The following is a 45,431-nucleotide window of genomic DNA, read 5'->3' on the forward strand; positions in this document are numbered from 1 at the left end:
CGCTCGTTTGCGCAGCTCAGCGGGATAGGAGGAAGGACGTGCCATGACTCAATCCTTTCACGGAATCGAGTCTCTACCGAACCCGGAACGGTTCAAACCGAAGGACCCTGGAGAACCCGACCACCGCGCCGGGTCTCCACCATGTCCCAACACCGAAAACGCGTCAGCCACCCGGCAGTTGCCCCTCAACGACGCCTCATCGCCCCAACCGAAACGGCGAGGCTAGCGGTTGAGTGCTTCCATGGCGCGCCACTGGCCGTAGACGTCGCCGAAGGGCTGGTGCATCAGGTACAGGTCGAGGTGGTCCAGTCCCAGCTTGTCCAGGGACGTCTCGAACGCGCGGCGGGTGTTGTCCTGGGCGGGGGCGTCCTGGACCCACAGCTTGGTGGGGTGGTGACGAACAGGTTCTCGCGGGCGATGCCGCTGGACTTGATGGCGCGGCCGACGGCTTCTTCGTTGCCGTAGGCGGCGGTGTCCAGCAGGCGGTAACCGGCGGCCAGGGCCTCGGAGGCGGCACGCTCGGTGTCCTCGTCGGGGAGCTGGTGGACGTCGAAGCCGAGGAGCGGCATTTCGACGCCGTCGTTGAGGGTGACGGTCTGCATGAGCGGAATGTCTTTCGCTGTGCGGGCAGGGGCGGATGAGGGTCCTGAGGACCTTGCGGTCGGCCATGGCCCGGTAGGCGTCCGGGGCCTGGTCGAAGGATCGGCAGCACCGGGAGCATCCGTCCCGCCGGTGCCGGCCTCGGTGCGAAACCGGGTCAGCCGCCCACGCGGCCGCCGCGCGTCCAGCGCCGCCCCTCAAGGGGCGACCGGTGTCCTCGAGGGCTACGCGGGAATCCGCCGATGGATGCCCTCCAGCAGGTCGCGCATGGCCATGCGGAAGATCTCCGCTTGGTGTTCGCCGATGAAGGAGGTGTGCCCGAAGGCCTCCAGGACGACCATGCCGTGCATGTGCCCCCAGGCGCCGAGGAGGAGAACCGCTGCGGAAGGCGGCAGGGTTTCCGAGCCATGCGGAAACAGGGGTTCCAGGTGCGCCTGCAGAGCCGGCGAGAGCGCCCGGGTGTCGGCTGCGGCGAGTTGTGCCGTGGTGAACCCATCGAACATCTCTCGCTGGAAGACCATGCCCAGTCGGCGCATCGCCTGGGTGGTCGGGCCCTCGGCAGGTGCCTCGTAATGGCGCAGTGGTGCGCCGTACAGCAGCCGGAATCGCTCGACATGGGTGACGGCCCAGCGGCGATAGCACTCGGCAGCGGCCAGGAACCGCCGTGCAGCCGGTTCCTCGGCCGCTGCGTCGACGGTTGCCGTCACGGCATCGGCCAGGTCGTCGTACGCCTTGGCCACCAACGCCGTGACGAGGGCGTCCCTGTTCGGGAAGTAGTGGTAGAGCCCCTGCACGGTCATGCCGAGGTCGCGGGCGACCGCTCGCAGGGACAGGGCGTGCGGCCCGTGCTCGGCGATCTGGCGCTCGGCGGCGTCCACGATCTCTCGAGTAGCGACGGCTCGGCGTCGCTGGCGCAGGGACGGCAGGACCGTCGCGGGCTCTTCGGCGAACATGCGGTGATCCTAAGGCGGTTGACGGAACGGGTCATCAGAGAACTACACCCGCCTGAAAAACCTGACAGTGTCAGGTAAATCTCCTTCTGCTCAAGAACGCGCTGCCTCGTTAACGTCGTTCCCGGTGGCGACGAGCGCGGCATCGCGCACCCTCCACCGGGGCGAAGAGGGCTCTGCGACGCATTCCGCCGGCTTCTCGCCCGGCCGCCACCTCTCGTCTTTCCCCGAAGAACCCCGAAGGAGATCCACTCGTGTTCGAACGTATGGCCGACTTGGCGATCCGCCGGTCCCGACTGGTGTTGATTGTGGCCGCCTTGGCCGTGGCACTGATGGGCGTGGTGGGCGCCGGTGCTTTCGACAAGCTGAAGGGAGGCGGCTTCGACGACCCCGCCTCCCCCTCCACGCGGGCAGCGAACGTCATCGCCGACAAGTTCGGCGGCGAGACCAACCTCGTCCTGCTGGTCCGCTCCCCCGGCGGCCGCATCGACACCCCCGCCGCCGAGGAGAACGGCCAGGACCTGGTGGCCGAACTCAAGAAGGACGAGCGGCTCAGCAACGTCGTCTCGTTCTGGGAGACGAACAGCCCGGACCTGCGTTCCGAGGACGGCCGTGAGGCCATGGTGCTCGCCCACGTGAAAGGCGACACCACCGAGCAGCGGGAAAGCGCCATCGCGATCCTGGACATCTACAGCGGCTCCTACAAGGACACCCTCACCGTCCGGGCCGGAGGAGGCGCCGCTGTAGGAGCCGACCTGTCGAACCAGGTGGTCGAGGATCTGGTCCTCGCCGAGGTGATCGCCATACCGCTGACCCTTGTGCTGCTCCTGATCGTCTTCGGCAGCGTCGTCGCGGCGCTGTTGCCGCTCGCCATCGCCGTCATCGCCGTCATCGGCTCGTTCGCCCAGCTCTTCCTGCTCGGCAGCGTCACCGACGTGGCCGACACCGCGACCAACCTCACCACCGCCCTGGGTCTCGGACTGGGCATCGACTACGCCCTGTTGATGGTCAGCCGCTTCCGGGAGCAGATCGCGGCCGGGGTGAGCGTGGACGACGCCGTCCGGCAGACGATGCACACCGCGGGCCGCACCGTCGCCTTCTCCGCAGCGACCGTCGCGGCGGCCCTGGCAGCCCTCACGGTGTTCCCGCAGTACTTCCTGCGCTCGCTCGGCTTCACCGGGGTCGGCGTCGTCGCCATCGCCGCCCTGAGCACCCTGTTCGTGATGCCGGCCCTGCTGAAGGTTTTGGGGCACCGGGTCAACGGCGGGCGGATGCCGTGGGCGAAGTCGCGGCGATCCGAAGCTCAGGCACCCGTGTGGGGACGGCTGGCGCGCACCGTCATGCGGCGACCCGTGCTCACAGCGGTGCCCGTTCTCGCCGTGCTGCTGCTGGCGGCGAGTCCTCTGCTGAACGTCACCTTCGGGACGACGGACGAGCGCGTGCTGCCCGAGGACGCCGAGAGCCGCCAGGTCTCCCAGGTCCTGCGGGAGGAGTTCGGCGGCAGCGAGGACTCGGCCGTCTTCATCACCATCGACACCTCCGTGGCCGAAGCCCCACTGGCCTCGTACGCGGGGCGACTGGCCGCGCTCAAGGGCGTCGAGCACGTCGAGACCAGCGCGGGCACCTACAGCGCGGGACGGCCCGCCGCGACCGGCCCGGCCGACTCCGCCCTCGGCCGGCCCGACGCACAGCGGATCAATGTGGTGAGCAGCCTGACGCCGAAGTCGGAGGCGGCCGAGAGCCTGGTCAAGCAGGTGCGCTCGGTGACTCCGCCCCCGGGTACGGACCCCCTGGTCGGCGGGAACGACGCCGTACTGGTCGACGCCAAGGAATCCATCACCGACAAGCTCCCGTTGGCCGTGACCCTGGTCGTCCTCACCACCTTCCTGCTGCTCTTCCTGTTCACCGGCAGCGTCGTGCAGCCGGTGCGCGCGCTGGCTCTCAACCTGATCAGCCTGGGCGCCACCCTCGGTGTGATGACCTGGATCTTCCAGGACGGCAACCTCTCCTCACCGCTCGGCTTCACCCCCCAGCCGATGGAGCTGTCGATGACCGTGCTGATGTTCTGCATCGGCTTCGGCCTCTCGATGGACTATGAGGTCTTCGTCACCAGCCGGATCAAGGAACTCCACGACCAGGGAGCGGACAACGAGACCGCCGTGGTCAACGGCCTCGGCCACACCGGGCGCATCGTCAGCGCGGCCGCCTTCCTGCTCGCGGTGAGCTTCTTCGCCTTCGGCACCGCCAAACTCAGCTTCATACAGATGTTCGGCCTCGGCAGCGGACTGGCCATCCTCATCGACGCCCTCGCCGTCCGCGGCGTGCTCGTCCCCGCCGCGATGCGTCTGCTGGGGAACTCGGCCTGGTACGCGCCCGGCTTCCTGCGCACGCTCCACGCGCGGTACGGCCTCAGCGAAGGCGGTCCCAAGCCGACGTCCGCCCCCGGATCGGCGGCAGCTGCTCGGGCGGACACAAAGGAGTCGACCATGGTGTGACCCGCCTGGCCACCGCTCAGCCACCCATCACAACTCATCGCGCAAGGCTCAGGAGGTAAGGAAGTGGGTTCCTCCCACGTGTTCCCCTCAGGCGGACGATCGGCTGGCTCTGTTGGTCGGTTTCGAGAACGTCTGCCACTCAGTGGCAGGAACGCTCTCCTCCTCCGGAAAGTGATGTTGCCGAGATTTGGGAACGCCTACATGCTTGTGTCAGGACCGTGGTTGTGCATGGCCGCGGAGCCGCCCGTGGCCCGACGCCGGCAGTCCCGGGAAGGGCGGTCCGGTGCCCTTCGTGGCGCTCGCTCAGTTCTTCGGTCGGGACGTTCCCGGCCTGGCCGCCGGACCCGGCGGCGCTGACCTGGTGCAGCTCTTCCGCTGCCGTTCACCCACGGTCCGTACCTAGAGCGCCGATACCTCCTGCAGTGGCGGTGGGCCGCGCAGACCGAGCGCGCGGCCCACTTCCTTGCCGCCGCGCCCGAAGTGCCGTTGCTCCGGTGGGAGCACGAACTCCCCGAACCCTGTGTCGTGCATTCCGAGGAGGTGGACACCTGTCCGTGGGCGGAGGACGACACGCTGCCTGCGGCTCTGATTACCCGCATCGACGCCTGGGACGATGCCCGGAGGGCGAAAGGCGGCCGTGACGCCCCTAGCTACCAGGGCGCCCTCTCGATACCGCCCGGCTGGCGGGTCGGCGGCTTTCCCAGCTGGGCGTCGACGGGCCCGATGGACATCATTTGCGCGTCCTGTGCGGCCCCGATGCGGCTCCTGCTGACAGCCGGGGGCGACGAGATGGACCCCGACTCGCACAGCTGGATGCCGCTCGAAGACCGCGATCCGTCCCGGCGGGGGATGGCCTGGATCCGGGGCGGCCGGTCCGTCGCCCAGCCCACCCGGCTCCGCTTCGGCCGTGACCGAGACCTCCACGTCTTCACCTGCCCGACCGACCCGGGACACCCGCCCCAATGGGTACTCTCCTGACGCGTTTCAAGGGCGACGGATTAGGCCAGGGCGCACCGCTGCGAGCAACCGACACGCTCGGCCTGGTGCTCGCTGTCCTGGTCACCGCCGCGAATGCGCACGACACCACCGGCGGCAAGCCGCTGCTCGCGGTGCCGCTGCGCCGGAGCATGGCCAAGGACGCGGAATTGCTGGTGCTGCGCAGGCAGCTCACGAGTCCGGTGCGATACGAGCCGACGGATCGGCTGTGGTTCGCAGCACTGTCCTCGCTGATTCCCCGGCGCCGGTGGGCGCAGGTGTTCCCGGTGACACCCGCGACGCTGCTGGCGTGGCACCGCAGGCTCATCACCCGAAAGGGGGACTACAGCAAGCGCCGGGGCGTTGTCACGTTGTCGGATGTGCGTGGGGCTGATGGCGTGCCGTGGTGTGGTCGGTTCGAGTGCCAGCCTGAGTCAGGCCGTTGCGGCCGTGCCGACGACTCTGGTGACGTGGTTTCAGATGGCGAAGCGGATGGTCATTTCGGCTCGGTAGCCGGAGGCCGTCATCAGGTGGCGGCGGGGTCGGAAGCGGGGTGAGATCCCGCCGAACGCGGACAGGAACCGCTGGGCTGCGCCAACGCTGCGGAAGCTGTGCCGTTCAGAAATGCGTCGCTGCAGGTTGTAGGGGGTCTGGTGGTGCTCGGGGCCGCCTGGGACGATGCCGTGGGTGATTGTCTCGCTGGTCTATCAGGTGACGAGGAAGCTGCTCTCAGCCCCGGCTGTTCTCCTGCGCCGACAGACGGCGAAGGATGCCGAACTGCTTGTCCTGCGGCACGAGAACGCCGTGCTGCGTCGGCAACTTGCGGCCCCGGTGCGGCACGAGCCAGCGGACCGGTTGTGGTTCGCGGCGTTGTCCTCGCTGATACCCCGGCGGCGCTGGGCGGAGGTGTTCCGGTGACTCCGGGCACCGTGCTGGCGTGGCATCGGCGGCTCGTGACACGCCGATGGGACTACAGCAAGCGCCGGAGCATGCCTGGCCGACCACCGACTGCTCAGGCGATCAACGCGCTGGTGCTGCGCCTGGCCAAAGAGAATCCGCGCTGGGGGTGTCGCAGGATCCAGGGCGAGCTCGCACGGCTGGGGCATCAGGTCGGAGCGTCCACGGTCTGGCAGATCCTGACCTCCGCCGGCGTAGGCCCGGCTCCCCGCCGGGGCGGTCCGACCTGGCGGGAGTTCCTGACAGCGCAGGCCGACGGCATCATCGCCTGCGACTTCGTCCACATCGACCTGGTGGGCCTGCGTCGGGTCTACGCGCTGGTCTTCCTCGAGCACGGCACGCGCCGCCCGCACCTCGCCGGCGTGACCGCTCACCCCACCGCGCAGTGGACGGTGGAGGGTACGGCCATGCCGCTGAGGATGCGCTGGTCGTACATCCATACGGTGTGATCGCCCGTTGGTGAGTTTCTCCCTCTCTCCGCCTGGCGTGACGGGACGCTGGGAATTGCGGCGCGGGACCGGCGCCCGAGGTTCCTCTGTGGGTGGGGGCAGGCATGACACTGGAAACGGAACGCCCTGGGAAACTGGAACAGCACACGGTGTTGCTGGTGGCGGGCTTAACGGATCTGGCCGTGAGTACCCTGGGCTCGGCGCTCGGCACAGTGCGGGGGCTGTTGCGTCGCTCGGACACGGCGGAGCTGGCAGCCGAGGCCGAACAGGACCTGATCGCGCGTGGGCGCCTGGCGCTCGACCGGTACGCGGCCGCGCCACCGGCCCATCTGGAGGTGCTCGCCCGTCACGCTCTGGCCCGGCAGGCCGGCGATGGTGTCTGAGAGCTGGGAGGCGGCTGCGTTCAAAGCCCGCGTCGATGAGGTGCTGCGCTCCTTCGTCGCCCAGGAGGCAGACCAGTTCGCGGTGATCGATCCGGCTCTGGATGTCGTTGCCCGGCAGGTGGAGCAGGCGGTAGCGGATGGCAAACGACTGCGGGCGGCCTTCTGCTATTGGGGCTGGCGTGCGGCTGGGCAGCCGGACAGTGATGCGCTGGTGCGGGCCGCGGGCTCCATGGAATTGGTGCACGCCGCCGCCATGGTGCACGACGACCTCATCGACGACAGTGCGCTGCGCCACGGCCGCCCCACCGCGCATGTCGCCCTACGGAGCGCGTTGCGGCGCCGGCCGCGGGCGGCGAACGCGGCCCGCTCGCTGGCGATGCTGGTGGGGGACCTGCTGATGTCGCTGGCCGGTCAGCTGTTTGTCACCAGCGGTTTGCCCGCCGCCTACCTCGGCCGGGCTCGCCCGCTGTGGGCGGCGCTGGCCCGCGAGCTGATCGCCGGTGAGTGCCTGGAGATCCTGCACACCGGAGCCATGCCGGACACCTCCGTGCCGCTGAAGGTGATCCGGTACAAGACCGCCAAGTACACCGTCGAGCAGCCCTTGCTGATCGGCGGCGCCCTGGCAGGCGCCGACGGGCGGCTGCGCGAGGGATATTCCGCCTACGGGCTGCCGCTGGGCGAGGCGTTTCAGCTCAGGGACGACCTGCTGGGCCTGTTCGGGGATCCGGAACGCACCGGCAAGACCAACCTCGACGATGTGCGCGGCCACCGGCCCACCGCCCTGCTGGCGGAGACATGGCGTATCGCCAGCGGCGAGGAGCGTGAGCAGTTGCGTGCCCTGCTGGGCCGACGCGACCTGGACGGAAACGGTCTGGAGGCCGTGCGCACGGTGATGCTGCGGCTGAAGGCGCCGGACCGCATCGAAGAAATGATCACCGCGCGGGTCGAAGAAGCCACACGCGGCCTGCACGACCTGGACCTTCCCGGGCACGCCACCGCGGCCCTGACCGCGCTGGCCCATTCGGCGGCGGTCCGCCACCACTGACGCCCTCGCACAGAGGCACGCCGCACCGCACCGCCTCATGCCCGCGACGGCACCCCGTTCGCCCCGCACGAACAAGGAGCTCTGTGATGACCTACACCGAGGCGTCGATGGACGCCCTGCGCCAAACCGGTGACGTACTCGCCGACGCCACCGTCGCCACCCTGTTCGAGCGCGGCGAGGTCGGCAAGCTCAACACCCTTATGCGGTACATGTCCACCGCCGGTGCTCCCCTGCCCGACGGGCTGCCCGACGTGGCCCGGGAATACCTCCAGGCCACCGGCGCCCCGCCGGTCTGGGTGGACTGGGGGGAGATGGAAAGGGCCCGCCTGTTCTTCATCGACAACAACGTGCACATCTCCACCGCGCTGTCGTTCGCCTCCATGCCGGCCTGCTACGTCGTCCCGCACGTGGCCCGGCTGCTGTCGGCCGCCCACGGGCTGAAGTACCCCTCCAAGCGGATGGCGGAGACCGGCCAGTTCACCGTCTACCTCATGCAGCCCGGCGCGTTCGAGGCCGGCAGCCGCTTCATCCCGGCCGCCCAGAAGGTCCGCCTCCTGCACGCCTCCATCCGCCACCACCTCAAGCGCGAGAACCGCTGGGACACCACCACACTGGGCGTGCCGATCTGCCAGGAGGACATGATCGGCGGGCAGATGTTCTTCTCCCTGCTCGTCCTGGACTCCCTGCACCGCCTCGGCATCCACATGTCCACCGAGGGTGCCGAAGCCTACTTCTACGCCTGGCGAGTCGTCGGAGCGATGCTCGGCGTCGACCAGGACACCGTCCCCACAACTCTTGAGGAGGCCCGCGAGTTCCTCGACCTGTACATGATCCGGCACATGGCACCGTCGGAAGAAGGCGCACACCTCACCCGGCAGTTGATCGACCTGTACGAGGAAGTCGTCCCCGGCACGTTCTTCGACCCGATCGTCTCCGCCCTGATCCGCCACCTGATCGGCGACACCTGCGCCGACTGGCTCCACGTCGCGCGCACCCCCTGGGACACCGTCGTCAAAGCAGTCCCCCACCTGCTCGGCATCCTGGAGACCATCGAGGACCGCTCACCGCTCGGCGCCTGGGCACTGGACCGCCTCGGCCACCTCACCACCATCCTCGAACTGTCCTCCCTCACCCGCGGACGCGTCATGCACTACGCCATCCCCGAACAGCTGAAGAACGACTACGGCGTCACCGGCACCGTGCCCCGCACCCACCGCTGGACACCACCCGCACCCAGCATCACCTGACACACAGCCGGACCACACGCCACGGTCAGAACGACCGCGACCGAGTGGGGACAAGGGCCCGCTGCCATCAGCCGTGGAATTCACCGTTTGCGTCAACCTGCCCAGCGCCGCTCCGGTCTCGCTTCTTCCCTACGCATCCGGCCGGGCGGTGCCGTCCCCAGCCCCCGCGGAGGTGCGGACCAGGGTGCTGTCGAGCAGCACCATCTCGCCACCCGATCCGGTGAGCTTTTGGCGATCAGGGCGATCCGACCCGGTGGAAACTTGCGCCAGCGCGAGCCGACCTTCCTCAGGTGACTGCGAACCAGGCCGGAGACCAGCTCCAGGGTGGCGCTCTAGAGCAGCAGGCGGCACTGGTGGATAGGCCCTTCGGTGCCCTCGGCAGGGCTGGTGTTCTTTCACACGGGATCCCCAGCTCCTTTCGGAAGACTGTGCGCTACGCCGAAATCAGGCCGCAGCCGGTCAGACGGACGACTGCGACAGGGCGGTGAAACGGCCGGCGGGAGTGCGGTGCGGCCACCCCCGGTCCGCCAGGCACCTGAGCTTGTCGCGTACCGGTTCGACCTGCCCGGGCTGGGTGCCCCTGCCGAGCTGGACGCTGACGTCCTTGGCCGGGACCGGCTCCGAGACCGCGGCCACGACCTTCATGATCGTTTGATAGTCGGCGGGCAGCGCACTCTCGTCCATGCCCGGCTCGCGGTGCGGGACCGGCAACATCCCGCCTGCACCCGGAGTCGTCGTCACCCGCACCAACTCCTCAGCCACAGCCGGGTCGTCGGCCAGCACGACCCTCCGCTGCATCACCCGGACCAGCACATCCGCCACCAGCAGCCCTCGCCCACGCCAGCCCCATGACCAGCAAATTCAGGTTGGACGACGCTCAATGCCAAACAACGGTTGAGAGCTCTCCGCCGCGGATTCCCAACCGGACCGGAGTGGCTCAGTGCAGGGTCTGGGCGGCGTACAGGGCTCCGAGGGCTGTGGCGAGGGTGCCGAGCAGCAGGCGTAGGGCTCGTTCGGGCAGGCGGGGTTGGAGGCGGGCGCCGAGGTAGCCGCCGATCAGTCCGCCGGTTCCGCAGGCGAGTCCGAGCCACCAGTCGGGGGTGATGTCTCCGAAGCTCACCAGGGACAGCAGTGCGTAGGCGGCTGCGCCGACGAGGGAGGTGGCGAATGTGGCGGCGAGCGCGGCCGGGGCGACGCGTGCGACGGGCAGGCCGCGTCCGGCAAGGATCGGGCCGAGGAGGGAGCCGCCGCCGATGCCGTACATGCCTCCGATCACGCCGACCGCCAGGGCGAGGCCGGTGAGGGTGCGTGGGGGCAAGTCGCCTGTGGGCGGCTGCTGATGGTGATGGTGTGCCGGGGTGAGGGCGCGCAGGCAAAGCCACAGGCCGAGTGGGAGCAGCAGGATGGCGATCAGGAGTCGGAAGACGCCCGGGCCGGGGAGGGCGAAGACGCGGATGGCGGCGCCGATGACGACACCGGGCAGTGTGCCCAGCACCAGGCGGCGGGCAAGGTCTCCGCGCAGGGCGCCTTCGCGGCGGTAGCGCCACAGGGCGCCAGGTCCGGCGACGACGTTGAACAGCAGGTTGGTCGGGGTTACCGCCGGACTGGGCACGCCGAAGACGCTCAACTGGACGGGGAGAAGAAATACGGCACCGGACACGCCGACGGGCGCGGTCACGGTCGCGATCAGCAGACCGGCGGCCAGCCCTCCCGCCAACGTCCAGTCCACCAGTGCCCCCGTTTCGCCCGCCCGGTCAGTATCAGCGGCTCGGCCGCCATGAGGGGGGTCTGAAACAAGATGTTCATGAGCGGCAGGAACAGCCGGGCCCCGGAGTCGGACGCGTGCGCACCTGGTTCGACGGGACAGCCGTGGGTGCGGCGGCCGGGGCGCAACGACCGCCTATGGCTCCACTCGTGATCCGCTGAGCCCAGGGCTTGCGCCCATCGCGCGGTACAAGCCGATCGAGTCGTGCGCGGCGGTGTCGGCGAAGCCGTACTTCGGCACTGTCACGTTGTGGGGTCGGGTGGTGCTGACGGCTCGCCGGGACAACGACTCGCCGGTGCGGGTCCCCGTTGTCAGGCCGCCGCGGTGGCGGCGGTAGCCTGCCGCCGGACAAGGCCCAGGCCGCGAACGTGGCGGCCCGGGGCAGCCGGTACGACGACGAGGGGCGCCCGGTGTCACACCGGGCGCCCCTCGCGGGTGCTCAGGGGCGGGCGCCGGGCTTGTTGACGACGCCCCAGGCGGCGCGGGCGCTGACCATCTCCCCGTCGTCCCGGGTCTCACCGAGGTAGGCGTAGCTCTCGGGATCGAAGAAGATCTCCTGCTTGCCCTGCCAGCCCGAGGGCGTCCTCTCGGCGTAGGTCACGCTTACGCCGATCGCCGCGCGGCCGAGCGGGTCCCTCACGCCGGTCGTCACCCGGGTGCCGGGGATCTTCGCGAGAGCCCGGAACAGGCCCGCCTGGACGTTCGGCGGGATCAGCACCGACCGGTACAGGACGTCGATCTCCCGCCAGTCGCGCTGTGCGCGCGTCTCCCCCTTGACGGAGCCGATGGCGTGCTTCTCGCGGATGCGCTTCATCATGCGGTCGGAGCCGCTCGGCAGGGTGGCGAGGAAGCGGTAGAACTGCCGCTGGGAGCGGTCGTCGTAACCCTCCTTCTCCCACTTCTCCTCCTGGTTGGGGCCGTACCAGACCTGGAGCTCGTCCGGGTCGAAGTCCGAGATGTCACCGGCCGGGGGGACGCCGGGCAGATTGGCGTGCCCGGTGCCGTCCCAGCGGGTCCACTCCTCGCTGCTTTGCGGCTTGCCCTGGACGAAGACAGTGCTCTTCTCGTACACCCACTGCTTCGGGCCGGGTTCGGTGCCGTCGTGCTTCTCGACGGTCGCGGCGGCCAGTTCGAGGGCGTCGGCGGAGGCGCCTGCCGACAGCACCTGGGGGCCCTTCCTCGTGGAGGCGCGGGTACTGTCCTCGGGCAGGGTCGCGACGATCCCGGCGGTCACGGCGAGGGCCCCTGCGGTGGCGGCGCCGACCAGGATCATCCGGCGCCTGGGAAGGACCGCGCGCTCAGGGCGGGTCTCCTGCCGGAACGCCGCGGTGAGCCGGGCCCGCGGCGCGGCGAGCCGGTCGGTGTCGGGAAGGGGTGCGTCGGCGCGCAGGCCGCGGAGTTCGGAGAGCTCGTTCATGCGGGGTCACTTTCGTGTGTGCGAGCTTCGATGAGGGGGCCACTGGCCGCGCCGGTTGCGGTGCGCAGCTTCCGGCGGGCGCGGTTGAGGCGGGAACGGACGGTGCCGACGGGAATGTCGAGGGCTTCGGCGATCTCCTGGTAGCCGAGGTCGGCCCAGGCGAAGAGCAGCAGGACGTGCCGGTCGCCCGCGGAGAGATGGGCCAGCGCCCCGGCCAGTGGGCGGGCGGCGGCCTCGGCAGCGAGGCGGTCGTCGGCGGAGTCGGTCCAGCTGTCGGCGACCGGGTCGTGGCCGGTGCGGGCGAGCAGTTTCAGCGCCCTGGCCTCCTCCCGGCGGTGCCGGCCGATCTGCTTGGCGGCGATGCCGTACAACCAGGGCCGGGCGTCGGCGCGGGCCGGGTCGAACCGGGCCCGTATCCGGAAGGCCGTCAAAAACGTCTCGGCGGTGACGTCGTCGGCCGCGTCCCGCCCGAGCCGCCGGGCGACGTACTGATGGATCGCCGGGGCGTGACGGTCGAAGAGCGCCGCGAAACGCTCGGGTTCCTCGAGTGAGGCCGCGATGAGCTCGGCGTCGCCGCCGGCCAGGTCGGTCATGGACGGTCCGTCCGCTGGTGGGGTCGGTGGGTATCAGGATGGTGGGTGGTCACACCCTGTACTTGCCAAGTCGCCGCGAACGGGTTCACGCCGCCGCCTCAGGCGCCGTACGCCTCATGACACCCACCCGGTGAAAGGACAACGACGCCCATCACGGACTGGGTGGTCAGGTACGGCATATGGGAACGGCCGTCTACCTCCGTAGGACAGGGGCGACGGAACGGTGATGAAGGAACTCCGTCCGGTCATTTTCGAGCACGCGCAGCCACTCGCCGTCCAGTGCCGCACCAGATCGTGGTGGCAGCTTCTTGCGAGGCTCCAGCCAGAGTCCGCCGGGTGCAACTGCTCGGCCGGCGACGACCAGACCTACCAGACCGTCCTCCCTCCGGCACGCCGCCTCGGCCGTACGCCGGCGGGGCAGCCCATCGTTCTCTCCAAGGAACCGCGCCGTGTCCATGATCCGCCGCCGCCACTTCTACGACCTCCCCGCAGAAGCACGCCAGGCCATCACCGGCAAGGTCGGCCCCGTCCATGCCGCCCGCGCCGCCGACGAGGGCCTGAACTCAGGCATCGCGACGTTCCCCGACACCGACCACGGCCCCGTGTTCGTCAAGGGCATCCCCACCGATCATCCGCAGGCCCCGGCCCAGCGCCGTGAGGCCGTATGAGCTGTGCCCATGAGGAGCGGAGCCCCAGCGGGCCGTCGCGGCCCTGGCGGTGTTCCTCAGTCCGAACGAAGTCGATCCGGTATCCCGGTAGTTGGTCTACGGAGCCACAGCTCTGTGTGAAGCTTTCCCCATGACTCACCCGCGTGAAGAAGTCAGGGCCAGGCTGCAGACCGATCGCCCGCACTCCGCCCGTGTCTGGAACTACCTGCTGGGAGGCAAGGACAACTACCCCGTCGACAGCGCGGCCGGTGAGGTCATCCTGAAGACCTTCCCGGAGTTCGCCGCCGTCGCGCGGCTGCAGCGGCGGTTCCTCGCGCGCGCCGTGCGCTTCCTGGCGGGCGAGGCCGGTGTCCGCCAGTTCCTCGACATCGGCACCGGACTGCCCACCGCCGACAACACACACGAACTGGCCCAGCACATCGCGCCGGAGAGCCGCATCGTGTACGTCGACAACGACCCCCTCGTCCTGGTGCATGCGCAGGCCCTGCTCACCAGTAGCACCGAGGGCGCCTGCGCCTACGTCGACGCCGACGCCAGGGACCCGGAGCGCATCCTCGCCGAGGCAGCGAAAACCCTGGACCTCAGCCGCCCGGTCGCCCTGACCATGTTGGGCATCATGGGGCAGATCTCCGACGGCGAGCGCCCCGCCGACCTGGTGAGCACGCTGGTGTCGGCCCTGCCCTCGGGCAGCTACCTGGCCCTGAGCGACGGCACGAACACCAACGAGGCACTCAACACCGCGGTCGGGGTCTACAACGGGCAGTCGGCCAACACCTACCACCTGCGGTCACCGCAGGAGATCGCCTCCTTCTTCGCCGGGCTGGAGCTGGTGGAGCCGGGGGTCGTGTCCACGGCCACCTGGCGCCCGGACGCCGACCGGGCCGAGGAGGACACGGCCGACGTCTCCGTCTGCGGTGTCGCGGTCAAGAAGTGACCCGGCCTGCCACTCGGTAGTCCCGCAAAGGCACCCCGTAGCGCCGGCGGAAGGCACTGCTGAAGTGGAAAGGACCAGCGCTGCCGGACGCCTCGGTCACCCGGGCGACCGGCAGCGCGGTGCTCCGCAGCAGCCGTGCGGCGTGCCGCAGGCGGCTCTGCCCCTGCCGGAACCGGGTTACGACAGCGGATGTCCACGACGCCGAGCGGCGTTCCGATGGTGCCGTGTTCGATGCCGATGAGAAGTGACAGCGCCGGCCAGGGGACGCTGTTGCCTGCCGACGTCCTCGGCTGTCGAGAGGCGGCCGCTCAGGCCGCGTGGAAGCGCGGAGGGACCGGGTTGCGGTACCGCTTGCCGGCGTCAGGAGGCGTGAGGTCGCTGAAGTCCTCGGAGGAGGAGAGCGATCAGGCGTCGGGGGTCGTAGCGGGGGTCGTCGTCGCGTCCGATGCAGAGGTTGCCGATGCCGCGCATCAGCTCGTACGGCTGCGTACCGGGCCTGACCTCGCCGGCCTCGACCGCGGCGTCGAGCAGTTGGGCGCAGACGGGCAGCAGGCGGTCGAGGAAGTAGGTGTGCAGCGCGGCGAAGCGGTCGTTGTCGGACTGCAGGGCGTCGGCGAGTCCGTGCTTGGTGACGAGGAAGTCGACGAAGAGGTCGATCCACCGGCTCAGTGCGTCGAGCGGGGAGTCGGCGCCGGCCAGCAGGTCCGGGCCGGCCTCGGCGCACGCCTCGATCTGGTGGCGGTAGACGGCGGTGACGAGGTCCGCCCGGGTCGGGAAGTGGCGGTAGATCGTGGCGATCCCGACGCCCGCTCGGGCCGCGATCTGGCGGATCGGCGCGTCGACGCCGGAGGTGACGAACACCTCGGCGGCGGCAGTGAGCAGCGTCTGCCGGTTGCGCTGCGCGTCGGCCCGCTTGCCTCGGGACGGTGACTGCCCTGCAGCGCTGTCGGTGGCCATCACGCTCTTCTCCTCTGCGGATTGACAAAACGGATCGCTGATCCGGATACTAAATGGAGCGACGCTCCGTTTCAGGTTAGTCGAAGCGGGACGCCCCTGACCACCTTGCCCGCCGGCCGCAGGAGACCGGCGGGCAGCAGGTGCCACCGAAAGGGAACCCACATCGTGAGCACATCCACTGCCACCAGCGCCGACGCCTCGGACATACCCGCCCCGGTCCTGTCCTTCAGCCCCGTGTCCCTCTCCGTGCCCGGACGTCCCGTGGACCTCCAGGTACGCGTCTCCGCACCCGCGACCGGAACCGGTCTTGCCGTCATCCTCCTCTCCCACGGTCAAGGCCCCTCGAACAACCTCTCCTCACTCAACGGCTACGCGCCGCTCGTCAACTCCTGGGCCGCCCACGGATTCGTGGTCATCCAGCCGACCCACCTCACTTCCAGGACACTGAGCCACCTGGTCGCCGACGCCCCCGGGGCACCCTTCTTCTGGCGCTCGCGCTCCGAGGACATGTCACACATCCTCGACCGGCTCGACATGATCGAGAAGGCCGTGCCGCTGCTCTCCGGGCGGATCGACCACACCAAGGTCGCCGTCGCCGGACACTCGTTCGGCGGCTTCACCTCCAGCCTCCTGCTCGGTGCCCAGGTCACCGACCCCGACGAGGGAGGAGAGGTGAGCCTTCTCGAATCCCGGATCAAGGCGGGCGTGCTGCTGGCCGCACCCGGCAGGGGCGACGTCCTGAACGGACCGATGGCTGACGCGCTGCCGGTCTTCCGGACCATCGACTTCTCCACGATGACCACGCCCACGCTGGTCGTCGCCGGCGACGAGGACGACTCCCGGCACTTCACGGACATGGGGCCGGACTGGCACGCCGACCCCTACACCCTCGCCCCCGGACCCAAGACCCTGCTCACTTTGTTCGGCGCGGAGCACGGACTCGGCGGGATCGCCGGATACGACGCCGCCGAGACCACCGACGAGAACCCCGGACGAGTCGCCGCCCTCGCCCGGCTCACCGCGGCCTACCTCCGCACCCGGCTTCGTCCCGGTGACCCCACGTGGCAGGCCGTGTGCGAGGCACTGACGACCGGCCCCGATCCGATAGGACGAGTCGAATCCAAGTAAGCCCTCCCCCACTTCCACGTCCCTCATCGCACCGTCGGCGCCCGAAGCCAGTCAGAGGCCGGTACTCAACGACGGTGTCCGGGCAGCAAGCCACCGCCGCGTACGGATGAATGCGGTCAAGTCGTGCGGTGCGGGTCGGTTTCACCCAGCTCTGCTGCTTGTCCTTGGAAGGCCCGTACCAGTGTCATGACCTGGGGGAGGTTGCGGCGGAGGATGGTGGCGACGCCGATGTGCCGGGTCGGAGCCGGCGGCACGATCGGGACGGCGCGTACTCCTGCCACCTGCGGGGTCTGCGCGATGGAGGGGATCAGTGAGATTCCCAGGCCTGCGGCGACGAGCGAGCGGGCGAAGAAGTAGTCGGTCGTCGTGCTGCGCACCTCCGGGTCGAAGCCGGCACGTTCGGCGTAACGGCGCAGGTAAGCCTCGGTCTTGAGGCAGCCGAGTACCCAGGGCTCGGCGGCCAGCTCGGCAATGTCGAGTGACTGGCGGCCGGCCAGGGGATGGGCGTCGGGCAGGACGACGTGCAGGGGGTCTTCAAGGAGTGCCGTCCACGCCAGGCTGGAGGTTGGGCCGAGCCACCCGGGCAGCGGGCCGTCGAAATGGTAGGCGAGTGCGAGGTCTACCGCGCCCTGGCGTACCAGCGGCAGGCTGTCCTCGGGCTCGGCTTCCCTGATGTGGACCACGGTCTCGGGGTGGGCGGTGGTCAGCCGGGCGAGTACGCCGGGCAGCAGGAGCCTGCCTCCACTGGTGAAGGTGGCGATGGTGATCTGGGTGCGGCCGCCGGCGAGTCGGTCGACTTGCCGCTGGGCGTGTACGAGTTCCGCGGCAACCGACTCGGCGGCCCCGACCATGATCCGACCGGCCGGGGTCAGTGTGACTCCGCGGGTACTGCGCGCGACGACCTGGGCACCGAGGCTGCGCTCGAGTGCGGCAACGTGCTGGGAGACGGCCGAGGGGGTGAGGTGGAGGGCTGCTGCCGCCTGGTTGAAGCTGCCGTGTTCGGCCACCGCCCGCAGGACACGGAGCCGCTGCACATCGATCAACAGTAATCCTTAATACGTAGCCAGTAATTGGGCACTTCTGCTGATGACTGTAGGTGTTCAGGATGGGGGCATGAAAAGGATCTGCGTGATCGGCGGAAGCCGCTACTTCGGCAAGGTCCTGGTGCAGCGCCTGCAGGCGGCAGGACACCGGGTCACTGTGATCAACCGCGGCTCCGCCCCGCCGCCGGCAGAGGTCGAACACCTCGTTGCCGACCGTGATGACGAGGCCGCCCTGACCACCGCGCTGGGCTCTCGCAGCTTCGATGTGATCGTGGACCAGGTCTGCTACACCCCGGTGCAGGCCGCGATCGCCGCCCGTGCCTTCAGCGGCCGCACCCGGCGCTACGTCATGACCTCCACGATCGAGGTCTACGATCCGGCAACCGCCTCGCTGCCCGCGGTCCCGCCCGGGGCACCGGTGCCTGAGGAGACAGTTGATCCGGCCACCTGGCTGGTGCGGATGGACCTGCCCTGGCACGACGCGGCGTACCTTCAGGCGCACTACGCCGAAGGCAAGCGCCAGGCTGAGGCCGTCTTCGCTCAGCACCACGGGTTCGCTTTCGCCTCCGTACGCAGCGCCCACGTCCTCGGTGGCGGCGCGGCGGAGTTCACCGGCCGGCTCATGCACTACATCGAGCGCGTCACCCACGACACGCAGATCACCGTGCACGCCGAGGCGCTGCCCACGGTCTTCATCCACTACGAGGAGCTGGTGAAGCTGCTGGAATGGGCGGCCACGCTCACCGATGCCACCGGCCCGGTCAACGCCTGCTCCGACGGCCCACTTGACGTCTACGGCCTCGGTACCGTCATCGCCGCACAGGCCGGCAGGAAAGCTGTGTACCGCAGCGTCGCCGCGGGCGAGCCGGCCTCGCCATTCTCTTTCGACCGTCACTACGCCATGAGCAACGCCCGCGCGAAGGAACTGGGCTTCTCCTTCTCCCGCACCACCGACTGGCTCCCCAGCGCCGTCGCCGAAGCCCTCGCCGCAACCGCCGCCCCCAGCTCCTGAGGAACGGACACACCATGCGGTACCGCACCATCGGAGATACTGCCGTGAGCGCCGTCGGTCTGGGCGCCATGCCCCTGTCCATCGAGCACCGCCCGGACGAACAGCGGGCCATCGCCACCATCCACGCCGCCCTGGACGCCGGGGTCACGCTCATCGACACCGCCGACAGCTACCACTGGCACGCCGACGAAGCCGGCCACAACGAACTCCTCATCGCCCGCGCCCTGGCCCGCTACGGCGGTGACACCTCCCACCTGCTCGTCGCCACGAAGGGCGGCCGCGGCCGCCCCGGCGACGGCGGCTGGACCGTCAACGCCACCCCCGGCCACCTCAAGCGTGCCGCCGAGACGTCCCTGAAGCGCCTGGGCATGGAGGCCATCGGCCTGTACCAGCTGCACAAGCCGGACCCGGCCGTGCCCTGGGCGGAATCCGTGGGCACGCTGCGCGAGTTGCTCGACGCCGGCACCATTCGCGCCGCCGGGATCTCCAACGTCACCACCGGCCAGATACGCGAGGCGCACGCGATCCTCGGCGACGGCCTCGTCTCCGTACAGAACCAGTACTCACCAGCAGTCCGCGACAGCGAGCCCGAGCTGCGGCTGAGCACCCGGTTGGGGCTGGCCTTCCTGCCCTGGAGCCCACTGGGCGGCATCTCCCGAAGCTCCCTCGACGGCACCCGCGGCCCGACCGCCGCGGGCCCCGCCTTCCACCGCGTCGCGGCCGTGCACGGCGTCAGCCCGCAACAGATCGCCCTGGCTTGGCTGCTGACCCGCTCCCCGGCGGTGATCCCGGTGCCGGGCGCCAGCCGCCCGGCATCGATCCAGGACTCCGCCAAGGCGGCCGAGCTTGAGCTGAGCGAGGCGGAGCAGACCCAGTTGGACGACGCACTGCCCAGCTGAACCGGCGCCACTTGCCGACGGGTCGACGCAGGAAGCGCGACGCCCGACCAGTACAGGCAAGCACCGTCGAGCGCCATGGCGGCGGCGTTGTCACGTTGCTGGATCCTGGTGTCGTTGGCACCGGGGCCCCTCAACGCGTTTCACGTGTCCCACAGGGAGCTGCGGATGACAGCAAACGACTGGTACGGCCGACTCGACGGCGAGGACTGTCCCGCTTACGCGATGGGCCGGGCCGCCGAGACGCAGGGCACCCACCGGACGCAGACGCTGTTGCCGCGCGGCCACCGTGGGTGAGCCTGGGTCCTGGAGGACGGCGGCGCAGCCGAGCCCTCGCTGCACGGAGCGCCGGCTCCTGCACCTCTCCCCAAGCCGGCCTCAATCCTCGTCAGTTCGCGGTGGGGCTGCACGTCGCGCGGATCGGCCTGTTCTGACGCAGTACTTTCCAGTCGTCCTCAAGGATGGAGTACTGGAGCATGTCGTGCCAGATGCCATCGATGTGCGCGAAGTGCCGCAATTGCGCCTCCTTGGCGAATGCGCCGCTTTTGTCCAGGGCGCGGATCGCCGCGGTGTTGGTGGGCAGCAGAAGGCACCACATGCGGTGCAGGGCGAGGCGGTCGAAGGCCAGGACAGCGAGGAGCGAGCCGACCTCCGCACCGAGGCCGGTGTGGGTGTGGTCGGGGCTCAGGGCGATGCCGAACTCGGCGGCGCGGTGGTTGCAGGCGACGAATTGGTCGGTGGAGGGCGAGGTGAGGGAGAGCTTGGCGGTGCCGATGAGTTCGTCGGTGTCACGGATGACGACGCCCAGCCGGTAGAAGGTGCGAGGGGTCTGCCGGGCTTGCGTGCAGGCGTGGTCGATCACGGCGCGTGCGCCGGCGGCGGTCAATGGCTGGCTGCCGTAGCAGCGGGTGGTGCGGGAGTCGCCGAAGATGTCCAGAACGGCGTCGGCGTCGGCGTGTTCCAACTCGCGCAGGCGCAGGACGGTCCCCTCCACCGGCACGAGGGGGGTACTCGGGGCGGACGTCGGTGACGGGGTCGGCGCCTCGGACCGGGGCGTGTTCACGCAGTTGTACTCGGCTTTGTCGGGGAGGGTGGTCATCAGGGCTCCTCGCGGGTGTGGGGTGGCTGGGCGGCGGCGGGCCGGCCGGGGTGGGAGACGGATGCGAAGAGCAGGCGGGTCACGGACAGGGGCCCGTACGAGCGCAGTCCGGGTACACGGTCAACCACAGGTGCCACCCGGCCCCACCACAGGCCCGCTCCACGGGGCACGCGCACCGGCAACGCGGCGGCCACCCCCGGGCAGGCCCGCAGTTCGCGCAGTCGCGCGGGTGTCATACCCCACGACATCGGCGGTGGCCGGTACCCGGCCGGGTAGCGGAACCGGCCACGGACGGTGCCTGCGGCGAACCATGCCGGTGGGGTGTCGAACACCAACCGCGCTCCCGGCAAACGCACTGCGCACGCCTCCACCAGGGCCCGCACACGGTCCCAGGCCATATACATCAGCACACCCTGTGCCAGGACGAGGACACCTTCCGAGGTGTCGACCTCCCCCGTCCACCTCTCGTCCAGGAGGCAACCGGTCAAAGTCCGGCACCGGTCGGTGTCCGGGAGCAACCGGCGACGCAGTGCGGCCGACTCGGCGAGTTCGACCCCCAGCCACTGCACCGTGCCGTTGTCCACTCTCCAGAACTGCGTCTCCAGCCCCTCGCCCAGACAGACCACCGTGCCGCGCGGATGCCGGGCCAGGAAGGCACGCACCTCACGGTCGTAACACCGCGCCCGCACCGCCACGCCCCGGGCCCATCCGCGGTTGTCCGTGCCGAAACGCTGCGCGAACGGGTGGTCCAGGGCCTCGACCAGTTCGACGGCCTTGGGGTCGGCCAGGCCGCACTCGGGATCGCGGGCTGCCAGGGAACGGTGGTACAGCGTCCACAGCGCCGTCTCACCCACCGCATCGGTCATCGGTTCCTGCCCCAAGAGATCCATCGCCTCAACATGCCGCACCGCCTGTGCCGACCACGGAAAACTCGGAACCTGACGTAAACCAAACCACCCGAACGGACGGAAGGTTGCGGGTGTGAGGAGATCGACTTCACGAACGGCCGCAGGCCCAGCACTCCCACCCGGCCCGAACGCCGAGACGCGGCAGCGCCCTTGCCCGCGGGTTACCGGCTGTGGTCGGGGCGTGACGGCGGCCGGCTTTCGGGAGACCCCAAAACCAAGATCGCCGGGTGCCCCTCGGGCGGGTGGCAGCCGGCGCAACGCCGACACCCGCCACCCCGACGTACTCGCCGCCCGGCGCAAGTAACTCGCCCGCATCCGCAGCGAGAAGGGTATCCGCTGGAGCGGACGCTCCTTCGCACCCGCAGCCCGAACTCGAGTGGGACCTCGCTCACCTGCGCCAGAACAGGTGGTGGGTCACGCCGCTCGGGCTGGGCACGACCTCCAGGTGGAACCGGTCGAGCAGCTCATCGGGGGGCTCCCAGAGTCGTAGCCCGGACCCGAGCTTTACCGGCGAGACCGCCACATGCATGGTGTCGACGAGGCCGGCATCGAGGAACTGCCGGATGGTGGTGACCCCGCCGCCGAGTCGGACGTCCTGCCCCTGCGCCGCTTCCCGCGCCCGTTCGAGGATCGTGGCCGAGGCGCCGTCGACGAAGTGGAACGCGGTGTCGGAGAGCGTGAACGACGGACGCTTGTAGTGGGTCATGACGAACACCGGCGTGCGGAACGGGGGCTCCTGCCCCCACCAGCCGTGCCACTCATGGTCCTGCCAGGGCCCGCGCTGGGGCCCGAACTTGTTGCGGCCCATGATCTCGGCACCGATGTTGCGTGCGAAGTCCCGCGTGAAGCAGTCGTCGAGGCCCCGGCTGCCCCCGGGGTCGGTGCGCATGGGCCAGCTCGCCGTGGCGCCGGCCCAGGCGAACAGCCTCTCGGGATGGTCGTGGCCGAACGGTCGCTCGAGGCTCTGGTGCTCACCGGCACCGATTCCGTCACTCGAGACGTTGAAGTTCATGACTCTCAGCAGTTGGCCCATGTGTTTCCTCGTCCGGTTCTGTCTCACATCATCGTGTGGCAAGGCGCCGCACGTCATGACGTCGAACAGGACGTGGCCGGATCGACAGCGGCCCACAAGTTTTTTCAAGGCACGTCAGGAAGCGGCCCCCTTGACGGTGTGGCCATGACGGACACGGACGGCAGCGGGGTGGGCGCCGCGATCACATGCGTCGCAACGGACGTCACCGTCCATCCCACCGTTCCTACCGCCAACCCGGCGAACCTTCCCGGTCAGAACACCGGCGAGGTGCCGCGAGTACGTCCCGGAGCACGTTTTCGAGCGTGACGCGGGCCAGCTCGTGCCTCAGGGTCTCCTCGATGCCCTCGCGGATGCTCCGCATTGCCGGCTGGATGCCGTGACCCACCCCACGCATCCATGGTCCGGGGTGGTGCGGTGCACCGCGAACAGCGGGCCGGGTTCCACTGCCTCGTACACGTCGAGCGGGGGCATCGACTCCAGCTCGCGTGCCGGCGACCAGCCCACGTCCCGCCGGGGGCCGTCGTTCCGGTCGGCGTTCCATGCCCGGATGTCGCGTTCGAGGGCCTGGACGAAGCGGTGGGTCCCACGGCGGGGCTCCTTCTGCGTGAGTTCGCCGAACCACCGTTCCACCAGGTTCAGCCACGAGGAGCCGGTCGGCGTGAAGTGCGGGCGAAAGCGGGGATGTGCCGGCAGCCACTTCTTGATGGCGGGTGTCTTGTGTACGGCGTAGTTGTCCAGGACCAGGTGGATGTCCGGGGTCGGGTTCTCCCGGGCGCCCGGATGAGCGAGCCCGGTGGCCCTCCGAAGGTAAACCAGCCTGCCTTCATGAGTGAACGCCTATCAAGCACCGGCCCATCGGCGATCCGACCGGCCCGAAAACATTCCTTGACACGAATATTCTCCGTCAGGAATACTTGTCTCCATGGACGCACTTCTCACCGCACTGGCCGACCCGGCCCGCTGGCGGCTCGTGAGCCTGCTGGCCGAGCGGCCCCGCTCGGTCGGCGTTCTCGCCCAGCTCACCGGGGCGCGCCAGCCGCAGACGACCAAGCACCTGCAGACCCTTGAGCGCGCCGGCGTCGTCACTTCCCAGCGCACCGGCCAGCGCCGCATCTACGCGCTCCGGTCCGCTCCCTTGCGGAATCTGGCGGCTGCACTCGGCCGGCTCGCTGACACCGCGGACCAGGCCGGGGGCCCGCGCGCGACCTATGACCGCTACGGGGTCAGCCTCCACGCGGAGCGGGCCGCCGCGGAGGAGTCGGGGTGGGCCGACGGCCGCTCGTTCCGGTTCTGCCGGTCGTTGGTGGGGCGCCCCGAGCTGGTCTGGCACCACCTGACCGAGGCACCGTTGCTCGCCCGATGGTGGACGCCCGATGACCTGTGCGTCTCCGAGCTCGTCTTCGAGGCGCGAGAGGGTGGTCGGATCGTTCAGGAGTACCGCGATGCGGAGGACGCCGACGGCTCCGACCTGGTCGCCGGGCGGGCGGAGGGTGTCGTCGACGACGTACGTCCTGTCGAGCGCCTGGCCTACCGGCTCTCCCCGCTCCTTCCCGACGGCAGCCTCGCCTTCACCGCCCACGTCGACCTCGGTCTCCGGCCCACCGATACCGGCACGGAACTCAACGTCCACTGGCGGATCACCGACAGCACTGTCGACTCCGCGGACTTCATCGCGGGCATCGAGATCGGCTTCGGCCAGAGCCTCGACAAGCTCGCGGCGACCCTCGTCGCAGACTCACACGGCACCGTCGCCACCGGCACCGGCACAAGGAGCACGAAGTGACCAACCAGACCGGCGGCCGCAGAGTCGTCACCAACATGAGCCTCTCGCTCGACGGCCACTACGCTGCGCCGGAGGACCCGTTGGACATGGGCTGGGTGATGCCGTACGCCGTCACCGACGTCGCCCGCGACCACCTGACCAGCCTCTGGGAGCCGGCGACGACGGCCCTGCTCGGGCGGGTCAACGCCGAGGGGTTCCTCAGCTTCTGGCCTACCGTCATCGGCATGGAGGGCGCCGACCCGCGCGACGAGGCATTCGCGAAGTGGCTCCTCGACACCGACAAGGTGGTCCTCTCCTCCGCCCTCGGCGAGGCGCCGTGGGAGCGGACGACGATCGTCGACAAGCCGACCACCGAGGTGGTCGCGGACCTCAAGGCGACCGAAGGCGGCGACATTCTCGTGCTCTCCAGCGCAAGTGTCATCAAGGCGCTGCTGGCGGCCGACGAGGTCGACCGACTGGCGCTCACGGTCTTTCCGGTCTTCCTCGGCGGCGGGCCGCGCCTCTTCGACGACGGGCTGCCCGCGGGGCAGTGGGCGCTCGTCAGCCAGGCCGCGGGCGAGCACGGCACGTTGTCTCTCGTCTATGACCGAGTCCGCTGAGCCGGCCGATCAGGGCACTCGTCAATTCGAGATCATCCTGTGGCGGGTTTCCGGCGTATCTGGATCATGCCCCTGGATCCCTGTGGGTTCAGGGAAACCGAAGGTCCTTCAGCGCGAACTCACGGGTGCACCGGTGTGCGTCAGGCCGATGCATCCGTGGGTTCGGGTGAAACACGGGGACGCCGGGCGATCCGAAGGGTTTCGGCGGTGACGTCGGCCGGACGTTCTCGGGTTATGACGGCCGCCCGCCGAACTGCCAGTTGTGCACTTCGATGTCGGCGTACCGGTCCGGGGTCAGGATGGCGCGTGCCGTTTCCGGGTCCGGTGCCCGGAGCAACGCCGCCGTGCCCAGCCAGGTGACGCCGTCGTCGGACAGCAGTGGCCCGTAGGCGATCAGCTCGTCCCGGCCGGGCGGCAAGGTGAGGTCGGCGGCCTGCCCGGCGCCGAGGCCGAGCACCAGGTATCGGTTGCCGCCGGTCCGGCCGCCGGGGAAGTCCCACATGGTGCGCCTCAGCGTGTTGCGCCACCGTCGCAGCAGCACGTCCCGGTAGACGCCGGCCTGGTAGTTCGGTTCGTCGAAGGCGAACGAGCGGGCGGCGGCGGGATCGGGCAGGTCGACGACGTGCACGCTGCCGGTTGGTGTGTCGCCGTCGTCGGCGAGGGTCGGGCCCCGGGCGATCATCTCCTTCGCGTACCGGTCCATGTAGGACCAATGCTCTTCCAGTAGCTCGTCGCGCAGCGGCAGGGAGCCGGGCCGGTCGCGGTGGTAGCAGAGGAACTCCATGCCCAAAGGATCTCTTCAAGGAGGTGGCCAGGTCGAGCGGGTTTCATGGCGATGGCTGTTCGGCAGTCTCGGTCAGAAGCGCGCGTGCCGAGTCCGCGTAGCGATGGGTCCGCAGCAGCCTCTTCGGCCACCAATGCCCGGACCCCCACGCCGGCAAAGCGAAGCTCGCTGGCATACGTGACATGGGGGAACTTCACGCGAGGCTGACCCCTGTCCGGATGACATCCCGCAGCGCGGATTCCCGCTGGCTGCACTGCTTCGCCCGGGCTCACACCGGCTGACTCCCTCGTCCTTCTTTTCGTGGGCCTGCAGCGATGTCGCCTGTCTCCCGCCCTCCCCCGTCGTCTCCGGGAGGCGCTGTCAACTTGGCTGGGCACAGGGTGTGTCGGGATGTGCCGGACCGGGGTTGTCCGGCTCGTGATGAGTCGGTGCCTGTGTGGCCGGAAGTGTGGGGAGACGCCTACCCCTTGTACGACGGAGCCACGACGCCCCCTCCCCGCGCCCAGCCGCCCGAAGACCGGCCCAGGCACTGAGCCCACCAACCAAGTTGACAACGCCCCAGCGCGTGCAGCAGCCTGCCGGTGACCGTGTCGACATGGAAGAAGCCCGCCGCGATGATCCCCTCGGCCTGGGTGGTGAGGAATTCGCGCCGGCTCGGGCCGGTGCGGGGCCGGGACGATGCCGGCCGCGTGCAGGATTTCCCACACCGTGGGCAGTGCGATCGAATGTCCCAGCCGGGCCAACTCACCCTGGATCCGACGGTGGCCCCACCGCAGGTTCTCCTGTGCCAGACGGAGAACCAGCCTCTTGAGCGCGGAGGCCATGGGAGGGCGGCCGGTGCGGCGTCGGTCGGCGTAGTTCCACTTCTTGGCGATCGGCCTGCGGTGCCGGGCCGGCAGCGTGACCGGCGTGGCCGCCGCCCTCGGTGACGTCAAGGCGGCTGGAGTCGATGGCGGAGAGGCGGCTGGCGGTGATGAACCGCCCCTCTCGACGAGGAGAAGCACACCGTCGCCCGCCTGGTCGGCGCGCCGCCTGGATACGTGGGCTTCGACGAGGGCGGACAGCTCACCGGGAAGGTCCGCCGCCACCCGTACGGCGTAGCGCTGTTCGAGATGAGGTGGAGAAGGTGCGCCCGGACGTCTTCAACACGCTGTTGCAGATCCTCTACGACGACCGCCTCAGCGACGGCCAGGGCCGCGTCGTCGGCTTCCGGCACTGCGTGATCGTCATGACGTCCGGCACGGCGCCCGCCGCATCCTCGGCCACCGGGGCCGACGCCGCGCAGCTGAAGGACGCGCTCACGCAGGGGTTGCGCGGCCGGTTTCTGCCGGAGTTCCTCGACCGCGTCGACGACACCATCGTCCTCCACACCATCACCGCCGACGGCCTGGGCGCGATCGTCGACCACCTGCTGGATCACAGTGAGTGGCGGGTGGACGCGCAGGGGAGGAAGCTGGAGGTGACCGACGCGGCGGAGAAGCGGCTGACCACTCACGGCCACCAGCCGGAATTCGGCGCCCGGCCGCTGCGTCGCACCATCCGGACCGAGTTCGACAACCGCATCGCCGACCTCCTGCCGGGCGACGAGGCAGACCCCGGCGGCACGGTCGTCGCCGACATCCGCAAGGCCACCGCTGACTGGTTGCCTCAGCCTCCGCGGGAAGCCCCATGACCGGCCCGTCCCCCTGGTAGCCGGGATCGCACGGGACACGGACGCACCGGGTGACTCGAAGTGCGCGATGAGGGAACCGGAAGAGAAGCCCTGACGTACGAGGGGAGGCCGGGTGCCCGCACGCCCGGCTCCCTCACCGGAGGAGAGACCACGATGGCGCACGAGGACGACGCCCGGCAGGCCGTGCCGAACACGCCGGGGACACGTACCGGCGGTGACGGCGTCACGCGCCGCCGTCCGCTGCGGGAGCGGCACGTCGAGGAGACGGTCGAGGTCGCGGTGCCGGTGCGGACGGCGTACAACCAGTGGACGCAGTTCAAGACCTTCCCGCGCTTCTCGACCGTGGTGCACGGCGTCGAGCAGATCAGGCCCGCCGTGACCGCCTGGACCATCGGCTACGGGCCCCTGCGCCACCGCTTCGCGGTCGAGATCGTGGAGCAGGACCCCGACGCCTACCTGGCCTGGCGCGGTCTGGAGCAGAACCCCTCCCATCAGGGCGAGGTCGAGTTCCGGCCGACGGGGTCCGGCGGCACCGCGATCACCGTCCGGATGCTCCTGGAACCGCAGGGAGCCGCGAGGATCCTCACCCGCTCGTCCAGGGCCGCCCGTCTGACCGCCCGGCTGGTGCGCGGCGAACTCATGAACTTCAAGCGGTTCATCGAGGGACTGGGGCAGGAGGGCGGGGCCTGGCGCGGCACCATCCGCAACGGCCGCGTGCAGCACGATCAGCCGGAACCGCCCAGAAGCCGCGTGGCCCAGTGGCCCGTCGGCTGACCGGTGTGCCGGACACGGCAAGAGAAAGGCGAACCGATGCAGAACCCGCCCGGTGAGGAGCCGGAGAGCACCCTCTCCGTGACACCGCCGAAGAAGTGGGCGGCCGGAGTCCCCGCGGTCGTGCACGCGCTGGAGTACTCCCTGGAGCAGACCTCCCCGCGCAGGACCGGGGTGGACCTGCTGACCATGAACCAGGTGGGCGGGATCGACTGCCCCGGCTGCGCGTGGGCGGACCCGGCCCCGGGCCGGCGCCATCGCAACGAGTACTGCGAGAACGGCGCCAAGCACATCAACGACGAGGCCACCACGCGCCGGGTCACCGCCGGCTTCTTCCGTGAGCACAGCGTCTCCGACCTCGCCGCCCGCTCCGACATGTGGCTCAACCAGCAAGGGCGGCTCACCGAGCCGATGATCAAGCGGCCCGGCTCCGAGCACTACGAGCCCATCGGCTGGAACGACGCCCTGGACGTCCTCGCGCAGGAACTGAAGGCGCTGGCCTCCCCCGACGAGGCCGTCTTCTACACCTCCGGCCGCGCCAGCAACGAGGCCGCCTTCGTCCTGCAGCTCTTCGCCCGCGCCTTCGGCACCAACAACCTGCCCGACTGCAGCAACATGTGCCACGAGTCCAGCGGCTTCGCCCTGAGCGAGACCCTGGGCACCGGCAAGGGCACGGTCAGCCTCGATGACCTCCACCACGCCGATCTGATCTTCCTGGTCGGGCAGAACCCGGGCTCCAACCACCCGCGTCAGCTCAGCGCCCTGGAGGAGGCCAAGCGCAACGGCGGCCGGATCGTGGCGGTCAACCCGCTGCCCGAGGCCGGGCTGCGCCGCTTCAAGAACCCGCAGAAGCCGAGCGGGGTCCTCGGGCGCGGCACCCAGATCGCCGACCGCTTCCTGCACATCAAGCCCGGCGGCGACCTCGCCCTGTTCCAGGCCCTCAACCGCCTGCTGCTGGAGGCCGAGGACGCCCGGCCCGGCACCGTCCTGGACCACGACTTCATCGACGCCCACACCACCGGCTTCGAGGAGTTCGCCCAGCACGCCCGCACCGTCGACTGGGACGACGTGCGCACGGCGACCGGTTTGACCCGCGAGGAGATCGAGAAGGTCCGCGACGAGGTCCTGCGGAGCGACCGCGTCATCGTCTGCTGGGCGATGGGCATCACCCAGCACAAGCACGGCGTACCCACCGTCCGGGAGATCGTCAACTTCCTGATGTTGCGCGGCAACCTGGGGCGCGCCGGTACCGGCGCCTGCCCGGTGCGCGGCCACAGCAACGTGCAGGGCGACCGCACCATGGGCATCTGGGAGCAGATGCCGGACACCTTCCTCGACGCCCTGCAGAAGGAGTTCGGCTTCGACCCGCCGCGCCCGCACGGCCTGGACTCGGTGAACTCGATCAGGGCGATGCGCGAGGGCCGCGTCAAGGTGTTCCTCGCCCTGGCCGGCAACTTCGTCCGCGCCGCTCCCGACAGCGAGGTCACCGAGGAGGCGATGCGCTCGTGCCGGCTGACCGCTCACATCTCCACCAAGCTCAACCGCTCGCACACCGTCTGCGGCAACACCGCGCTGATCCTGCCGACCCTGGGGCGCACCGAGCGTGACGTCCAGGCCGACGGCGAGCAGTTCGTCACCGTCGAGAACTCCATGAGCGAGGTGCACACCTCCCAGGGCCGCCTCGAACCGGCCTCCCCGCTGCTGCTCAGCGAAGTCGCCATCCTGTGCCGGCTCGCCCGGCGCACCCTGGACGGCAAGGCGGACATCCCCTGGGACAAGTTCGAGGGCGACTACGACACCATCCGCGACCGCATCTCCCGCATCGTGCCGGGCTTCCACGACTTCAACGCTCGGGTGGCCCGCCCCGGGGGTTTCCAACTGCCCAACCCGGTCAACGAGGGCGTCTTCAGCAACAAGGTCGGCAAAGCCCTGTTCACCTGCAACGAGCGCGTGGTCCCCCGGGCGCCCGAGGGTCACCTGCTGCTGCAGACGCTGCGCTCGCACGACCAGTGGAACACCGTCCCCTACACCGACAACGACCGTTACCGCGGCATCCACGGCAGCCGCCACGTCGTACTCGTCAACCCGGCCGACCTGAGCGAACTCGGCCTCGCCCAGGGCGATCACGTCGACCTGGTGAGCGTCTGGGAGGACGGTACCGAGCGCCGGGCCGAGAACTTCGAGGTCGTACCCTACCCGGCCGCCAAGGGCTCGGCCGCCGCCTACTACCCGGAGACGAATGTCCTGGTGCCGCTGGACAGCGTCGCCGACATCAGTAACCAGCCCACGTCGAAGGGCATCGTCGTCCGCCTCGACCCCACCCTTGACCGGACACAGCCCGCACCTGCCTGACCGATGGCACGATCCCGACGGGGCCCGCGACGACAGGGGCCCCGTCGGGCGTTGCCGGCAGGGGCGACGCGCCCTCAGCGGATCAGGAAGGACCCACGGGAGGGGGCATACGGGCAGCCGGGATCGCGAAGGCCGCCGCGACCACGAGGAGCAGGACCAGGAACAGGACGCAGGGCGTTGCCGCTCCCCGCAGCACCCGCCGGCGCGGAGGGTTCGGACGGCGCGGCGCAGGTCGTATCCGAGGTCGGTGAATTCCGCCCGGACGGTGGCGGAGACCTCGTGCAGCCGGGTGCGGTGCCAGTCGTCGTCGCGGACGACGTCCGGGGTCGCGGCGATCCGGACGAGGTCGGTGGGCATGAGGTGGCGCTGATCAGGAGGAACGTGAGATCAAGTTCGGGGCGTGGACCGGCAGCCGACGGAGCCGGGCTGTGACACCGACACCGGAACGGATCGAGCGACTTTCCCGCATCGACATGCGCTGGACAGAGGTCGTGCGAGCGGACAGCGTGGCTCGAGCGCTTCCTTCGCCTTGTCGCCCTTTGCCTTCTTACGACCTCAGCTCTGCGTCTCCGCGTCGAGGCGCGCGAGCCCCTGTTCCCAGCGTCGTCGGCGCTCGTCCTCGGGCTGGTCCCACCAGGGGGTGCCCCGTTCGCCCAGCGCGACCTTCGCCCGGTTCACGCGTGCACGCGCTGCCCGCTCGGCCTGCGCGTCGCCCGCAGTCGTCGCGGAGCGCACCGCGCGACGAGCCGACATGAGGTGACGTCGAAGACGAGCGGCGGTCTCCTCGGGGGTGGACGGATCGGTTGCCCGCCATTTCCTTCCCCTGATGACGACGAAGTGCCCGTCGGGGGTTCTCTCCGGTGACTGGTGTGCTTCCACGCGACCGATTCTGCCCACCGGGTCCGCCCCGGCGCAGCGCCGGGGCAGCACGGCACGTCAGGCCGTCGTCGTCCCGGTCCCGTTCTCGTCCTGCCTCGCACCAGCCGGCGTGTCATGTGCGCCCCGGCCGGCCACCGTCGTCCGGTACCGGTACCGCGGGTGCGTCCAGCAGGCGGTCCATGCGCTCCTGGTAGCGGTGGAGGTCTTCGGCCCGGCCGGGGACGAGGAGATACTGCACGGTGCTCAGGATGATCGCGGCCTCCCCCTGTCGGCTGACGGGGGCGATGGGGTGGTGCCGAGCATGTCGGCGGCCCGGCCCATGGTGCAGGCGGGGTGGTCGTCGTCGAGACGGCTGAACGAGTCGTCTGCTGTCATCTGCACCCCTCTTTGCGGGACGTGCGGAGGGGCCCTGGTGCCGTACGGCACCAGGGCCCCGAAGGAACTGCTACACCATCTGCCGGCCTCAGTACTGCGCCGGCCCTGTGCTTCCGCATGCCCGAGCCGAACTTCGCTGTCGGGGATGCGGGGATCGCGGTTGCTTGACCGGAGACCACCTCACTAACGATGTCCTGCGGTACCCGGGCGCGAACCTTCCGCCCGGGCGATCCTGATGGCGCTTGTTCCTCCGTTCTTCCCTCGGTGATCGACTGCTTGCGGGTGATGCGAACTGCTCGGTGACCTGTGACAGCGCCACTCTTCGACAGCCGAACCCGGTGCGCGCGCCCGCAGCCGACGCCTTCACCGGGGTACCGCTCACTGACTTCGCTGCTGGGTACTGCGAACTGCGACTTCCTGTCCTGCTGCTCGACAGTTCGTTTCTGCCGAGTCCCGCTTGACTCTCTGGACTACGCGAGAATCTTAACCAGGACACCATCCAATGTCTACTCCAGCCACCATAGATTTCCGGGTGTTCGAATGCGAGGCAATCGATATCGAACAGCGATGGAAAGCTGCACCGGGTGGTGTTCTCACAGGCCGGGGAAGGGCCGGCTGGGAACCGGGCGGCGCACGCGTGAGCGGAGGCCACGGCCTCCGCCGGCACCTGTAAGCACGTTGCGCAGACGTACCGGCTGCGCAGCCGCAGACCGTGTCACGGTCGGACGCTGGGCCGCTGGCTGTCGGGAGGCGACACCGTGGCGCCGTCGTACCAGGGGTACCGGTTCCCGAGGAAGGTCATCGCCCACCGTGTCCGGCTCTGCCACCGCTTCGCGCTGAGCTTGCCCGGGGTGAGGGCGTCTCGTACGAGACCATCCGGGAGTGGTGTACGAAGTTCGGTCCGGCCTGTGGCCGCGAGCTGCGACGCCGTCGGCCACGAACGGGGGCAACCTCGTCCGGAGCGGGCGCGACGCATCGACCGCGAAACGGTTTTCCCGCATGCTGCCGAAGAAGCGGTGCCGGGTGCCGCGGGCGCTGGTCACCGACAAGCCGCGCGGCTACGGCGCGGCCCGCCGCACCTCTGTGCGGCCCGGTTGTCGGTACGCGCTGATACAACTCTCGCGTATCGACCCAACGAGCAGAGGGGGCCCCGTGGGCGACTGGGGCACTGGCAACTTCGAGAACGACACGGCCGCAGACCACCTGTCGATGCTCACGGACCGGCTCATCACCGAGGTCGCGGACGCGATGGCCGGCGACCCGGTCGGGATCGAGCCCGACGAGTACTGGGGAGTCGCGGTGCCGGCCAACCTGGAACTGCTGAGCCTCCTGGCGCGGCAGGGCTACGTGGGGGTGTCGCTGCCCGAGGTCGAAGTGGTCGAGGGGTGGAAGAGGACGTACATGGCGGTGTGGGAGGGCTGCATGGACGAGTTGGAGGCTTCATCGGACTACAAGAACGAGCGACGCGCAGTCCTGATCCGTACTTTCGACGCGCTGGCTGAGCTCAGGAAGAAGGAGGACTCGGGCTGATGCCCGCCCCGAACGGACACTCACACGGTGCGCAGGACAAGCGGCGCCTTCGCTCCGCCGGCGGGTGCGGCAGCCCGTAGGTCCCCGGTCCGCCCGCCAGGCCCACCGCGTGCAACCCCACCCTGATGTCCGTCGCCTTCGCCGTCCGCAGGGCCCGCGTGTGCTGGAGCACCTGGACGGTGAGGAGGCGGCCGGGCTCTTGCGGAAGGGACCTCACCGAGCGGTCCGCGTCTACGGCGTCCGGCTGACACCGCTGTTCTCCGGCGGGGGGCCGCCCGTCTCCGCGAGGAACTGCCAGATGGTGGCGATGGCCGCAGTCTGCGCGAGCAGCCAGGCACAGGGCCAAGGGCTGGGTGAGACGTGCCGCCCTGACGCCGTTCTCCCACCAGGTGTCCCCGGGGCCGAGGACCGGGACCGCGTCGTGACAGGCGTGCTCTCGTCCCTCCAGTCACCGCCGGGAAGGGCGGCGCCCAGGCTCTCGTGGTCGGCGTCCAGCTGCCCGAAGCAGTGTCGCGTACGGGCCTTGGCCGGCCAGGCGCCGATCTTGACGCGGTCACCGTTGGCAAGCCGCCAGGACGTGGCGGATGTGGGCCTCGTTCACGATCAGGACGTGGTCGAGGGCCTCACGGCGGATGCCGCCAATGATCCTCTTGCAGTGGGCGTTCAGCCGAGGAGCTCGCGAGGCGCTCAAGATCACCTCCAGCTCCTCGGCCTCGAAGACCGCGTCGAACGCCGCACCGTACTTGCCGTCGCGGTCACGCACCGGGAACCGCGAAGATTCCATGCGCATGCCCAGACCGGCGGCGAGATTCCCCGTCTGTCGCACGGCCCACCCCCGGGCCGGGCGGGCGGTGACTCTCGGTGGTACGCAGGCGCCTCGTGCCGAGCACGGTGTCGAGGCGGAGGAAGTCCGCCGCGATGATGCCCCTGCCTGGGTGGTCAGAAACTCGCGCCGGGCCGGGCCGGAGCGACGATGCGCCGGGTCGGCGCCCGCGCCGTTGAGAATCTTCCGGACCGTCGAGGCGGCGATCCGATACCCGAGTCGGGCCGACTCCCCTTGGATGTGCCGGTGGCCCCGCCGCGGATTCTCCTGGGCCAGCCGCAGAACGAGCGTCCTGATCGCTGTTGGGATGGGCGGGCGGCCGGCGCGTCGGCGTGCGGTGCGGTCCCACTTGGCGGCGATGAACCCACGATGCCAGGCAAGCAGAGTGGCGGAGGCGACCGGGAAGACCTCCCGCCGGCGTCGCCGGGGTATCGCGCGGGCAGAGCGGCGAACCAGGACCGGTCGGCCGGCTCGTAGCGGATCGGTCCTGCCAGTTGCCGGCGTAGGACCGTGTTCTCCTGCCGCAGCACGAGCAGCTCGGCGTCCTTGGTGGTTTCACGGCGCAGCGCACCGACGGGATGGGGAGCAGCCCCGGGCCGCCTTGCGCAGCAAGGAAACGGTCACGCGGACATGCTCCCGGTGACCGAACCGCACCACTCTCACCTGCGCCAACGGCTTTTCGAGCGGCACACGGCCAGGGACAGGTCAGCTCCCTTCACCGCAGTGTTCCGCCTTCTTGTACGTGATCGCATCCTTCGGCGTGAACATGCTGTATGTGTTGTCCGGTGGGGGGTACGGGTTTTCCTCGAGCGTCATTTCCGTCCGCTTCCACCGCACACCGTCTGCGTCTGTGAACGCCAAGTGGTCAAGCTCCACCGACCCCGTTCTGCCGGAGCCGACAAGGGTCAACCCGGAGTTGTCGTAGTACTGGCTGAAGACCACTTTCCTCGCGTCGACGTCCGCCTTGGTGCACGGTGGCAGCTGGATACCCACCATGGCCTGTTGGGTCAGCACGAGTTGCTTGTACGTCTTGGTGTTCTTCGATCTCACCAGGAATCCCAGGTCCGCCCTGGTCACCGGATCCAGCGACCGGTTGACGACATGAATATGCGTCTCCACGAACTCGGATCCCTCATCGGTCGTGTAGTAGGTGACCAGCGCCGCCTGGGCGCGGGCGGCGCGCTGCGCGTCCTCCCTGCCCTGGTCCAGCTGGTCCTGAGCCACCACCGCGCTGAAGTACGTGGCCACTGCGGTGAAGATGAGGCTGCCGATAGCAGCCACGGCACCTACCGCAGCACCGATAGCGACCCATGGGACCCGCGATCCCCGATCGCGCTGAGACCGCCTGCGGATCCGGGCGGGTGCCGTGTTCTGCCGGGCGAGCCGTACCCTGCCCAGCCGCTGCTGATGGCCTGTCACCTCTTGGACACTGCCATAGCTCGTGCCGCTTCACCCGCCGGTTGCCGATCCTCCCGATGTACGCCGACGCCAGCTCTGATGCCGCGCCATGCCCGAACTGGCCCGGTCGGAGGGCCGTAGGCAGCGGAGCGTGGGCGATGGTGCCCTTGTTGACCTCGGGGATCGGGCCGTACACCAGGACACAGGAGGCGTCGGCACTGCCCGGCGAGTCCTGATCGGTGGACTGCCCGGTCCACGTCGCCGCGCCGGTGGGGCAGGGCAGTTCGCCAAGGTGATCGTTGAGCGTTTCCAGCGGTTCCAGCGGTTCGTGCAGGTCGGTCAAGGTTCCGGGTCCCGACGCCCCGATTCTCAGTCCGGGCCGCCGGGACTCGCGGGTGAAGTCGCAGATCGGTCATATGCCGGCTGGTCGGCATCCTTCAGCGGTCGCGGCCCGCTCCCCTGCCCTGGTCGGGCCGGTTCGTGTGGTGCTGCTGCCGGTCGGCGGGGTCGGCCGCTCGGGCTGCTTGAGCCGCTGTTCGGCGACGGTGCGTCTGCGGGCGTCGACCTCGAGCTTGAAGGCGGCGAACAGGGCGAGGTGCTCATGCAGTCGCGTCCAGGAACGGGCCGTGCCCTGCAGCATGTGAAGCGGCACTGACAACGTCGTGCTCGCGGGAGACAGGTGCATCCGTCCTGCCCCGGTCGTGGGACGCGCTGGGCCGGCGGCCGGGCGGACACGCGTCCAAGGGCAGACAGGAGCGGGACGACCAGATCAGGAAACGCCGTGGCGGCAGGGCACTGCGGGCGGTGCCGCAGGCCGCTGGGCCACCACTTCGGCAGGGGCGCTGACCGGTCGGCGTCGGGGCATCTCAGGGGCGGGGCTCCAGCACCTCCAGGGCACCGTTCACGGTGTCGTAGCTGCGCAGGGTGACGAGCCGGACCGACAGCGGCGGGGCAGGCAGCAGTTCGGGGACCCGCCGGTTGACGAAGGCGCCTGTCCGCCGGGTACGGCCGAGGGTGACGTGCGGGCTCCAGCGCCCAGGTTCGTGGAATGGGCTGAGGGTCTCGGGCGGGCTGTCCGAGGCCACCGCCTCCCACACCCGGCGGTGCAAGCCGGCCAGTGCGGAGTCGAGATCCAGCGCCCAGGCCAGTACCGAGGTGGGCCGCTCGAAGCGGACCACTCCGGTGAACCGTACCGGCAGCGGCAGGGCGGCGGCCGCCTCGGCGAGCTCCCAGCGGATCGGGGCGGTCAGCTCCGGGCAGGCCGCCAGGGTGAGGTGCGGGCTGTTGGTCGGTGAGCGGTGACGCGCCTGACTGGGCAGCCCCGCGTCCGCGAGTCGCCGCCAGGCCTCCCGAACCGCCAGCTCTGCCGCCTCGTCCAACAGAACCTCGACCGTGCGCACCACCGCAGCCTACCGGCGAGGCCAGGGCGAACAGGAACTCCGGCTCAATGAGGGGGCGCGCAGACAGCAGAGTCCACTGATGCCCCACACCGCCCCGACCCCGCTGCAATCGTCTCCGGTGCCGTCATGCGCGAAGATCCCTGCGGCCCGCCGCGCCGCGGGGGCGCAGGGCGTCCGAGGTCTTCAGGCCGACGATGCCGTCGCCGCCGCCCGCCGGCTCGCTCGGCGCTGCAACCCGCACCAGGGCATACGCGTCCGCTTCCCCCCACGCTTGGACCTCGATCGTGCACAACCTCGTAGCGGTTGCCATCCTGCGGCGGACAGTCGCTCAGTCGTTCTTCAACGGCCGTCGCACGGGTCGTCGTCCGCAGGCACCGGCTTGGTGTCGGCCGCCAGGCAGGAGGAGTACACCCGCGACTCTGGTTCCGACGCGGCACCCACGGCAATGATCGTCACGGCACCGACGCAGGTCAGCCATGCTGTCGCGGCGAGCCATGTCCTGCGGCTCACCGATCGCCACGGAAGCGGTCGCGGAGCTCGTCGAGGCAGTCGTCCTCGGTGCCGACCTGAACTCGCGAGAAGACCAGCACACCGTCTCCCCTGCCTTCCTGCTTACCCTTTGCCGGCTGCATCTCGATGTCCGCGATGTACTCGGCGCACTCGGCGCTGACGGGCTGCTCAGGCTGCGGGTCCGGTGCCGAGGAGGCGTTCAGTTCGGCGGTGGCGGCAAGGCCGACCGCGCACAGCACCACCCACGCGGCGGCCCGGGCGATGTCGGCGTCGGTGAGGACGACGGACGGGTCGGAGCCGCCGGGTCGGAGGACTTGCTTCTTCAGTCCCGAGGACGACGTTGTGATGCGGATGCGGCCGGCGTTATGTCCGGCACGTAGTGACGGGCGAAGAGGGTGGCGACCAGATCCCGCCGGCTGCGGACGCCCGTCTTGTCGAACACCGCCTTCAGGTGGTCCTGGACCGTGTGCGGTGACAAGCCGGCGCTGCGGCTGATGTCGGCTGTGGACTGCCCCCGCAGCACCAGGGCCGTGATGTCCCTCTCACGAGGGGTCAGCCCGTACGCCGCGACGATCAGCGCGATGTGCTCGGTGGGACCGGCCCGTTCGACAACGACAGCGGTGCGGGCCGAGGTCGCCGTGGGCTCCTCCAGGCGCCAGGCGTGCAACCGTACCCGGCCGTGTCTGCGGCTGTGCATCCACGAGGTGTGGGAGGCCGCGGCCCCTGTGGCCTGCACCGCCGCTGCCACCGCGTACACGGCGGGAGGCAGTCCGCGGTCACCGGGTGGCACGCCGTCGGTGTGTGCCAGATCGTCGAACCACATGGCCGCGGTGGGCGTCACATGGATCACCTGATGGTCACCGTCCAGCAGTACCAGTCCCGGCGCCGCTCCCGAGGCGTTCTCCTCGGCGAGCCGCGTCAAGTGCAGCCTGCGCAGTGCGTTCCCCAGCGGCTGGGCCAGCGACGCCGCCACAGCCAGCTCCGGGGAACCGAACGGGGGCGAGTCGTCTGCGCGGCCCATGATCAGGGCGCCCCACGCTCCATGGCGGTCCCGCAGCAGCACGCGTAACTCGTCGCGAAAACCCAGGGGTCGCATGATGTCGCGGTACCGGGGACTGAGGTCGAGGTTCCCGCTCGTCTCCCGGCTGAGCAGGCCCACCGGCGTCGGTCTGGCCGCCAGATCCGACAGGTCGTTGGCATCCCCCTCGCGGTACTCGATGTCGAGCATGCGCGGCATCATGGCGGACGGCAGGCCGTCTCGGTAGTCACCGCCAGTGTTCATCAACGTCTGCGGATCCACGGTCACACAGGCACATACGTCGAATCGCAGCACAGGCCGTATGACCCGTTTCACCGCCTCGAAGAACTCCTCGACAGTCCGCGCGGACTGTACCGCCCGCGCCGCCGCGTCCCCGAACCTGCCGACCCGTGTTACTCCCCCGTAGCGCCTCATGGTCCGAGGCTAAGCGTGGACCGGGGCTCCCGAGCCCGGTTTGCGCAGGTAGCTGTGCCTCCGCTTACCGTGCCCGGGAACCGTCGGTGTCCGGGACGCGCGATCGACGCTTCGATACGGGTCAGCGGTTGTTGTGCAGGACGAGGTTGAGCTTCGCCCAGTCCTTGCCGCCGTTCTCCCCGTTGCGGAGCGTGATCTCGCTGACCGTCGAGGTCTGTCCCGCGGGGACGTAGCGGTTGAAGTTGTACTCGGCGTCGAGGTCGGTGTTGGTGTCGTTCGTGCCCTCGTAGAACTGCAGGGTCACATGGATCATGACTCCGCCGGTGGCGTCCGTCTCGGCGGACACGTGCTTCTCCACACGGATCTCGCCCCCGCACGTGGTCTCCCACCACACCGACGGCGTGCGGACCTCGTTCACCCAACCCTCGGAGGCGACGTTGCCGTTGCAGTACGTACCGGCGGCGAAAATGCCCTCGTCGTCGCGGATCGTGTAGGTGCCGGTCAGAGCGATGTTCCGCCACACAGAGGCCGTGACCGCGTCACCCGCCACAGGCGGGGCCGCAACAGCAGCCGGAGCTCCCGCCGCCGTCAGGCCGGCGGCCGTGGCTGCGGCCAGCATCCCGATGATCTTTCTTCGTATGGACATCTCTTCCCCTCGTTGTCGTCACCGAACGCGCCGAAGGCGGCTCACCGCCATCGGTCGGACAAAGAGTGCCGCGGCCGGCCGGCGTATCCCATCCCAGACAGTTGGGGGGTCTCGCTGCCGGCGCCCTTGATCGCCCGGCAGCATTCTGAGCGACCCGGCCCGTGCCGGACGAAGGGCATCGGGTTGACCATGGCCGGCGTGGGCCGGCGCCGGCAGCCGACGGACGGCGGACGGCGGCCCGTCAGCTCTGGACTCGCCGTCAGCGTTCCGGCCGACAGGCCAGGACGATGCCGATCGCAGCCGGCACCACGACCACGACGACAAACCACGTGGGCATCACATCGGGCCACCTGTGAGCGACAGGGGCGGTCATGGGCATCGAACCGCCCTGAGCGGAAGTGCTCCTCGGATGCCCGTGGTCAAGATCGAGGCGGGCTTCCCCGCAGGCTCCGCCGCCCGCGTGCTCCGAGCAACTGCCAGGACTTGCGGTCCGGTTGAAGTGGATCAGGCCGCGTGACCCCGGGGACGTTCGACGAGCTCACCGTTGACGGATACGGCACCGGCGCGGACGAGAGCGACAGGTTGTGCCGGTATGGCCCGCCACCGTTCCTGGTCGGACTCCACGAGCTTGAAGACCATCGCCAGGGCGGCAGCCGGGCGGTCCGAGCCTCGGGCGACCTCGGCCCGGAGTCCGATCGAACTGAGGATCGGCTCGATCGAGCATTGCTCGGCTACGATCACGGCCATGCCGATGGGATACGTGGCGACGACCGCGCTCTTGGCCTGGTGCACCTTCTTCGCCGTTGTCGCGCCACGCCGACCCGGCCACTGGCGACTTCGAGTTTCTGGTTCGGCCTGATCCTCAACGAGGTGCCGTTCGTCGGCATCCATGTCCTGGTGGCCTCCACGGCTCTGGCCGCCGCCCAGGGCGATCTGGATTCGACGGGCGCCAAGGTGACGGCCGCGGTGGCCGCCGTCACCACCATCGGCCTCTCCGTCTCCGCCTGGCGAGGGCTGCGCACGGACCAAGTGGTCGGACAGGCCCTCGAGGAGGGGCTCGGGACCGGCTGGCGGGATCGTGTGCACGTACCGCTGCGCCGCCATCGACCCTGGGCCCGCATCCTGCTGCTGTCGGCCCTCATGCGGCGGCGTGACGTCCGGCGGATCCCCGACATCAGTTACGGGGAGGCCGGACGCCGGAATCCCCTCGACGTCTACCGCCGCCGCGACGCGCCGAAGAGCGCGCCGGTCCTGATCTACTTCCACGGCGGCGGCTACACCAGCGGAGGGAAGAACCGCGAGGCACGCCCCCTGCTGTACCGGCTCGCCAGCCAGGGGTGGGTGTGCATCAGCGCCAACTACCGGCTGCGGCCCCAGACCACGTTCCCCGGCCACCAGATCGACGCCAAGAAGGTCATCGCCTGAGTCCGCGAGCACGCCTCCGCGCATGGTGCCGATCCGTCGAGGCTGTTCGTGGCGGGCAGCTCCGTCGGCTCCAACCTGGCGGCGCTGTGCGCGCTCACGCCGAACGACCCGAAGTTCCAGCCCGGATTCGAGTCGGCCGACACCTCGGTCACCGCGGCGATCTGCCTCTACGGTTACTACGGCCACTACTTCGGCGACCCGCCGGACGAGCCGCCGCCCCCGCTCCAGCCGCAGGGATACATCCGCCCCGGTGCGCCGCCGTTCCTCATCGCCCACGGCACCAAGGACACGCTGGCGACCGTCGAGGGCGCCCGGAACTTCGTCGCCCAGTTGCACCACGTCTCCGACAGCACCGTGGTCTACGTCGAACTGCCCGGTGTGCAGCACTCGTTCGATGTCTTCCACTCCCCGCGCTTCGAGGCGGTCGTGGACGGCGTCGAAGCCTTTGCCGCCTGGGTCCTGGCTGCTCCTCAGGCGAACAGCGAGTAATGGCCGACGTTACTGACTTTGGCTCGTCAGGGTGAACTTCGGCGAAGTTCCTGATGGGTCGGGGGTGGTGGCTGTATCCCGTGCTGTGTGAGATATGCGGATGGGGCGGGCTGACCGCTGCGGGACGGCGGCGCCGGGAGGCGGTGCGGCTGCAGGCGGCCGGGCTGTTCGAGCAGGGGATCAAGCCGCTGGAGGTGTCACGGCGCCTGCGGGTGAGCCGGAAGTCGGCCTGTCGGTGACACCAGTTGTGGCGGGACGGCGGTGTGCAGGCTCTGGCTTCGCGTGGTCCGAGCGGATCCCGATGCCGACTGTCCCCGCGCTGCCCGGAGAAGTTGGCCGCATATCTGGAGCAGGGCCCGGCCGCGCACGGCTGGGTGGAGGACCAGGTGTGGACGGCCGCCCGGGTGGCCACGCCGATCGGGAGGAAGTTCCACGTCTCCTGCAGCGTCCCGGGTGTGACGCGGCTGATGCGCCGGCTCGGCTTCAGCCCGCAGGCCCCCGCACGGCGGGCCGCCGAGTGCGACCGAGAGGTCGGAGAGCGGGATGCGCGTCGTGTAGACGGTCCGGCCGCCCTGGCTGTGCGGATCGCCAGGTAGGTGGACTCTTCACGCACCAGGGGGAGGCGCGACGAGTCGACGGTGATCGTCATGGATGACTGCCTTTCCGAGCAGGTGGCCCTCGGCGGGCAGTAGGTGGAGGCGGCTGACAGCGCGTGATGTCCGCCGGGTGGGGCGTACGGGTCAGCCACCGGTGACGGTCGTCGGGTGGACCCGGCCGTAGACGGTGAGGAACAGCTCCAGCTCGGCGCGTTCGTCGGGCGTGGCCCGACCGGAGGCGAGGCGGGCGTGGGCAGCGCGGTGGGCGCGGCGCAGGTGGCCGCTGCGTTCCAGGTGGCTCCACAGGAGGCGGACCGCCTGTTGGTGGTCGTAGGGGATGGTCTCGTAGGACGTGCCGGTGACGTGGCGGGCCCGGACCAGCAGGGCCCGGAAGTCCTCCTCGCTGTCGCGCTCCGGCAACTGCGCCAGATGGCGGTGGTACACGGTCAGTTCGGGCTCGCCCATATCAATCAAGCAGGTCTCTCCACTCGTGAGGCTTCTTCTGCCGTCCGGGGGCAGGCCACAGCGGCCGGCCCTCAAGGGCACTCCTTACCGAGTCGAGGATCTGTCGGCTGTGGTCCCGGGCAAGGTGGTGGAGCAGGCACAGTCGGCGTTCCTCCGGCTCCTCGGAGGCCCCCGGCGGACCGGGGCCCAGCGGGTCGTCGATCGGCAGGAAGACGGCCGCCCGGCCGTCGGGGAACGCGGCCGCTCGATCCTTGAGGTACCGCCGGACCTGTCGCTTCGCCCGCGGCGCACGTCCGTGGTGCGATGGAACCGGGGGGCGGAAAGGAGAGCGATCATGCCCGCAGCGAAGCGAACGAGTGTCGCCGCCTCGGTGTCGGTCCGCCCGCTGGTTGAGCCGGACCTGGATCGGGCCGACAAGATCTTCAGGGTCGCCTTCGGGACCTTCCTCGGGGCCCCTGAGCCGGAGACGTTCTTCGGGACCGCCGACTATGTCCGCACCCGCTGGGCAGCAGATCCACACGCGGCCTTCGCGGCGACCGTCGAGGGCGAGGTCGTCGGATCGAACTTCGCCGCCGACCGGGGCAGCGTCGGGTTCTTCGGCCCGCTGACCGTACGTCCGGATCTGTGGGACCAGGGCATCGGCAGGCGCCTCATGGAACCGGTCATGGCCTGCTTCGACACCTGGGAGAACCGCCACCTCGGCCTGTTCACCTTCTCGCACAGTCCCAAGCACCTCGAGCTCTACCGCCGGTACGGTTTCTGGCCTCGATTCCTCACAGCCATCATGAAGAAACAGGTCACCGGCAGTGCCGCAGTCCCCGGCCGAGTGCTGTACGGCGAGCTGACCGCCGCTGAGCAGCCCGACGCACTGAGCCTCAGTCGCACACTGACGGGGGCCGTGTACGAGGGCCTGAGCCTGGAGCGCGAGATCATGGCCACACAGGCGCAGGGGCTCGGTGACACCATCCTCCTCGAGGGCGCCGAATCCGACCTCGACGGTCTGGCTGTCTGCCACTGCGGAGCGGGGTCGGAGGCCGGTGAGGACGTGTGCTTTGTCAAATTCGGCGCCGTACGCCCTGGCCCGGACGCCGCGGACCGGTTCGAACGACTGCTGAATGCGTGTGAGCAGCTGGCCACCGAGAAGGGACTGGGGCAACTGGACGCCGGAATGAGCCTGGCTCGCCAGGATGCCTACCGGCGCATGGTCGACCGCGGTTTCCGTACCTGGCTGCAAGGCGTGACCATGCACAAGCCCAACGAACCCGGCTACAGCCACCCGGACGCCTACGTGATCGACGACTGGCGCTGAGCCCACCGCCATACTCGGCTTCGGGGAAGACTCGATGCCGTCAGGAGACGGCTGACACCAGGACTCCACGCTGAACGACCTCTCGCTGGCCGCCCGTCACCGTTCCTACTGACCACGTCGGCATACCGCGGGGATCACGAGACGTCAGCCCCTGCGACACCGCTCTTTGAAGGTCAGTAACAAGAAGCTCGTGCACGAGGTCGTAAGGGCTGTTCCGTAAATGATCTATGGTGTGCCGGATGACCAGCGCCGCTTCCCGGTCACCCGGTCACAGTGAGGTTGTGCGGGTGGGTGATTCCTACACCCACCCGCGGAGATCAGGGAGATAGCCGCAGGACTCGGCTTCGATCACACAACTTCGGAGACTCAGGGGTATGACGCCATCGAGGCTCGAGTGGCGTGAAGCTACGAGCGGTTCGTCGAGGAAAAGGGATTCGCTGGCTCACCCAGGAGTCATCCTCATGTCAGCAGTCCCGGCTGATCTACTCCCGCTCCACCTTCCTGTTCGGATCTCTCGTCTTCAACTTCCCCGGGCACACCCGGACCCGTTTCGTTTTTCTCCCGAGTACGCCGAGAAGCCGGCCGCCCAGCGGGCCACGCCGGATCAGGCTGCCGGAGAAGTTGCCAGCAGGTCCGCAGGAATACCGCCCTTGTCAGGGGCGTAGAAGTTCTTGATCTCGGCTTCCCAGACGTCCACCCGGATCCGGTCGTCGTCATCGGGCTCGAAGGCGTCGAAGAGCGCATGGATGTTCGGCAGGTCGAAGCCGACCCCCCTCATCATGCCGACGAACACCGGTCGGGTGACCGTGCCGCTGCCGTCCAGGTCACCGAGGCGCGCGAAGCCGGCCGCGAACTCGTCGATCGCTCCGCCGAAGCGCTCCGGCGACAGGACGCACGCCTGGTACTCCTCGTAAGTGATCCGGCCGTCGTGATTGGTATCGAGTTCATCGGCCAGCGTGTTCCAGTAGCGCGTGAAGCCGGCACGCATGGCCTGCTTCCGTGCCTCGTCGGCCTCAGGAACGGCTGCGGCGACCCGGCTGCTCATCAGATCGAAGTCGTCGGATTCCAGGACCTCGTTCCCGTCCGCGTCGAACAGGGTGAAAACGAGCTCGACCCGCTTGATCGCTTCGTTCCGCATGGGCTCTTCCCTTTCGTTTCCGGCCGGCCGGCCGGCCGTCGCGCTGTCACTATGCGGGCTGCGGAATCCGGTGCCCCAGGGAAGACGGGCTGTTCAACAGAAAGAATGAAAATGGCGTCGCTCCGGCATGAAACGTGCACCGAGCCTGTCGCCGGGCGGGACGCCAGGAGCGGCGATCTCCCGCCCTTGCGTCTCCTGCGCGTCCCGGCCTCGTGGGAGGAACTGCTCCCGAAAACTGTGGATCGGACGGGAACCGGTTCGAACCGGCGCGCACGGCGCACTGGGCACACCGGCAATACCCCGTTCAGTCTCCACACGCTCTACCGGTGCCCATGGGACGCGGAAACGATGAGTGCACCGCACATGAACCAGGTGATCCGCACCCCAGGGTCTTTGAGAAGTCTCGAGTTGGGTGATTCGTCTGCTGAGCGCCGGATATGGCGGCTTGTCGCAGCGGCCCTGGACGCGGAACAGGCATGG

44 protein-coding genes and 8 pseudogenes are annotated in these 45,431 nt (G+C 69.5%); 24 read left to right on the forward strand and 28 right to left on the reverse strand.

What is annotated here, in order from left to right; genetic code table 11:
* Window positions 1-225: 225 nt before the first annotated feature.
* Together ACH4VX_RS34105 and ACH4VX_RS34110 are read right to left on the reverse strand one after the other, a co-directional pair.
* Window positions 226-602 (reverse strand): annotated as a pseudogene (locus tag ACH4VX_RS34105) (aldo/keto reductase); the annotation flags it as partial.
* Between the two features lie 222 nt (window positions 603-824).
* Window positions 825-1,553: a TetR/AcrR family transcriptional regulator gene (locus tag ACH4VX_RS34110; RefSeq protein ID WP_398373034.1), complete on the reverse strand. Its 729-nt coding sequence runs from the start codon at window positions 1,551-1,553 to the stop codon at window positions 825-827.
* A gap of 251 nt (window positions 1,554-1,804) precedes the next feature.
* Between ACH4VX_RS34110 and ACH4VX_RS34115 the strand changes: the two genes are divergently transcribed.
* The 3 genes and pseudogenes from ACH4VX_RS34115 to ACH4VX_RS34125 all read left to right on the forward strand — a co-directional run.
* Window positions 1,805-4,045 carry an MMPL family transporter gene (locus tag ACH4VX_RS34115; protein ID WP_398373035.1) on the forward strand — a complete coding sequence of 747 codons (2,241 nt, stop codon included), beginning with the start codon at window positions 1,805-1,807 and terminating at the stop codon, window positions 4,043-4,045.
* A 525-nt stretch (window positions 4,046-4,570) separates the two neighbouring features.
* Entirely contained in the window at window positions 4,571-5,023 is a 453-nt protein-coding gene (locus ACH4VX_RS34120; RefSeq protein ID WP_398373036.1) for a hypothetical protein, read from the forward strand.
* A 77-nt stretch (window positions 5,024-5,100) separates the two neighbouring features.
* Window positions 5,101-5,379 (forward strand): annotated as a pseudogene (locus ACH4VX_RS34125) (integrase); the annotation flags it as partial.
* 117 nt (window positions 5,380-5,496) lie between these two features.
* Here the strand turns inward: ACH4VX_RS34125 and ACH4VX_RS34130 are convergent.
* Window positions 5,497-5,628: pseudogene (locus tag ACH4VX_RS34130) on the reverse strand (IS6 family transposase); the annotation flags it as partial.
* Between the two features lie 79 nt (window positions 5,629-5,707).
* On the opposite strand from ACH4VX_RS34130, the pseudogene ACH4VX_RS34135 reads away from it, so the two are divergent.
* From ACH4VX_RS34135 to ACH4VX_RS34150, 4 genes and pseudogenes are all read left to right on the forward strand, one after another.
* Window positions 5,708-6,375: pseudogene (locus tag ACH4VX_RS34135) on the forward strand (helix-turn-helix domain-containing protein); the annotation flags it as partial.
* A 155-nt stretch (window positions 6,376-6,530) separates the two neighbouring features.
* A complete protein-coding gene (locus ACH4VX_RS34140; RefSeq protein ID WP_398373037.1) occupies window positions 6,531-6,809 on the forward strand; it encodes a polyprenyl synthetase in 279 nt (92 codons plus the stop codon).
* The gene (locus ACH4VX_RS34145) at window positions 6,799-7,854 is read left to right on the forward strand and encodes a polyprenyl synthetase family protein (RefSeq protein ID WP_398373038.1); all 1,056 of its coding nucleotides are present in this window, start codon (window positions 6,799-6,801) and stop codon (window positions 7,852-7,854) included. Before ACH4VX_RS34140 ends, ACH4VX_RS34145 begins: the two co-directional genes overlap by 11 nt.
* Window positions 7,855-7,940: 86 nt before the next feature.
* Window positions 7,941-9,101, forward strand: coding sequence for an oxygenase MpaB family protein (locus ACH4VX_RS34150; protein WP_398373039.1), 1,161 nt, complete (start codon window positions 7,941-7,943; stop codon window positions 9,099-9,101).
* Between the two features lie 459 nt (window positions 9,102-9,560).
* On the opposite strand, the gene ACH4VX_RS34155 is transcribed toward ACH4VX_RS34150, so the two are convergent.
* The 4 genes from ACH4VX_RS34155 to ACH4VX_RS34170 all read right to left on the reverse strand — a co-directional run bounded on the left by ACH4VX_RS34155 (window position 9,561) and on the right by ACH4VX_RS34170 (window position 12,876).
* Entirely contained in the window at window positions 9,561-9,923 is a 363-nt protein-coding gene (locus tag ACH4VX_RS34155; RefSeq protein WP_398373040.1) for a hypothetical protein, read from the reverse strand.
* A gap of 115 nt (window positions 9,924-10,038) precedes the next feature.
* Complete coding sequence (locus ACH4VX_RS34160; RefSeq protein ID WP_398373041.1) at window positions 10,039-10,830, reverse strand: sulfite exporter TauE/SafE family protein; 792 nt, start codon at window positions 10,828-10,830, stop codon at window positions 10,039-10,041.
* 475 nt (window positions 10,831-11,305) lie between these two features.
* Window positions 11,306-12,283: a CU044_5270 family protein gene (locus tag ACH4VX_RS34165; RefSeq protein WP_398373042.1), complete on the reverse strand. Its 978-nt coding sequence runs from the start codon at window positions 12,281-12,283 to the stop codon at window positions 11,306-11,308.
* Window positions 12,280-12,876, reverse strand: coding sequence for an RNA polymerase sigma factor (locus ACH4VX_RS34170; RefSeq protein WP_398373044.1), 597 nt, complete (start codon window positions 12,874-12,876; stop codon window positions 12,280-12,282). Before ACH4VX_RS34170 ends, ACH4VX_RS34165 begins: the two co-directional genes overlap by 4 nt.
* Before the next feature lie 449 nt (window positions 12,877-13,325).
* Between ACH4VX_RS34170 and ACH4VX_RS34175 the strand changes: the two genes are divergently transcribed.
* On the forward strand, window positions 13,326-13,544 hold the full coding sequence (locus tag ACH4VX_RS34175; RefSeq protein WP_398373045.1) for a hypothetical protein: 219 nt from the start codon (window positions 13,326-13,328) through the stop codon (window positions 13,542-13,544).
* 130 nt (window positions 13,545-13,674) lie between these two features.
* Window positions 13,675-14,478, forward strand: coding sequence for an SAM-dependent methyltransferase (locus tag ACH4VX_RS34180; RefSeq protein ID WP_398373047.1), 804 nt, complete (start codon window positions 13,675-13,677; stop codon window positions 14,476-14,478).
* A gap of 360 nt (window positions 14,479-14,838) precedes the next feature.
* On the opposite strand, the gene ACH4VX_RS34185 is transcribed toward ACH4VX_RS34180, so the two are convergent.
* Window positions 14,839-15,435, reverse strand: coding sequence for a TetR/AcrR family transcriptional regulator (locus ACH4VX_RS34185; RefSeq protein ID WP_398373048.1), 597 nt, complete (start codon window positions 15,433-15,435; stop codon window positions 14,839-14,841).
* Between the two features lie 165 nt (window positions 15,436-15,600).
* Between ACH4VX_RS34185 and ACH4VX_RS34190 the strand changes: the two genes are divergently transcribed.
* Complete coding sequence (locus tag ACH4VX_RS34190) at window positions 15,601-16,563, forward strand: alpha/beta hydrolase family protein (RefSeq protein ID WP_398373049.1); 963 nt, start codon at window positions 15,601-15,603, stop codon at window positions 16,561-16,563.
* Between the two features lie 116 nt (window positions 16,564-16,679).
* On the opposite strand, the gene ACH4VX_RS34195 is transcribed toward ACH4VX_RS34190, so the two are convergent.
* Window positions 16,680-17,606, reverse strand: a complete 927-nt coding sequence (locus tag ACH4VX_RS34195; RefSeq protein ID WP_398373051.1) for a LysR family transcriptional regulator — start codon at window positions 17,604-17,606, stop codon at window positions 16,680-16,682.
* A 70-nt stretch (window positions 17,607-17,676) separates the two neighbouring features.
* On the opposite strand from ACH4VX_RS34195, the gene ACH4VX_RS34200 reads away from it, so the two are divergent.
* From ACH4VX_RS34200 to ACH4VX_RS34210, 3 genes and pseudogenes are all read left to right on the forward strand, one after another.
* A complete protein-coding gene (locus tag ACH4VX_RS34200) occupies window positions 17,677-18,618 on the forward strand; it encodes an NAD-dependent epimerase/dehydratase family protein (RefSeq protein ID WP_398373052.1) in 942 nt (313 codons plus the stop codon).
* Window positions 18,619-18,632: 14 nt separating this feature from the next.
* Window positions 18,633-19,517: an aldo/keto reductase gene (locus ACH4VX_RS34205; protein WP_398373054.1), complete on the forward strand. Its 885-nt coding sequence runs from the start codon at window positions 18,633-18,635 to the stop codon at window positions 19,515-19,517.
* A 165-nt stretch (window positions 19,518-19,682) separates the two neighbouring features.
* Window positions 19,683-19,769: pseudogene (locus tag ACH4VX_RS34210) on the forward strand (MerR family transcriptional regulator); the annotation flags it as partial.
* A 133-nt stretch (window positions 19,770-19,902) separates the two neighbouring features.
* On the opposite strand, the gene ACH4VX_RS34215 reads toward ACH4VX_RS34210, so the two are convergent.
* The 5 genes and pseudogenes from ACH4VX_RS34215 to ACH4VX_RS34235 form a co-directional block, all read right to left on the reverse strand.
* Entirely contained in the window at window positions 19,903-20,613 is a 711-nt protein-coding gene (locus ACH4VX_RS34215) for a GNAT family N-acetyltransferase (protein ID WP_398373056.1), read from the reverse strand.
* Window positions 20,613-21,479, reverse strand: a complete 867-nt coding sequence (locus ACH4VX_RS34220) for a class I SAM-dependent methyltransferase (RefSeq protein WP_398373058.1) — start codon at window positions 21,477-21,479, stop codon at window positions 20,613-20,615. Before ACH4VX_RS34220 ends, ACH4VX_RS34215 begins: the two co-directional genes overlap by 1 nt.
* 430 nt (window positions 21,480-21,909) lie before the next feature.
* Window positions 21,910-22,554, reverse strand: coding sequence for a dihydrofolate reductase family protein (locus tag ACH4VX_RS34225; RefSeq protein WP_398373060.1), 645 nt, complete (start codon window positions 22,552-22,554; stop codon window positions 21,910-21,912).
* 223 nt (window positions 22,555-22,777) lie between these two features.
* Window positions 22,778-23,055, reverse strand: a pseudogene (locus tag ACH4VX_RS34230) (Rrf2 family transcriptional regulator); the annotation flags it as partial.
* Window positions 23,056-23,064: 9 nt separating this feature from the next.
* Window positions 23,065-23,307, reverse strand: a pseudogene (locus ACH4VX_RS34235) (transposase); the annotation flags it as partial.
* Window positions 23,308-23,476: 169 nt separating this feature from the next.
* Here ACH4VX_RS34235 and ACH4VX_RS34240 point away from each other — a divergent pair.
* Together ACH4VX_RS34240 and ACH4VX_RS34245 are read left to right on the forward strand one after the other, a co-directional pair.
* On the forward strand, window positions 23,477-24,337 hold the full coding sequence (locus ACH4VX_RS34240) for a metalloregulator ArsR/SmtB family transcription factor (protein WP_398373061.1): 861 nt from the start codon (window positions 23,477-23,479) through the stop codon (window positions 24,335-24,337).
* Window positions 24,334-24,936: a dihydrofolate reductase family protein gene (locus ACH4VX_RS34245; RefSeq protein ID WP_398373063.1), complete on the forward strand. Its 603-nt coding sequence runs from the start codon at window positions 24,334-24,336 to the stop codon at window positions 24,934-24,936. Before ACH4VX_RS34240 ends, ACH4VX_RS34245 begins: the two co-directional genes overlap by 4 nt.
* Before the next feature lie 232 nt (window positions 24,937-25,168).
* On the opposite strand, the gene ACH4VX_RS34250 is transcribed toward ACH4VX_RS34245, so the two are convergent.
* Window positions 25,169-25,720, reverse strand: a complete 552-nt coding sequence (locus ACH4VX_RS34250) for a YciI family protein (RefSeq protein WP_398373065.1) — start codon at window positions 25,718-25,720, stop codon at window positions 25,169-25,171.
* A gap of 559 nt (window positions 25,721-26,279) precedes the next feature.
* Window positions 26,280-26,655, reverse strand: a pseudogene (locus ACH4VX_RS34255) (integrase); the annotation flags it as partial.
* A gap of 191 nt (window positions 26,656-26,846) precedes the next feature.
* Between ACH4VX_RS34255 and ACH4VX_RS34260 the strand changes: the two are divergent.
* The 3 genes from ACH4VX_RS34260 (at window position 26,847) to ACH4VX_RS34270 (ending at window position 30,515) form a co-directional block, all read left to right on the forward strand.
* Complete coding sequence (locus tag ACH4VX_RS34260; RefSeq protein WP_398373067.1) at window positions 26,847-27,392, forward strand: AAA family ATPase; 546 nt, start codon at window positions 26,847-26,849, stop codon at window positions 27,390-27,392.
* Between the two features lie 153 nt (window positions 27,393-27,545).
* Window positions 27,546-28,166: an SRPBCC family protein gene (locus tag ACH4VX_RS34265; protein WP_398373069.1), complete on the forward strand. Its 621-nt coding sequence runs from the start codon at window positions 27,546-27,548 to the stop codon at window positions 28,164-28,166.
* A gap of 36 nt (window positions 28,167-28,202) precedes the next feature.
* Window positions 28,203-30,515 (forward strand): FdhF/YdeP family oxidoreductase, encoded by a 2,313-nt coding sequence (locus ACH4VX_RS34270; RefSeq protein WP_398373071.1) that lies wholly within the window; start codon window positions 28,203-28,205, stop codon window positions 30,513-30,515.
* 555 nt (window positions 30,516-31,070) lie between these two features.
* Here the strand turns inward: ACH4VX_RS34270 and ACH4VX_RS34275 are convergent.
* Window positions 31,071-31,394 carry a hypothetical protein gene (locus ACH4VX_RS34275; RefSeq protein WP_398373073.1) on the reverse strand — a complete coding sequence of 108 codons (324 nt, stop codon included), beginning with the start codon at window positions 31,392-31,394 and terminating at the stop codon, window positions 31,071-31,073.
* A 112-nt stretch (window positions 31,395-31,506) separates the two neighbouring features.
* A complete protein-coding gene (locus ACH4VX_RS34280) occupies window positions 31,507-31,632 on the reverse strand; it encodes a hypothetical protein (RefSeq protein WP_398373074.1) in 126 nt (41 codons plus the stop codon).
* Between the two features lie 1,136 nt (window positions 31,633-32,768).
* On the opposite strand from ACH4VX_RS34280, the gene ACH4VX_RS34285 reads away from it, so the two are divergent.
* Window positions 32,769-33,299, forward strand: coding sequence for a DUF4259 domain-containing protein (locus ACH4VX_RS34285; protein ID WP_398373076.1), 531 nt, complete (start codon window positions 32,769-32,771; stop codon window positions 33,297-33,299).
* A 553-nt stretch (window positions 33,300-33,852) separates the two neighbouring features.
* On the opposite strand, the gene ACH4VX_RS34290 is transcribed toward ACH4VX_RS34285, so the two are convergent.
* The 8 genes from ACH4VX_RS34290 to ACH4VX_RS34325 all read right to left on the reverse strand — a co-directional run bounded on the left by ACH4VX_RS34290 (window position 33,853) and on the right by ACH4VX_RS34325 (window position 40,420).
* A complete protein-coding gene (locus tag ACH4VX_RS34290) occupies window positions 33,853-34,125 on the reverse strand; it encodes a hypothetical protein (RefSeq protein WP_398373077.1) in 273 nt (90 codons plus the stop codon).
* Between the two features lie 702 nt (window positions 34,126-34,827).
* Complete coding sequence (locus ACH4VX_RS34295; protein WP_398373079.1) at window positions 34,828-35,403, reverse strand: hypothetical protein; 576 nt, start codon at window positions 35,401-35,403, stop codon at window positions 34,828-34,830.
* A 529-nt stretch (window positions 35,404-35,932) separates the two neighbouring features.
* On the reverse strand, window positions 35,933-36,160 hold the full coding sequence (locus ACH4VX_RS34300; protein WP_398373081.1) for a hypothetical protein: 228 nt from the start codon (window positions 36,158-36,160) through the stop codon (window positions 35,933-35,935).
* Window positions 36,161-36,386: 226 nt separating this feature from the next.
* Window positions 36,387-36,920 carry a 2'-5' RNA ligase family protein gene (locus ACH4VX_RS34305; RefSeq protein ID WP_398373082.1) on the reverse strand — a complete coding sequence of 178 codons (534 nt, stop codon included), beginning with the start codon at window positions 36,918-36,920 and terminating at the stop codon, window positions 36,387-36,389.
* Between the two features lie 506 nt (window positions 36,921-37,426).
* Window positions 37,427-37,672: a hypothetical protein gene (locus tag ACH4VX_RS34310; RefSeq protein WP_398373084.1), complete on the reverse strand. Its 246-nt coding sequence runs from the start codon at window positions 37,670-37,672 to the stop codon at window positions 37,427-37,429.
* An 80-nt stretch (window positions 37,673-37,752) separates the two neighbouring features.
* Window positions 37,753-38,658 carry a LuxR C-terminal-related transcriptional regulator gene (locus ACH4VX_RS34315; protein ID WP_398373085.1) on the reverse strand — a complete coding sequence of 302 codons (906 nt, stop codon included), beginning with the start codon at window positions 38,656-38,658 and terminating at the stop codon, window positions 37,753-37,755.
* A gap of 346 nt (window positions 38,659-39,004) precedes the next feature.
* The gene (locus ACH4VX_RS34320; RefSeq protein ID WP_398373087.1) at window positions 39,005-39,529 is read right to left on the reverse strand and encodes a hypothetical protein; all 525 of its coding nucleotides are present in this window, start codon (window positions 39,527-39,529) and stop codon (window positions 39,005-39,007) included.
* A gap of 504 nt (window positions 39,530-40,033) precedes the next feature.
* Entirely contained in the window at window positions 40,034-40,420 is a 387-nt protein-coding gene (locus ACH4VX_RS34325) for a hypothetical protein (protein ID WP_398373089.1), read from the reverse strand.
* Here ACH4VX_RS34325 and ACH4VX_RS34330 point away from each other — a divergent pair.
* From ACH4VX_RS34330 to ACH4VX_RS34345, 4 genes are all read left to right on the forward strand, one after another.
* Window positions 40,400-40,954 (forward strand): alpha/beta hydrolase, encoded by a 555-nt coding sequence (locus ACH4VX_RS34330; protein ID WP_398373091.1) that lies wholly within the window; start codon window positions 40,400-40,402, stop codon window positions 40,952-40,954. The two genes, ACH4VX_RS34325 and ACH4VX_RS34330, sit on opposite strands and share 21 nt — an antisense overlap.
* Window positions 40,955-41,002: 48 nt before the next feature.
* Window positions 41,003-41,443 carry an alpha/beta hydrolase gene (locus ACH4VX_RS34335; protein WP_398373093.1) on the forward strand — a complete coding sequence of 147 codons (441 nt, stop codon included), beginning with the start codon at window positions 41,003-41,005 and terminating at the stop codon, window positions 41,441-41,443.
* 53 nt (window positions 41,444-41,496) lie between these two features.
* On the forward strand, window positions 41,497-41,682 hold the full coding sequence (locus tag ACH4VX_RS34340) for a helix-turn-helix domain-containing protein (RefSeq protein ID WP_398373095.1): 186 nt from the start codon (window positions 41,497-41,499) through the stop codon (window positions 41,680-41,682).
* A 93-nt stretch (window positions 41,683-41,775) separates the two neighbouring features.
* Window positions 41,776-42,039: a winged helix-turn-helix domain-containing protein gene (locus tag ACH4VX_RS34345; RefSeq protein WP_398373097.1), complete on the forward strand. Its 264-nt coding sequence runs from the start codon at window positions 41,776-41,778 to the stop codon at window positions 42,037-42,039.
* Window positions 42,040-42,183: 144 nt separating this feature from the next.
* On the opposite strand, the gene ACH4VX_RS34350 is transcribed toward ACH4VX_RS34345, so the two are convergent.
* The gene (locus ACH4VX_RS34350; RefSeq protein ID WP_398373098.1) at window positions 42,184-42,513 is read right to left on the reverse strand and encodes a hypothetical protein; all 330 of its coding nucleotides are present in this window, start codon (window positions 42,511-42,513) and stop codon (window positions 42,184-42,186) included.
* Between the two features lie 325 nt (window positions 42,514-42,838).
* On the opposite strand from ACH4VX_RS34350, the gene ACH4VX_RS34355 reads away from it, so the two are divergent.
* On the forward strand, window positions 42,839-43,813 hold the full coding sequence (locus ACH4VX_RS34355) for a GNAT family N-acetyltransferase (RefSeq protein WP_398373100.1): 975 nt from the start codon (window positions 42,839-42,841) through the stop codon (window positions 43,811-43,813).
* 604 nt (window positions 43,814-44,417) lie between these two features.
* Here ACH4VX_RS34355 and ACH4VX_RS34360 read toward each other — a convergent pair.
* Complete coding sequence (locus ACH4VX_RS34360) at window positions 44,418-44,951, reverse strand: EF-hand domain-containing protein (RefSeq protein ID WP_398373102.1); 534 nt, start codon at window positions 44,949-44,951, stop codon at window positions 44,418-44,420.
* Window positions 44,952-45,431 lie beyond the last annotated feature (480 nt).

It is taken from the genome of Streptomyces sp. NPDC020731 (assembly GCF_044334705.1).
Taxonomy (GTDB): domain Bacteria; phylum Actinomycetota; class Actinomycetes; order Streptomycetales; family Streptomycetaceae; genus Streptomyces.

Bases quoted from the DNA above. Each gene is read 5' to 3' on its own strand.
- ACH4VX_RS34110 (WP_398373034.1), bottom strand. From the start codon at position 1,553: ATGTTCGCCGAAGAGCCCGCGACGGTCCTGCCGTCCCTGCGCCAGCGA.
- ACH4VX_RS34140 (WP_398373037.1), top strand. From the start codon at position 6,531: ATGACACTGGAAACGGAACGCCCTGGGAAACTGGAACAGCACACGGTG.
- ACH4VX_RS34145 (WP_398373038.1), top strand. From the start codon at position 6,799: ATGGTGTCTGAGAGCTGGGAGGCGGCTGCGTTCAAAGCCCGCGTCGAT.
- ACH4VX_RS34150 (WP_398373039.1), top strand. From the start codon at position 7,941: ATGACCTACACCGAGGCGTCGATGGACGCCCTGCGCCAAACCGGTGAC.
- ACH4VX_RS34165 (WP_398373042.1), bottom strand. From the start codon at position 12,283: ATGAACGAGCTCTCCGAACTCCGCGGCCTGCGCGCCGACGCACCCCTT.
- ACH4VX_RS34170 (WP_398373044.1), bottom strand. From the start codon at position 12,876: ATGACCGACCTGGCCGGCGGCGACGCCGAGCTCATCGCGGCCTCACTC.
- ACH4VX_RS34180 (WP_398373047.1), top strand. From the start codon at position 13,675: ATGACTCACCCGCGTGAAGAAGTCAGGGCCAGGCTGCAGACCGATCGC.
- ACH4VX_RS34185 (WP_398373048.1), bottom strand. From the start codon at position 15,435: ATGGCCACCGACAGCGCTGCAGGGCAGTCACCGTCCCGAGGCAAGCGG.
- ACH4VX_RS34200 (WP_398373052.1), top strand. From the start codon at position 17,677: ATGAAAAGGATCTGCGTGATCGGCGGAAGCCGCTACTTCGGCAAGGTC.
- ACH4VX_RS34205 (WP_398373054.1), top strand. From the start codon at position 18,633: ATGCGGTACCGCACCATCGGAGATACTGCCGTGAGCGCCGTCGGTCTG.
- ACH4VX_RS34215 (WP_398373056.1), bottom strand. From the start codon at position 20,613: ATGACCACCCTCCCCGACAAAGCCGAGTACAACTGCGTGAACACGCCC.
- ACH4VX_RS34220 (WP_398373058.1), bottom strand. From the start codon at position 21,479: ATGACCGATGCGGTGGGTGAGACGGCGCTGTGGACGCTGTACCACCGT.
- ACH4VX_RS34225 (WP_398373060.1), bottom strand. From the start codon at position 22,554: ATGGGCCAACTGCTGAGAGTCATGAACTTCAACGTCTCGAGTGACGGA.
- ACH4VX_RS34240 (WP_398373061.1), top strand. From the start codon at position 23,477: ATGGACGCACTTCTCACCGCACTGGCCGACCCGGCCCGCTGGCGGCTC.
- ACH4VX_RS34250 (WP_398373065.1), bottom strand. From the start codon at position 25,720: ATGGAGTTCCTCTGCTACCACCGCGACCGGCCCGGCTCCCTGCCGCTG.
- ACH4VX_RS34265 (WP_398373069.1), top strand. From the start codon at position 27,546: ATGGCGCACGAGGACGACGCCCGGCAGGCCGTGCCGAACACGCCGGGG.
- ACH4VX_RS34270 (WP_398373071.1), top strand. From the start codon at position 28,203: ATGCAGAACCCGCCCGGTGAGGAGCCGGAGAGCACCCTCTCCGTGACA.
- ACH4VX_RS34285 (WP_398373076.1), top strand. From the start codon at position 32,769: ATGCTGCCGAAGAAGCGGTGCCGGGTGCCGCGGGCGCTGGTCACCGAC.
- ACH4VX_RS34300 (WP_398373081.1), bottom strand. From the start codon at position 36,160: ATGCTGCAGGGCACGGCCCGTTCCTGGACGCGACTGCATGAGCACCTC.
- ACH4VX_RS34315 (WP_398373085.1), bottom strand. From the start codon at position 38,658: ATGCTCGACATCGAGTACCGCGAGGGGGATGCCAACGACCTGTCGGAT.
- ACH4VX_RS34320 (WP_398373087.1), bottom strand. From the start codon at position 39,529: ATGTCCATACGAAGAAAGATCATCGGGATGCTGGCCGCAGCCACGGCC.
- ACH4VX_RS34325 (WP_398373089.1), bottom strand. From the start codon at position 40,420: ATGGATGCCGACGAACGGCACCTCGTTGAGGATCAGGCCGAACCAGAA.
- ACH4VX_RS34340 (WP_398373095.1), top strand. From the start codon at position 41,497: ATGGGTCGGGGGTGGTGGCTGTATCCCGTGCTGTGTGAGATATGCGGA.
- ACH4VX_RS34355 (WP_398373100.1), top strand. From the start codon at position 42,839: ATGCCCGCAGCGAAGCGAACGAGTGTCGCCGCCTCGGTGTCGGTCCGC.
- ACH4VX_RS34360 (WP_398373102.1), bottom strand. From the start codon at position 44,951: ATGCGGAACGAAGCGATCAAGCGGGTCGAGCTCGTTTTCACCCTGTTC.